Source organism: Tolypothrix sp. FACHB-123, from assembly GCF_014697075.1.
Classification (GTDB): Bacteria; Cyanobacteriota; Cyanobacteriia; order Cyanobacteriales; family Nostocaceae; genus Aulosira.
On sequence record NZ_JACJRE010000004.1, the window covers coordinates 1 to 57,671 of the forward strand.

Annotated in this window: 51 protein-coding genes, 1 tRNA gene, 2 pseudogenes and 1 CRISPR repeat array (1 of these 55 running past the window's edge); of the genes and pseudogenes, 21 read left to right on the forward strand and 33 right to left on the reverse strand. The window is 40.4% G+C overall.

The features are described from left to right. Positions 1–111 precede the first annotated feature (111 nt). Both H6G41_RS03805 and H6G41_RS03810 read left to right on the forward strand, forming a co-directional pair. Positions 112–741 carry a TniB family NTP-binding protein gene (locus H6G41_RS03805; RefSeq protein ID WP_190743767.1) on the forward strand — a complete coding sequence of 210 codons (630 nt, stop codon included), beginning with the start codon at positions 112–114 and terminating at the stop codon, positions 739–741. Next, positions 741–1,250, forward strand: coding sequence for a helix-turn-helix transcriptional regulator (locus H6G41_RS03810; RefSeq protein ID WP_190743768.1), 510 nt, complete (start codon positions 741–743; stop codon positions 1,248–1,250). The genes H6G41_RS03805 and H6G41_RS03810 overlap by 1 nt, the downstream gene beginning before the upstream one ends. A gap of 141 nt (positions 1,251–1,391) precedes the next feature. Here H6G41_RS03810 and H6G41_RS03815 read toward each other — a convergent pair whose 3' ends face one another. The 3 genes from H6G41_RS03815 to H6G41_RS03825 all read right to left on the reverse strand — a co-directional run bounded on the left by H6G41_RS03815 (position 1,392) and on the right by H6G41_RS03825 (position 2,632). Further along, on the reverse strand, positions 1,392–1,589 hold the full coding sequence (locus tag H6G41_RS03815) for a hypothetical protein (RefSeq protein ID WP_190743769.1): 198 nt from the start codon (positions 1,587–1,589) through the stop codon (positions 1,392–1,394). A 225-nt stretch (positions 1,590–1,814) separates the two neighbouring features. Continuing rightward, entirely contained in the window at positions 1,815–2,120 is a 306-nt protein-coding gene (locus tag H6G41_RS03820; RefSeq protein ID WP_190743770.1) for a helix-turn-helix domain-containing protein, read from the reverse strand. Continuing rightward, positions 2,117–2,632, reverse strand: coding sequence for a hypothetical protein (locus H6G41_RS03825; protein ID WP_190743771.1), 516 nt, complete (start codon positions 2,630–2,632; stop codon positions 2,117–2,119). Before H6G41_RS03825 ends, H6G41_RS03820 begins: the two co-directional genes overlap by 4 nt. Positions 2,633–2,803: 171 nt before the next feature. On the opposite strand from H6G41_RS03825, the gene H6G41_RS03830 reads away from it, so the two are divergent. The 3 genes from H6G41_RS03830 to H6G41_RS03840 all read left to right on the forward strand — a co-directional run bounded on the left by H6G41_RS03830 (position 2,804) and on the right by H6G41_RS03840 (position 4,583). Continuing rightward, positions 2,804–2,980, forward strand: coding sequence for a ribbon-helix-helix protein, CopG family (locus H6G41_RS03830; protein WP_190743773.1), 177 nt, complete (start codon positions 2,804–2,806; stop codon positions 2,978–2,980). Positions 2,981–3,314: 334 nt separating this feature from the next. Then, a complete protein-coding gene (locus H6G41_RS03835; protein ID WP_190743775.1) occupies positions 3,315–3,674 on the forward strand; it encodes a DUF6978 family protein in 360 nt (119 codons plus the stop codon). 126 nt (positions 3,675–3,800) lie between these two features. Then, on the forward strand, positions 3,801–4,583 hold the full coding sequence (locus H6G41_RS03840) for a DUF1828 domain-containing protein (protein WP_190743777.1): 783 nt from the start codon (positions 3,801–3,803) through the stop codon (positions 4,581–4,583). Between the two features lie 455 nt (positions 4,584–5,038). Here H6G41_RS03840 and H6G41_RS03845 read toward each other — a convergent pair whose 3' ends face one another. The 7 genes from H6G41_RS03845 to H6G41_RS03870 form a co-directional block, all read right to left on the reverse strand. Then, complete coding sequence (locus tag H6G41_RS03845) at positions 5,039–5,371, reverse strand: M48 family metallopeptidase (RefSeq protein ID WP_190743779.1); 333 nt, start codon at positions 5,369–5,371, stop codon at positions 5,039–5,041. After that, the gene (locus H6G41_RS03850; RefSeq protein ID WP_190743781.1) at positions 5,361–8,291 is read right to left on the reverse strand and encodes a type I restriction endonuclease subunit R; all 2,931 of its coding nucleotides are present in this window, start codon (positions 8,289–8,291) and stop codon (positions 5,361–5,363) included. Before H6G41_RS03850 ends, H6G41_RS03845 begins: the two co-directional genes overlap by 11 nt. A 20-nt stretch (positions 8,292–8,311) precedes the next feature. Beyond that, complete coding sequence (locus tag H6G41_RS34940; RefSeq protein WP_308795972.1) at positions 8,312–9,355, reverse strand: Fic family protein; 1,044 nt, start codon at positions 9,353–9,355, stop codon at positions 8,312–8,314. 104 nt (positions 9,356–9,459) lie between these two features. Continuing rightward, positions 9,460–9,981 (reverse strand): helix-turn-helix domain-containing protein, encoded by a 522-nt coding sequence (locus H6G41_RS34945; RefSeq protein WP_242037797.1) that lies wholly within the window; start codon positions 9,979–9,981, stop codon positions 9,460–9,462. A gap of 2 nt (positions 9,982–9,983) precedes the next feature. After that, positions 9,984–11,306 carry a restriction endonuclease subunit S gene (locus tag H6G41_RS03860; RefSeq protein WP_190743783.1) on the reverse strand — a complete coding sequence of 441 codons (1,323 nt, stop codon included), beginning with the start codon at positions 11,304–11,306 and terminating at the stop codon, positions 9,984–9,986. Positions 11,307–11,359: 53 nt separating this feature from the next. After that, positions 11,360–12,910: a class I SAM-dependent DNA methyltransferase gene (locus tag H6G41_RS03865; protein ID WP_190743785.1), complete on the reverse strand. Its 1,551-nt coding sequence runs from the start codon at positions 12,908–12,910 to the stop codon at positions 11,360–11,362. A 19-nt stretch (positions 12,911–12,929) separates the two neighbouring features. Continuing rightward, positions 12,930–13,358, reverse strand: a complete 429-nt coding sequence (locus H6G41_RS03870) for a MerR family transcriptional regulator (RefSeq protein ID WP_190743787.1) — start codon at positions 13,356–13,358, stop codon at positions 12,930–12,932. A gap of 69 nt (positions 13,359–13,427) precedes the next feature. Here H6G41_RS03870 and cas12k point away from each other — a divergent pair, with 69 nt between their 5' ends. Then, positions 13,428–15,341, forward strand: a complete 1,914-nt coding sequence (cas12k, locus tag H6G41_RS03875; RefSeq protein ID WP_190743789.1) for a type V CRISPR-associated protein Cas12k — start codon at positions 13,428–13,430, stop codon at positions 15,339–15,341. A 458-nt stretch (positions 15,342–15,799) separates the two neighbouring features. Then, positions 15,800–16,263: a CRISPR direct-repeat array (repeat unit 30 nt; unit sequence AAGTTTCAATACCCCTCACAGCTTGAGGCG). Between the two features lie 372 nt (positions 16,264–16,635). On the opposite strand, the gene H6G41_RS03880 is transcribed toward cas12k, so the two are convergent. After that, a tRNA-Arg gene (locus tag H6G41_RS03880) sits at positions 16,636–16,708 on the reverse strand. A gap of 87 nt (positions 16,709–16,795) precedes the next feature. Then, entirely contained in the window at positions 16,796–17,968 is a 1,173-nt protein-coding gene (locus H6G41_RS03885; protein ID WP_190743791.1) for a murein hydrolase activator EnvC, read from the reverse strand. 385 nt (positions 17,969–18,353) lie between these two features. On the opposite strand from H6G41_RS03885, the gene H6G41_RS03890 reads away from it, so the two are divergent. After that, the gene (locus H6G41_RS03890) at positions 18,354–18,974 is read left to right on the forward strand and encodes a TMEM165/GDT1 family protein (protein WP_190744089.1); all 621 of its coding nucleotides are present in this window, start codon (positions 18,354–18,356) and stop codon (positions 18,972–18,974) included. Positions 18,975–19,209: 235 nt separating this feature from the next. On the opposite strand, the gene H6G41_RS03895 is transcribed toward H6G41_RS03890, so the two are convergent. Further along, complete coding sequence (locus H6G41_RS03895; RefSeq protein ID WP_190743793.1) at positions 19,210–20,598, reverse strand: response regulator; 1,389 nt, start codon at positions 20,596–20,598, stop codon at positions 19,210–19,212. Between the two features lie 708 nt (positions 20,599–21,306). Beyond that, complete coding sequence (locus tag H6G41_RS03900) at positions 21,307–22,194, reverse strand: tetratricopeptide repeat protein (RefSeq protein ID WP_190743795.1); 888 nt, start codon at positions 22,192–22,194, stop codon at positions 21,307–21,309. Positions 22,195–22,572: 378 nt separating this feature from the next. On the opposite strand from H6G41_RS03900, the gene H6G41_RS03905 reads away from it, so the two are divergent. Then, the gene (locus H6G41_RS03905) at positions 22,573–23,595 is read left to right on the forward strand and encodes a hypothetical protein (protein WP_190743797.1); all 1,023 of its coding nucleotides are present in this window, start codon (positions 22,573–22,575) and stop codon (positions 23,593–23,595) included. A gap of 91 nt (positions 23,596–23,686) precedes the next feature. On the opposite strand, the gene H6G41_RS03910 is transcribed toward H6G41_RS03905, so the two are convergent. After that, positions 23,687–24,856, reverse strand: a complete 1,170-nt coding sequence (locus H6G41_RS03910) for a homocysteine biosynthesis protein (RefSeq protein ID WP_190743799.1) — start codon at positions 24,854–24,856, stop codon at positions 23,687–23,689. A 444-nt stretch (positions 24,857–25,300) separates the two neighbouring features. Here H6G41_RS03910 and H6G41_RS03915 point away from each other — a divergent pair, with 444 nt between their 5' ends. Then, positions 25,301–25,600, forward strand: coding sequence for a hypothetical protein (locus tag H6G41_RS03915; protein ID WP_190743801.1), 300 nt, complete (start codon positions 25,301–25,303; stop codon positions 25,598–25,600). A 58-nt stretch (positions 25,601–25,658) separates the two neighbouring features. Here H6G41_RS03915 and surE read toward each other — a convergent pair whose 3' ends face one another. Together surE and H6G41_RS03925 are read right to left on the reverse strand one after the other, a co-directional pair. Next, a complete protein-coding gene (gene surE / locus H6G41_RS03920; RefSeq protein WP_190744091.1) occupies positions 25,659–26,339 on the reverse strand; it encodes a 5'/3'-nucleotidase SurE in 681 nt (226 codons plus the stop codon). Positions 26,340–26,451: 112 nt separating this feature from the next. Continuing rightward, positions 26,452–27,015 (reverse strand): Uma2 family endonuclease, encoded by a 564-nt coding sequence (locus H6G41_RS03925; RefSeq protein WP_190743803.1) that lies wholly within the window; start codon positions 27,013–27,015, stop codon positions 26,452–26,454. 136 nt (positions 27,016–27,151) lie between these two features. Between H6G41_RS03925 and H6G41_RS34950 the strand changes: the two are divergent. Both H6G41_RS34950 and psb32 read left to right on the forward strand, forming a co-directional pair. Then, positions 27,152–27,265 (forward strand): annotated as a pseudogene (locus H6G41_RS34950) (Uma2 family endonuclease); the annotation flags it as partial. Positions 27,266–27,621: 356 nt separating this feature from the next. Next, the gene (gene psb32, locus H6G41_RS03930; RefSeq protein ID WP_190743805.1) at positions 27,622–28,359 is read left to right on the forward strand and encodes a photosystem II repair protein Psb32; all 738 of its coding nucleotides are present in this window, start codon (positions 27,622–27,624) and stop codon (positions 28,357–28,359) included. A gap of 294 nt (positions 28,360–28,653) precedes the next feature. Here psb32 and H6G41_RS03935 read toward each other — a convergent pair whose 3' ends face one another. The 3 genes from H6G41_RS03935 to H6G41_RS03945 all read right to left on the reverse strand — a co-directional run bounded on the left by H6G41_RS03935 (position 28,654) and on the right by H6G41_RS03945 (position 31,182). Further along, positions 28,654–29,037: a DUF4346 domain-containing protein gene (locus H6G41_RS03935; RefSeq protein WP_190744093.1), complete on the reverse strand. Its 384-nt coding sequence runs from the start codon at positions 29,035–29,037 to the stop codon at positions 28,654–28,656. Positions 29,038–29,111: 74 nt separating this feature from the next. Beyond that, the gene (locus H6G41_RS03940) at positions 29,112–30,284 is read right to left on the reverse strand and encodes a GNAT family N-acetyltransferase (protein WP_190743807.1); all 1,173 of its coding nucleotides are present in this window, start codon (positions 30,282–30,284) and stop codon (positions 29,112–29,114) included. Between the two features lie 157 nt (positions 30,285–30,441). Then, positions 30,442–31,182 (reverse strand): RibD family protein, encoded by a 741-nt coding sequence (locus H6G41_RS03945; RefSeq protein WP_190743809.1) that lies wholly within the window; start codon positions 31,180–31,182, stop codon positions 30,442–30,444. A 293-nt stretch (positions 31,183–31,475) separates the two neighbouring features. Between H6G41_RS03945 and H6G41_RS03950 the strand changes: the two genes are divergently transcribed. Then, the gene (locus H6G41_RS03950) at positions 31,476–33,521 is read left to right on the forward strand and encodes an ATP-binding protein (RefSeq protein ID WP_190743811.1); all 2,046 of its coding nucleotides are present in this window, start codon (positions 31,476–31,478) and stop codon (positions 33,519–33,521) included. Positions 33,522–33,881: 360 nt separating this feature from the next. Here the strand turns inward: H6G41_RS03950 and H6G41_RS03955 are convergent, their stop codons facing one another. The 5 genes from H6G41_RS03955 to ndhC all read right to left on the reverse strand — a co-directional run bounded on the left by H6G41_RS03955 (position 33,882) and on the right by ndhC (position 37,591). Continuing rightward, positions 33,882–35,510 (reverse strand): tetratricopeptide repeat protein, encoded by a 1,629-nt coding sequence (locus H6G41_RS03955; protein ID WP_190743813.1) that lies wholly within the window; start codon positions 35,508–35,510, stop codon positions 33,882–33,884. After that, positions 35,510–35,674, reverse strand: coding sequence for a hypothetical protein (locus H6G41_RS03960; protein ID WP_306790416.1), 165 nt, complete (start codon positions 35,672–35,674; stop codon positions 35,510–35,512). The genes H6G41_RS03955 and H6G41_RS03960 overlap by 1 nt, the downstream gene beginning before the upstream one ends. Positions 35,675–35,980: 306 nt before the next feature. Further along, positions 35,981–36,508 (reverse strand): NAD(P)H-quinone oxidoreductase subunit J, encoded by a 528-nt coding sequence (locus tag H6G41_RS03965; protein WP_190743815.1) that lies wholly within the window; start codon positions 36,506–36,508, stop codon positions 35,981–35,983. Next, a complete protein-coding gene (gene ndhK, locus H6G41_RS03970) occupies positions 36,501–37,238 on the reverse strand; it encodes a photosynthetic/respiratory NAD(P)H-quinone oxidoreductase subunit K (protein ID WP_190743817.1) in 738 nt (245 codons plus the stop codon). Before ndhK ends, H6G41_RS03965 begins: the two co-directional genes overlap by 8 nt. Beyond that, a complete protein-coding gene (gene ndhC / locus H6G41_RS03975; RefSeq protein WP_045872960.1) occupies positions 37,229–37,591 on the reverse strand; it encodes a photosynthetic/respiratory NAD(P)H-quinone oxidoreductase subunit C in 363 nt (120 codons plus the stop codon). The genes ndhK and ndhC overlap by 10 nt, the downstream gene beginning before the upstream one ends. A gap of 195 nt (positions 37,592–37,786) precedes the next feature. On the opposite strand from ndhC, the gene H6G41_RS03980 reads away from it, so the two are divergent. The 6 genes from H6G41_RS03980 (at position 37,787) to H6G41_RS04005 (ending at position 40,170) form a co-directional block, all read left to right on the forward strand. After that, positions 37,787–38,131, forward strand: a complete 345-nt coding sequence (locus H6G41_RS03980; RefSeq protein WP_190743819.1) for a rubredoxin — start codon at positions 37,787–37,789, stop codon at positions 38,129–38,131. 183 nt (positions 38,132–38,314) lie between these two features. Next, complete coding sequence (locus H6G41_RS03985; protein ID WP_190743820.1) at positions 38,315–39,337, forward strand: photosynthesis system II assembly factor Ycf48; 1,023 nt, start codon at positions 38,315–38,317, stop codon at positions 39,335–39,337. A gap of 118 nt (positions 39,338–39,455) precedes the next feature. Continuing rightward, a complete protein-coding gene (psbE, locus tag H6G41_RS03990; RefSeq protein ID WP_190743823.1) occupies positions 39,456–39,704 on the forward strand; it encodes a cytochrome b559 subunit alpha in 249 nt (82 codons plus the stop codon). A gap of 9 nt (positions 39,705–39,713) precedes the next feature. Then, the gene (gene psbF, locus H6G41_RS03995) at positions 39,714–39,851 is read left to right on the forward strand and encodes a cytochrome b559 subunit beta (RefSeq protein ID WP_015115279.1); all 138 of its coding nucleotides are present in this window, start codon (positions 39,714–39,716) and stop codon (positions 39,849–39,851) included. Between the two features lie 9 nt (positions 39,852–39,860). After that, a complete protein-coding gene (locus H6G41_RS04000) occupies positions 39,861–39,980 on the forward strand; it encodes a photosystem II reaction center protein L (RefSeq protein WP_010997988.1) in 120 nt (39 codons plus the stop codon). Positions 39,981–40,050: 70 nt separating this feature from the next. Beyond that, a complete protein-coding gene (locus H6G41_RS04005; RefSeq protein WP_190743825.1) occupies positions 40,051–40,170 on the forward strand; it encodes a photosystem II reaction center protein J in 120 nt (39 codons plus the stop codon). 150 nt (positions 40,171–40,320) lie between these two features. On the opposite strand, the gene H6G41_RS04010 is transcribed toward H6G41_RS04005, so the two are convergent. Then, entirely contained in the window at positions 40,321–40,461 is a 141-nt protein-coding gene (locus tag H6G41_RS04010) for a photosystem I reaction center subunit VIII (RefSeq protein WP_190743827.1), read from the reverse strand. 112 nt (positions 40,462–40,573) lie between these two features. Then, positions 40,574–43,351: a hypothetical protein gene (locus tag H6G41_RS04015; RefSeq protein ID WP_190743829.1), complete on the reverse strand. Its 2,778-nt coding sequence runs from the start codon at positions 43,349–43,351 to the stop codon at positions 40,574–40,576. A gap of 237 nt (positions 43,352–43,588) precedes the next feature. Between H6G41_RS04015 and H6G41_RS04020 the strand changes: the two are divergent. After that, positions 43,589–43,702, forward strand: a pseudogene (locus H6G41_RS04020) (Uma2 family endonuclease); the annotation flags it as partial. A 303-nt stretch (positions 43,703–44,005) separates the two neighbouring features. Here H6G41_RS04020 and H6G41_RS04025 read toward each other — a convergent pair. The 4 genes from H6G41_RS04025 to H6G41_RS04040 all read right to left on the reverse strand — a co-directional run bounded on the left by H6G41_RS04025 (position 44,006) and on the right by H6G41_RS04040 (position 47,973). Then, on the reverse strand, positions 44,006–44,251 hold the full coding sequence (locus H6G41_RS04025; protein WP_190743831.1) for a hypothetical protein: 246 nt from the start codon (positions 44,249–44,251) through the stop codon (positions 44,006–44,008). A gap of 3 nt (positions 44,252–44,254) precedes the next feature. Beyond that, positions 44,255–45,193, reverse strand: a complete 939-nt coding sequence (locus H6G41_RS04030) for a hypothetical protein (protein ID WP_190743833.1) — start codon at positions 45,191–45,193, stop codon at positions 44,255–44,257. Between the two features lie 164 nt (positions 45,194–45,357). Further along, positions 45,358–46,134 (reverse strand): RNA polymerase sigma factor SigF, encoded by a 777-nt coding sequence (locus tag H6G41_RS04035; protein WP_190743835.1) that lies wholly within the window; start codon positions 46,132–46,134, stop codon positions 45,358–45,360. 1,008 nt (positions 46,135–47,142) lie between these two features. Beyond that, on the reverse strand, positions 47,143–47,973 hold the full coding sequence (locus H6G41_RS04040; protein ID WP_190743837.1) for a photosystem II manganese-stabilizing polypeptide: 831 nt from the start codon (positions 47,971–47,973) through the stop codon (positions 47,143–47,145). 757 nt (positions 47,974–48,730) lie between these two features. Between H6G41_RS04040 and H6G41_RS04045 the strand changes: the two genes are divergently transcribed. Next, positions 48,731–49,084 (forward strand): hypothetical protein, encoded by a 354-nt coding sequence (locus H6G41_RS04045; protein WP_190743839.1) that lies wholly within the window; start codon positions 48,731–48,733, stop codon positions 49,082–49,084. Between the two features lie 104 nt (positions 49,085–49,188). On the opposite strand, the gene H6G41_RS04050 is transcribed toward H6G41_RS04045, so the two are convergent. Together H6G41_RS04050 and H6G41_RS04055 are read right to left on the reverse strand one after the other, a co-directional pair. Further along, the gene (locus tag H6G41_RS04050; RefSeq protein WP_190743841.1) at positions 49,189–54,216 is read right to left on the reverse strand and encodes a hypothetical protein; all 5,028 of its coding nucleotides are present in this window, start codon (positions 54,214–54,216) and stop codon (positions 49,189–49,191) included. Positions 54,217–54,510: 294 nt separating this feature from the next. Then, positions 54,511–55,842 (reverse strand): P-loop NTPase fold protein, encoded by a 1,332-nt coding sequence (locus H6G41_RS04055; protein WP_190743843.1) that lies wholly within the window; start codon positions 55,840–55,842, stop codon positions 54,511–54,513. A gap of 1,056 nt (positions 55,843–56,898) precedes the next feature. On the opposite strand from H6G41_RS04055, the gene H6G41_RS04060 reads away from it, so the two are divergent. Continuing rightward, positions 56,899–57,671 carry the 5' portion of an FtsQ-type POTRA domain-containing protein gene (locus H6G41_RS04060; protein ID WP_190743845.1) on the forward strand. 73 nt of this gene lie beyond the right edge of the window, so the window shows 773 of its 846 coding nt (coding positions 1–773); its start codon is at positions 56,899–56,901; the stop codon falls past the right edge of the window.

Genomic DNA, 57,671 nt, shown 5'->3' on the forward strand with positions numbered 1-57,671 from the left:
TTTTATTTGTTTTATTTATCATTGCCGGAATTTTTACAATTATCAATGTCATTTTGAAATCTCTCTTAGTTTTTATTAGGAAATAAGATGCGTTTCCCCTAAGGTAAAACAATGGGTTGTGATGCCTACAGACTCCGGCATAAACCTCAACAAGAACCAGGAAAACCCCCTACTGTGCCTGTTGCTTATATCCAAATACCTCAAGAGTGTAGTGCTAAGGAGTTATTTGCAGCAATTATTGAGCATTTGAAATATCAAATGACAAAAGGAACAGTAGCAGAGATTAGAGAGAGAACGCTGCGGGTTCTTAAAGGATGTGGAGTGGAAATGCTGATTATTGATGAAGCCGATCGCTTTAAACCCAAGACTTTTGCTGAAGTGCGGGATATTTTTGACAAGTTGGAAATAGCAGTGATTTTGGTGGGTACTGACAGATTAGACGCTGTAATCAAGCGAGATGAGCAAGTTTATAACCGTTTTCGTTCCTGTCATCGGTTTGGTAAGTTTTCTGGGGAAGATTTTCAGCGAACTGTGGAGATTTGGGAAAAACAAGTTTTAAAACTGCCAGTTGCTTCTAATCTTTCCAGTAAGACAATGCTGAAGACTTTGGGTGAGGCAACAGGAGGTTACATTGGGTTGCTGGATATGATTCTGAGGGAGTCAGCAATCCGGGCATTAAAGAAAGGATTACCAAAGATTGATTTGGAAACCTTGAAGGAAGTAGCAGCAGAGTATAAATAATGGAAGTCCCAGAGATTCAATCTTGGCTGTTTCAAGTAGAACCTTTAGTGGGAGAAAGTTTGAGTCACTTTTTGGGACGCTTTCGGCGGGCAAACGATTTAACTCCTACTGGATTAGGGAAAGCAGCAGGTTTTGGGGGTGCGATCGCACGGTGGGAGAAATTTCGGTTTAATCCCCCTCCTTCTCGCCAGCATTTAGAAGCATTGGCTAAGGTTGTGGGGGTTGATGTCGATAGGTTAGCGCAGATGTTACCACCTGCTGGGGTAGGGATGAAGCTTGAGCCGATTCGGTTATGTGCTGCTTGTTATGTTGAGTCACCTTGTCACAAAATTGAGTGGCAGTTGAAGGTGACACAAAGATGCACGAGTCACAATTTAACCTTGTTGTCAGAATGCCCAAACTGTGGGGCAAGATTTAAGGTTCCAGCAGTATGGGTAGATGGTTGGTGTCATCGTTGTTTTCTAACTTTTGCCGATATGGTCAAGCATCAAAAGTCTATTGATTACTAAGTTTGTGCAATATAGTATTCAAATTTTAGCCACTAATAATCCCCCCTGCTTTACTGGAAAAAGGTAACATGGGGGGATATTTTATGTTTCAACAAATAAGAGAATTCGCTACAACTTAAATTGGCTCCCAAAATGACCGAATCATGGAGTAATTTGTTCTGGTTGCTCGACGGTCGGATTGAACATAATTGAGAAAGTTGCATTTGGTATCAGTCGGTGTAGAGCTTGGGAATGAGCTTCCGCATCACTGCGGCGGCGAAAACGAGCAACTATCTGGTGTTGCATACTAGGAAAATGGCGGACTATACACCAAGGATTTAGCTTTTCAATGTAGGTCACAAAAACCTCCCGATCATACCTATGATTTAGCTATTGAATTGCAGTGGAATAATAGACAAAAGTTGCTTGAACATTGCCAACACTAAAGCCACCCTAATGTGAGAGTGGCTGGTAAAAAAATGTCATCCTGACATTGCAATTGGTTGACAGTTCGACTTCCCTGCGGGACGCTACGCGAACGCGGCAATCAAGCGTAGTCGAGATTCACCATCAACTTTTCGATTCCTACTTATGCTTTGTGAAAGAACAGAGTATCTTCAGAAATTCTTCGGGGATTTCCTCAAAGTTTTCTAGCAGGAAGTCCATTAGGGCAAGATGGCGTAAATCACTGGGCATCGGTCTGCGGTAATTGCGACCTTTGGAAAACCAACGCCGGACGGTTGAAATTGAACGAGAGCAAATCCGAGCCATAGCTTCATGATTGACATCCCATTTGGCATAAAAATTCTTGGGTGTCATTCCTAGTTGACAATGGCTGTATAGATCAATCAAATTTTGCTCTCGTACCTGTAAAGGACGCGGATTAGTCATAGCGGCGACCCTTCCAGTGGTTCTAAATCTTTTTCCCAGGCAATATCGGCATATGTCCAAGCAGCACTGGGGCTATCTTTGCTCAACCAAATCAGGTAGCACCAAGTCCAGCAGCAAAGATGGGGAGCAAAGCTATAAAATCTGCCGATCGCAATTCCCCAATCCGTGTCAGAACCAACCCAACGCAATTTGTCGCCGTACAAAAAGCGGGGTGTCTTTGCTGTATTGGGAAAGTCTTCAGGTAAATCAACCGAACTCGGAGTAAATTTATGAGTAATTAATGTTGGAAGTGAATTTTTTTGGCTTTGAGCGATCGCACTGGAATAATTAGCAATCAGTTCAGCATCAATGCTCTGGGTTAATTGGGAAATTAACAACGCTGCTAAACTTTCTTGTTCTTGCTGTTCACAATAATCGCTGAGTTTCGCCAATAGTTCAGCAATACCAAAGTCATCTAAAGCTTGTAGATAACCTCTGTATTCATCTGTTTTATGGCAAACAGGTCTTAACATGGAATATGTCTCCTGTGAAAGGGAGCCAGAAGCCAGCGTCATCCCTGAGAAAGTTGTGCGCTGGCTTTTGACTTATCAGTAATCATACATAAAATATATGTATTCCTATTTAAATTAATTTGTTTTTAGTGATTTAATATAAAAATACATAGAAAAGCTGATGATAGTCACATGGGAAAAGTAACGTTGAGTATTTACATGGAAGAAGAAGACAAAGAAGCTCTGCAACAACTGGCGGATGCAGAGGAGCGTTCTTTGTCGCAAATGGCAGTGTTAATTCTGAGACGAGCGATTAAACAAGCACAGGCTGATGGAACGATTTCGTCAAATCAAGGAAAAGGGAAGTGAGGCGATCGCACGTTAGGAAAAATTCCGGTTTAATCTCCTAACGTTTCGCCTGCAATTTGAGGCAATTGGTTTATGTGCTACTTGTTAAGCTTAGTCGGCATGTCACAATATTGAGTGGTAGTTTGTAGTATTTTATGGTGGTGGAGTTTCATAGCAAACATAGATTAAGATTATGAGCAGAATGCCCAAATTGTGAGCCAAATTTCAAATACCTGCTTTTTGGGTTAATAGGTGGTGTCAGAGGTGTTTTCTGGAATTTACCACAATGGCTAAACATCAAAAGTCAGCTTATTAAACAGCTTTTTGTTTATACAATTTTAACTTTGAGCAACAAGTGGTTAAATATTCAGATGCAGAAATTGATGATTTAATTAACGAACCTAAACCTTTATTGTCGAATTGGAAATCCAAAATTAAACTTCAAGAAGGACGTGGCTCTAAACAACGTAGTTTTGAAATTGAAGGTAAAAATGGAAATAAATTTTTATTAATTTTACGCCAAAGCAATTTTAATCAGCTAGATTTTTCAATTATTCTTGGTGTTTATTTATCTAGTTCTAACAAGGTTTTCCATTTAAAAAGATATGATGGAAAAAGCCACGAACATACTAACCCAATTGAAAAAAACCGATTTTACGATTTTCATATTCATACTGCTACAGAACGTTATCAAAATTATGGAAATGGAGAATAAGATAAATATGCACAACCAACTGATAGATTTACTAATTATGGTGAAGCATTATATTGTATGATAGAAGATTGCGCTTTTATTTTACCTGATGATCCTCAGCTAGAGCTTTTCAGCTAAGTGGATATTATGATTACAGACGCGATCACACAGGAATTTAAAAGAAAGGTTTGTGAAGAAATTCGCCTTTTAGAAGAAGGTAAGGATAGGTTTCGTGTATTTACACCCTTTCGTTTTGATGATGGTGATCACCTAGCTATTGTTTTAAAAAAAGAAAAAGAAAATTGGTTGCTTTCAGATGAGGGTCATACTTATCTACATTTAAGTTATAGAATCAATCCCATTGATTTAGCAACTGGAACACGTAGAGAACTTATTGAATATGCACTACAGGAGTTTCAAGTAGAAGATAGATATGGTGAGTTGATTATTAGAATAAATGAAAATGAATATGGAAATGCTTTATTTAGTTTTGCTCAGGCTTTGTTAAAAATATCTGATATTAATTATCTTTCTAGAGAAAGAGTTAAATATACTTTTTATGAAGATTTTAGATCTTTGATTGAAAAAAATGTCCCTAAAAATAGATATACATTTGAATGGCACGATCCTCAACATGATCCAGATGGAGTTTATGAAGTTGATTGTTATATTAACCATTTAAAAACACCTTTATATATTTATGCTCTTCCTAATGATAATAAAGTTAAGGATGCCACTATTTCTTTATTTCAATTTGAAAAATGGCAAAATAATTTTTATCCCGTAGCTATTTTTCAAGATGAAAGCGCAATCAGCAAGAAAGTTTTAAAAAAATTTTCTAAAGTTTGTGAAAAGCAGTTTCCAAACTTTAAAAATAATCAAGAAGAAATTATTGTTTATTTAAAACAAGTTCTTTCTATTGCAGAATAATTAACCGTCTTTTATCACTTTCGGGGGAGAATAATTTGGAATGCTTACAGCAAAAGACTTTTAGGAAAAAACTATGATTTCAGCAGTTGTGTTAGAAAAATAAACGCTCAAATGCGATTTCTATCCACAGTTCAAAATTTGGCTTTTATTTTTATTTTCTCAGAGTGGAAAAACAGGTTAAATTTAGTGTTTTATAGTTACCGTCTTGAATAAGATATGAATTTCTCACACACAATATCCTGTTATTAACCTGAGTTCAGGATAAGCTGAAAACCTGATTAAGCCGTAGCTTGATTCTATAATTTGTCAAAGAGGTTGCCTTGTTTCAGGCATTTAAGCTTGAATAAACCTCCTTAACCTGAACTGAGGTTGTTATTAACTTATTGAAGTGCAAATCGCCCTGTATAAAAATAAGTAATATAAATATGTGCAGTTTGTTTATATTGATGTTTTGATTATTTGCAAGACTTATTTTGTTGCTTACTAGCAATTCTTTTTAATTCTTCTTCAGAGGATTCATAATCGCCTAAGTAAGCTTGCATCAAGCACTGCCAAAGCCTCCCATGATTGGGAACTTGAAGGTGCAATAACTCATGGACAATCGCGTAATCTTGAAGGTGAATTGGTAAATCTAACAGGGATGTATCAAAAGTCAAGCGTCCCGAAGATGAACAGGATGCCCACTTGTTGTGCATAGAGCGCAACATAATTGATTGGACTTGAACATCCAGCTTTTGTGCCCATTGCCAGACTCTTGCTTTGAAGGTTGCTTTGTCTTCAGATCTCATAGGCTTTACTCAGCAGCATAAATAGTTTATCAACAACTGCTGTTACTTGATCCAAATCATCGATTTCAGCAAAAATTGCGAAAGTAACTTCTTTCCGCAACTCTCTTAATTCTGCCTCACTGGTTCGCCAATTAGGATACTCGATAAAAGCTTGTTTAATTTGATTGCTCACGTCTTCAGGATTATTAATACCTGCTTCCTTTAAGCTTTGAAATACAAAAAACGTTAAACTATCAAACCCCCGTCTAGCCTGTTCTTTCTTGCGCTGCTCATTTTGGCTAATTTCTTGAACCAGTGTATCTAAAGCTTCTTGGGTATTGGTCTGGCGATTTTCAAAATTTTCTTGGATGATTTTGGCACGTTCTGCCATTGCAATGAGAAAAGGGTCATCGGGATTTTCTTCGGCAGTTTTTTCGATGCTTTTGATGAGGTTGATTACTTTGGTAGTTTCACCTCCTTGCTTATCTTTGATGATTTCAAGGGTTTGGGCATTAATTTCAACAAAATTTGTTACAGTTGCGATCGCAGTTGCGCCAATATGTTTTTGTACGAGTTCATCGGTCTTGCGCTGCAAGGCTTTATCGACGTAAACCCTTTTACTGTAGGCTTTGCGAATTACCTCATAAATAGAGGAAAGGGTGGCGTAATCGTCCATGTAGGGACGCAGAAAAGCATCAGGGGAGATAATTTCATAGAGCATTTCTAGCTCTTTATAGGCTTTAAAAAATGCTTTTCTGCGTTCTTGCTCTCGGAAATGCTCAATAATATCATCTACATCTTTATCGTTAAAATTGTTCTGAATCAAGCTCAAATAAGTTGGGGCTTGCTGCTCGATTTTGGTTTTGAATAAAGTTTTGAGCAGTTTCAAATCTTTGATAATGGCGTTAATTTCTTCACTGTCGAAGGCAAGGGCTTTTTCTAGTTTGTCAAAAATGCCTACAAAATCTAGCACAAAGCCATGCGGTTTCACCATTTCCTGAGATTCGCTTTCGTAGGGACGATTTACACGCGCGATCGCTTGTAATAAGGTATGATCGCGCATGGGTTTATCTAGATACATGGCATAAAGCAAGGGAGCATCAAATCCTGTCAGCAGTTTCTCGGTAACAATGAGGATTTTGGGGTACTCCCCAAACTTAGCGAAGTTTTTACGGATTTGTTTTTCTGTCTTGTCGTCGAGGTGGTAGGTTTTGAGTTCTTGAGTGTCGTTATTGTTTCCGGTATAGACAACTGCGGAGTATTCTGTAGGCAAATACTTATCTAAGGCTTGTTTATATTTAGCGCAAGCGGGACGGTCAACGGCGACTAAAAATGCTTTATAACCAAGTGGTTCTATGTTTTGAGTGTAATGCTTGGCGACAGATTTCGCTACCTGATCTACTCTTTGATCACCTTTTAGGAAATTTTTTAAATTGACGGCACGATCTAGAATTTTATTTAATTCAGCAATATCGCTAATACCTTCAGTTTCTGCCAAGTTAAGAAATTCTTCTTCCATGAGTTTCCTTGGCACAATCATCTTGTTGGAAGCAATATTGTAGTAAAGGGGTAGTGTGGTTCCGTCTTCAATACTTTCAGCAATTGAATATTTATGCAGATACCCCTGTTTATCATCTGTACCGAAGGTTTTAAATGTGCCTTTACCGTAGCTAGTTTTATCTACAGGTGTGCCAGTAAAGCCGATAAATGTGGCATTAGGTAATCCTGCCATCAGGAATGTTCCTAAATCACCTCCGGTGGTGCGGTGCGCTTCGTCAATCAGAATATAAATATTTTTTCTCAAATTAATGTTGGCAGGCATATCGCGAAATTTGTGGATCATGGTGACGATAATGCCCCGATAATCATCTTTTAATAGTTGATTAAGGGTAGTAATGCGATCGGCGTGTTGAACATTATTCAGCCCCAAGTTAATGAGGTTTCTGAGCATCTGATCTTCCAGTTCGTTGCGGTCAATCATTAGCAGAACTGTTGGCTTATCGCTCTCTGGAGCTTTAAAGAGCATTTCCGCCGTTTTAATCATAGTGAAGGTTTTACCACTGCCTTGGGTATGCCAGACAAGTCCTTTAGTGCGTTCAGGATCGTGACAGCGTTCAATGACATTTTCAATGGCGGTAGTTTGATGTTGACGCAGAATAAATTTTTGCAGAGTTTCTTCTTTTTCTGCAAAGAGAATATAATTTTGCAGGAGTTGGAGAATATCGTCAGGTTGACAAAAGCTCTTAATTTTTTCCTCTAGTTGACCGATTTGTTCTGCTTTCCAGTTAAAGATGTTGCGCCGTATCGTGTTCCATGTCACCCCATAAGAAAAGCCAATAGCTTCAGTGGCGGTAAAAATCATCTGGGGAACAAATAACTCTGGGGTTTCGGTATGGTAGCGGCGGATTTGGTCAATGCCTAAAGCTATGGCTTCATCTTTAGTGGCATTTTTGCATTCGATGACAAGAATAGGAATACCGTTGATCAAAAAAACCACATCTTCCCGTATGCCGTACTTGCCGTTATGAATGTAGTATTCTTCAGTGACTTCGTAGGTATTTGCGGTTAAGTTAGGATCGTCATATTCAATCAGTTTTAGGTCAAGTTCCCGATTTTCCGCAGCGTAGAAATATTTGCCTTGGTTGCGGAGATAGGTGAGAAAGTCTCGATTTCCGTATATGTCGGCAGGTAAGTTACTTAGTAAAGCGATAAGTACGCCTTCTCCATCGCTGTACTTGGGGTTAAATTGACGGACTTTTTGATAAAGGATATCGTTAAAATAGATAGAAGCTTGAGCAGCTTTTTCTTGAATGTTGCCGCTGTGGTTATTAAAGCCTCTTCTGGTTTCGGCTTCGTCACGAGATACAAATTTCCAGCCGATTTCTTGAGCGTAAGTGATAATACGGCTTTGAACAGTTTTGTGTTCCCCAGGTTTTGGCATAAGTAGGATAAAGGTATAATTTATTTTTGAGTACTGCGGTAAGTTTGATGAGGGTCATTAGGTTTTTCAGGAATTGTATATTCAAGCAAACCCTCATCAATTAAAGGTTTTAGATATTGATCTAATAAATATTTTCGCTGTCGTTTTAACATTGATTGTAATTCGCTGGATGAGCGAGGTTCTATCTTACACAACTCAAGAATTAAATTTTTGATTTCCTCTGGTTCGGTTCGTTTACCTATGTTCGCTAATCGTTCTTCTAGGGATTCTGTTTTGATCGGAGGAAATAATTCAAGAGTCAGCTGTTGAGGTGTAAATTTACTACTGTCCAGATTAGATTCTAGGGACTGTCCAGATAGGCTATCCGCCTCAAGTGTACTACTGTCCAGATTAGGGTTCGGGGACTGTCCAGATAAGCTATCCGCCTCAAGTGTACTACTGTCCAGATTAGGTTTTGGGAACTGTCCAGATAAGCTGTCCGGCTCAAGTGTACTACTGTCCAGATTAGGGTTCGGGGACTGTCCAGATAGGCTATGTGTTGTGTGACTGTCCAGATTAGACGTATCTACTTCTAATTGTTCTTGTGGTTGAAACTCAGGGTTCAGGGTATAGCAAGTGGCTGATCCTTTGCCCTGTTGTTCAAGCAGTCCTGCATCTCGTAAGCGTCTCAAGTGTTGACTGGCAGTGAGAGTATCAACATCATTGGTGACACGGTAAATTAAATTATTAATTATTCCCACTTGTTTTAAGACAACAAGTGCTTTGGCTTCATCATTACTTAATCCATAATTTTTGAATTGCGTTAGCCATTCAATATCTTCTCCATCAAGAAGATGATGGGTAAAAAGAGTCAGATGAAAATAATCTCTATCTCGATTGGAAACAAACAAAGGTAGGGTCAAGTTCGCTTCCAGCATTTTCTCCAACATAACCCTACCACCAGATCCTTTTGTTTCCGCAAGATTTACTTCATGGAGAACTGCGGCAATTTTTTCGTTACGAGTTTTTGACCCTGGTTGGTCAAATTCATCTGTGGGTTTGAGAGAATAACCAGGATTACGAATTTCTCAACGATCTGAGAAGCGAATAATCTGAACAGGACTCCGTTCCCGATAGTTACGGTGCATTACAGCGTTAACAATTGCTTCTCGGATAACTTTACGGGGAATTAGGGGTGTTTCTCTGCGGTGAATCCCGTTTTCTGCAAGACCAAATGCTTTGGGCAGATCATTAAGAACAATAGTTCAATATCTCTTTCAGTGCATTTTTGATCAGTTGAAGCAATGCGCCTAAATGCACCTTGGGGAAGTCCCCTTTTTGTAATATAGACAGGTTTTTCTGATGGTTGGACTTCGGGAATAAAAGCAACTATTACGATTTTTCCGTCTTTGGTGGCAGTTTCTATTTGGGGACGAATAGTGATGTTAAAGTTTTCTCGGCATTGGGTAGCTAAGTCACGTTGTATTTTGTCGGGATCTGCTATTCCTTCAATTTCATAATTGTTGGTATCACTTTCTTCTGATGATTTGATACCGAGTATAAGATAGCCCCCTCCTAGACTGGGTTCATTAGAAAATGCACTAATAGTCTCCCAGCAAGTTTTACCAACTTCTGAGCCTTTTTTTGCTTCTATTTCTACGCCTTCGTCTTCGGTAATGAGGAGTTCCCAGAGTTCATCAAAGTTTAGCATTTTTATTCATCTCTTCCCTGCATTTCGAGATTGAGAGCGGAAAGGTTTAGGTCATCCGCTCGGATTTGGGCGGTCATGAGTTGCTGGAGGAGAGTAAGGAAGAGATTCTTAAAAATTTTTACACGATCCTGATAAATAGCTATTTTCTGACTTAATTGGGTAGTTATGCTAACTAACTCGCTCTGAACACATAAGTCGGGTAATGGAAAGAGTAAATTTTTCACATCACCTTGATTAATACTTGCCTGTGCTACTGCTCTCTTAGCACTTCCAATAATTTGAACTTTGATACTACTGCTATTCAGTATGTAGAAAGCAAATTTAGGTAGAATCATTGATTCATTCACACGAAAGCGCATCATGTTAGATTCAAAGACCATCGGTTCTTGCAGTTCACCGATTAATGCAGTCTTTCCTAAATGAGATAAACTATTAACTCTATTTAGAACAATATCATTTTTTACTAATCCATACTTTTCCTTATCATTATTATCAGTATTCAATCGATTTGCTGCATTATCGACGATATCGCCATCGTTACTAAAGTCATCTATCCTAAGAACAAGAGTTCCTGAACCATACTCAGATTGGTGTTTATAAAGACCATTATTTGGACCAAAAGAAATCAAATCGCCCAATGGAACAATTTTCCAACTCTCAGGAATAAGACCTATTTTTGTCATCTTTTGTTGTTCACCACGAGTTCCCTCTGTAAATAGTTTATGCATGAGGGATTTTTTCAGTTCAGTGGAGAGAGTGATTAGCTTTTCTTGTTGTGTGATTGCATCCTGGACTATCGACAACACTACCGATATTTTTTGCTGTTCTTCCAAAGGGGGGAGGAGCGTAGGTAATGAATTTACAGCACTTTTATTAAACTTGGCATTAATAGCGTAGCTATGAGCTTTTATAAAGTATTTAGATTCACGCAACCAATATAAATAGTAATAAAGAAATTTGCCATTAATAATACTTTTATTAGGACGTATTCTAAGAATAAATGATGAATGTGTATATTCGCCATCTATATCAAAATATGCAGTCTTGCCTACATGCTCCTGACTTCCACTACGCCAATTAAAGAGGATATCGCCTTTTATCAATAAAGTTTTGCGATGGCTTGCTGTTTTGATTTCAAAATAACTCTGCTTCTCAAAAATTAGTTTCCCATCAAGAGAAATATTTTTGTTGGTAATTATCTTTGTGCCAATAGGTTCAGTATTATTAGCTACTGATGCTTGAATACCATATATAACCTCACCAGTAGTTTGCAACTCAACAATATTCCAATCTTCGGGAATATTTTTAACTGGGGAAAAATTCATCTAAATATTCCTTTTTAACATGGTATTTGCTATGCGAAAGCAAATGAAATAATCTACTTAAACCGCTCCAGAACATTTTTTAATGCCTCATTGGTCACCTCTGCTTCCTTCTCCAAAACATCCAACTCCTCCAAAATTTCGGCAATTGGTCGAAACTCATCCGTTTCCGCCACATGAATATAACGAGATGGCGAAATATTATAATCATTACGGGCAATGTCATCCTTAGAGACAATGCAACTAAACTTATCTTCCTCGCACCAACTTACAAAGGTGCTGGCAATGTGCTCAATTCCCTCATCAGGAATGTAGTTCTTCGGATCGCCCTTGGCAAATACTAAACTGGCATTGATCAAAAATAGCTTACCTTGCCGTTCTTTGGGTTTGGCATGATTCAAAAACAAGAGAATCCCTGGTGCAGAGGTGTTGTAAAACAGGTTTTCTGGTAAATAAATCACCCCTTCAATTAAATCCTGCTCCACAAACCAACGCCGTACATCCTTCTCTTTATTCTTATTGGCACTACCAGAACCCCGTGACACTGCACCTGTATCTAAAACGATCGCCGCCTTTCCTGTTTTATCTAAAGATGCCGAAATATGCTGTACCCAACCCCAATCAGCCGATGAACCTGGATAACCTGCTCCCTTGGGGAATCGTCCCAATTCATCCCCGTCATAATCCTTTTCTGCAAACCATTTTTGATTCCACATGGGATTAGCTACAACTCGGTCAAACTGAGCTAATTTCCCCGCTTGCATGAATTTGGGATGGCGAAATGTATCCCCGATTTCGATTTTCCCCTCCATATCGTGAATAATCATGTTCATGTTTGCCATTGCCCAAGTATTCCCTGTGTATTCTTGCCCATACAATTGCAACGGCGCAAATTTTGCTGTTGAACCTTGGGATTCTTGCAATACCAACTGACACTTAATCAATAAACCCGCCGATCCACAACAGGGGTCATAAATCGTCATCCCAGGTTCTGGCTGCATAATCTTCGCCATGATTAGCCCTACTTCCTTTGGAGTATAAAATTCCCCTGCTGACTGTCCCGAACCCTCAGCAAACTTACGAATCAAATACTCATAACTGCGCCCAATGATATCCGGCTCTACATCCTTTAACCCCAGACGCTTTTCCGAAATTTTTTCAATCAGGTTCGAGAGGCGATCATCATCAAGGTCACGCTGTCCATGAGTTGTTGCATTAAAATCAATGCGATTAATAATCCCATTCAATAAAGGATTAGCTTTAGCAATTTCTCGTAAATAGTCTGTTAAAGTCTCCCCAATCTTGTCTGAAAGCTTGCGAATTACTGACCAAACCGGATCATCAGGATTCTGTGGTTGTAGTGGCAAATAAAACCGCACTAAATTATGATCCATTGCCACCAACTTAAACGCCTTGGCACGAGAGCCTACTTTCTCAGCAATCCGATTTAACTCATCATCGAACACATCACACAGTCGTTTAGTAAAAATCAACGGCAGAATAAAATCCTTATACTTAGCTGCTTCCTGCGCTCCGCGAATACTACAAGCTGCATCCCATATCCAGTTTTCCAGGGACTTATCCCCATTACCATTACGTTCAACCATCTATATTCTCGTAGCTCCTTTAAGCTTTTAATTTTTGCTGTAGTTGCTGATAAATCTCATCCAACCACACTGGAAACACAGGCTTACCTTTATCTAAGGATGCGATCGCCTTTGTTCTGTCATACTCCTTAAGCTCAAGCGATCGCTCCTGTGCTTCTGGCAATAACATAAAACGTCTACCTGTACCTGAACTAAACAACTCTGGTTCTTCGTCTTTTAGCGTTTTCAAGGTTTCGCAAGCAATATCAAAACTCAAACCTACAGACAGCCAATATACCATAGCTGCCAATTCTACTAAATTAGTTTTTGAGTAATAAATACTACGCCCTGTACCCGTATCACTAATGACAGGAACAACTACTCCTTTTTCCCGCCAATACTGGAGTTGACGGAGCGTGCAACCTGTGATTTTAGATGCTTCCTTACTTGTAAAAAATGTCTCCTGCATAGATTCCCATTTTACAGAAGACTTGTGTAATACAAATATGTTAGTATTGAACAAAATTGTTTTAAAATTATGAGCCAAATCACTATTCAGTGTCGTCTTGTAGCTTCTGAGCCAACACGTCATCAACTATGGAAGTTGATGGCTCAGTTAAATACGCCACTGATTAATGAATTATTGGTTCAAGTAGCTCAACATCCTGAGTTTGAAACTTGGCGACAAAAGGGCAAACACCCAAAGGGTATTGTCAAAGAACTATGTCAGCCTTTGAAAACTGACCCTCGGTTCATCGGTCAACCAGGGCGATTTTACACAAGTGCGATCGCCACAGTAAATTACATCTACAAATCTTGGTTTGCATTGATGAAGCGATCGCAGTTCCAACTAGAAGGCAAAATTCGCTGGTGGGAAATGCTCAAAAGTGATGCCGAATTAGTAGAAGTTAGTGGACTTACTTTAGAAAGTCTTCGTACTAAAGCTACTGAAATACTGGTTCAATTTGCCCCCCAACCAGATAAAGTTGAGGTACAACGAGCGAAAGGAAAGAAACGTAAGAAAACCAAAAAATCAAAAGCCTCAGATAGCGATCGCAGTATCTCTAAAACTTTGTTTGAGAATTACTGGGATACAGAAGACATCGTGACTCGTTGTGCAATTAGCTATTTGCTCAAAAATGGTTGCAAAATCAATTATAAAGACGAAGACGCTGAGAAATTTGCTAACCGCCGCCGTAAACTTGAGATTCAAATTAAACGTCTGAGAGAACAATTAGAGGCACGAATTCCTAAAGGTCGAGATTTGACTAATAGCAAATGGTTAGAAACTCTTGTGCTTGCCACTGATAACGTTCCTGAAAGTGAAGAAGAGGCGAAATCTTGGCAAGACAGCCTTTTAAAAAAATCTAGCAAAGTACCTTTTCCAGTCGCTTATGAAACCAACGAAGACATAACTTGGTTGAAAAACCAGCATGGACGTATATGTGTGAAATTCAATGGTTTGGGTAAGCGTACTTTTCAAGTCTACTGTGATTCTCGCTATCTCCACTGGTTTCAACGCTTTTTAGAAGACCAGCAAATCAAACGGAACAGCAAAGACCAACACTCTAGCAGCCTATTCACTCTCCGTAGTGGACGTATTGCTTGGCAAGAAGGGGAAGGTAAAGGTGATCCTTGGAAAGTTAACCACTTAATCCTTTACTGTTCTGTAGATACTCGCTTGTGGACGGCTGAAGGAACAAACCTTGTTAGAGAAGAGAAAGCAGAAGAAATTGCTAAAACTATCACCAAGACAAAAGCCAAAGGTAAACTCAACGATCAACAACTTGCTCATATAAAACGGAAAAACTCCTCTCTAACCAGAATTAATAACTCCTTTCCCCGCCCTAGCAAGCCCCTATATCAAGGTCAATCTCATATTCTTGTTGCAGTTAGCCTTGGTTTAGAGAAACCTGCAACAGTAGCAGTAGTTGATGGCTCTACAAGTAAAGTCATTACCTACCGCAGTATTAAACAGCTACTGGGCGATAATTTCAAATTACTAAACCAACAGAGACAACAGAAACATTCATTATCCCACCAACGCCAAATAGCTCAAACGCTTGCTGCACCAAATCAAATAGGAGAATCAGAATTAGGGCAGTATGTAGACAGATTACTAGCTAAAGAGATTGTGGCGATCACCCAAACATATAAAGCTGGCAGTATCGTCCTTCCTAAATTGGGCGATATGCGAGAACAGGTGCAAAGTGAGATTCAAGCCAAAGCTGAACAGAAATCAGACTTAATAGAAGTTCAACAAAAATATGCCAAACAGTACCGAGTTAGCGTCCATCAGTGGAGCTATAGTCGATTAATGGCAAATATCCAAAGTCAGGCGGCTAAAGCTGGAATTGTCATAGAGGAGTCAAAACAGCCGATTAGAGGTAGTCCGCAAGAGAAGGCGAAAGAATTAGCGATCGCAGCTTACCATTCCCGCCAAAAAACCTGATTGACAAAACACTGAACCTTGAAAATAGAATAAGTATTAATAAATAGCGCCGCAGTTCATGCTTGTATAAAGCCGCTGTACTGTGTAAATGCGGGTTAGTTTGACTGCTGCCAAACAGTCTTGCTTTCTGACCCTGGTAGCTGCCCACCTTGATGCTGCTATCCTTTACGGATAGGATAAGGTGCGCCCCCAGTAATAGAGGTGCGGGTTTACCGCAGTGGTGGCTACTGAATCACCTCCGATCAAGGAGGAACCCACCTTAATTATTTTTTTGACGCATCGAAGCGGGGTCAATTTCCCTGGAGATCTGCCAAAACTTCAAAGCGCCTATTGATTAAGGCTTGTAGCTTTTATGGTGTCAAGTAATTTACTTTTTTAAGTGTTAAGTGACAGGCAACTTTGGCAGATCTGACAAAATGCTTTTGGAAGTCGTTGCTAGTGAAGGATTTGAGGCGCTGAAGTTTCAATACCCCTCACAGCTTGAGGCGGGTTGAAAGGTAGTAAACGCAGATTTTGGTTTATTCGCTCCTCCTACGTTTCAATACCCCTCACAGCTTGAGGCGGGTTGAAAGTACGCTGCTAGCTACCCCCACCTTTTTTCTCAAAAGTTTCAATACCCCTCACAGCTTGAGGCGGGTTGAAAGCTTGAAAATCATAAATATCAGTAGCTTTCTTTAAGTTTCAATACCCCTCACAGCTTGAGGCGGGTTGAAAGCCTTTTTTATTAACTTTGGCTGGCTTAAAGCAAGTTTCAATACCCCTCACAGCTTGAGGCGGGTTGAAAGATGAGTTGTCCAAATTTATCTACTTTGATGAGGGAAAGTTTCAATACCCCTCACAGCTTGAGGCGAGTTGAGATCTGTGCGTATAGCGTTTTTGGGATGTTCGTCTAGATTTTCAATACTTTGCTTAAAGGTACGGTTGGCAGAAGATATTACAACAAGACACAGGCAATTTTTCAATTTCATCCAACCTTGTTGATAGAGCCAATAAAAATTTGGGATAGAAAGAAGATTTTAGGATTCCATCAATACTATTTGAAACCAACAAAAAAACACTTTTTAGGTGGGTTGAAAGGATAGAGCAACAGATTCTTGATTTGGAGGGACTTACCTGTGTCTCTACTATTGACTAATCTTATCGGTGATTAATTGCTCTGCAAAAGCATATTGCTGCCATACTTTAGATATAGCAGTATAACCCTGTGACATTAATCTGTTAACAGTGACATCAATTTGTTAAAAATGACATTAATCTGTTAACAGTGACAAATAATTAGTTAATGTACAAAAAACGAGCGCGGAGGGATTTGAACCCCCGACCCACAGAACCGGAATCTGTTGCTCTATCCACTGAGCCACGCGCCCTCAATTTTTTGTATTATAGCACATTTTTCATAGGGCATGGGGCATTGGGCATTGGGTATTTATTATTTCTCCTTGTCACCTTTGTCACTAAAGATAAGCCGCCGGATCTACGGGCGTACCATTGCGGCGGACTTCAAAATGCAGGTGGGGCCCGGTAGATAAACCTGTGGAACCGACAGATGCGATCGCTTGTCCGCGTTGTACTCCTTGCCCTTCAGAAACATATAATTCACTGGTATGACCATAAAGTGTGGTGATACCGTCGCCGTGGTCGATAATGATAGCTTTACCATATCCTCCATACCAGCCAGCAAAAATTACTGTTCCCGAATCAGCTGCACGAATTGTACTACCATAGCTAGCAGCAAAATCTAGTCCGGCATGAAAGCGACGATAGCCTAAAATTGGATGTATCCGCCAACCAAAAGGACTGCTAGTAGCTGCATCGCTGGGATAGGCTAACATTCCAGTGCCGCGAATAATGACGCTTTTAGTACTGCTGTTGGTTTTGGCTTGGGCTTCGGCTATTTTTTGTTGAATTAGCGCTTCTAAATTTTTAGAATCTTGCTCTAGCTGGTTTTGTGCTGCTGCTAAAGCCAAGCGATCGCTATTGAGGCGTTGAATTAACTCGGCTTGTGATTGGGCTTGTAATTGATAATCGGATTTTTGCGCTAGTAATTGCTCTCTAATTAAGGCAATTTGATTTTTTTGCTGTTCTACTGCGGTTTTTTGCTCAATAATCGCTTGAGCTTGTTCATTCAGTTTAGTTAAAATTTTCTGGTCTGCTTGATAAACTAACTTGAGTTGATAACGGCGACTGATAAAATCGCTGATATTTTCACTTTGCAGTAAAATCCCCCAGCCTTGATAGGCTGACGATCGCTGAAGAAACCGCAATCTTGCAACCGTAGCTACTTGGCGTTCTTCATAGGAACGTTCCGCTGCTTCTAAGTTAGCCTGTAATTGCTGGAGACGTTCGGAAGCTAGCTTTAATTGCGATTCGCTGTATTGAATATTGCTGTTAGTAGTATGCAGATTTTTGTTAATCCCTGTCAGGCGATTTTGTGCAGCCTGTTGGATATGATTCAAGCGATCGCGTTCTTGAACGACATTTTGACGTTGTTGCTGAATTTGTTGCTGTTGTTGTCGTAAATTGTCAATTGTTGGTGCAGGTGTTGCGCTTACTGGTAGCCACACCAGCAGCCAGCAGATAATCAACATCCAGCTGAACTTAATATATTGAGAAAATGGCGCTTTCATCCCGTTTCCGCCCAAGAATTCCAAGCATAACCAGCATTGTTCCCAAAACTCAGGCAGAACTAACAGGAGGGTCTAGGGGCTAGTGGCTAGGGAAGGGAAAATAGGAGAATTAGTTTATATTTACTAAGTGTATTGACTCATCTCCCGGACAGATATACAATTTTGAGTGAATAGAAGGGGAGTAGCTGCTGGTAATTTAAAACCAGCCCGTCTGAATCAACATACTGGCGATGAGCCTGGTTCAGGTGACAAATATTTAATATTTGGAAAATATTTGGAAGCGAGACCTTCACTAAGTTCACACAAAAAAGTGTGGAGCTTGGTGAAGTTTTTGCGCTTTCATCAAGCTTCGCATCATTTAATGATTCTTCAGGAGCTTGAGAGAGTGCTAACAGCTTTCACCGCAGGTTTGTTATTAATTACAGTTTCCGAATTAGGTGATAAAACATTTTTTATCGCCGTCATTTTAGCAATGCACCACTCGCGACGCTTGGTATTTACTGGGGTGGTAGCTGCTTTAGCTGCAATGACCATTCTTTCGGTAATTTTGGGACAAACAGTATCTTTGTTGCCCAAGGTGTATATTCATTATGCGGAAATAGCTTTGTTTATTGCCTTTGGTCTTAAGCTCCTGTATCAAGGTAGTAAAATGTCATCTGCTAGTTGCGATACAGAGGTAGTAGAAGAAGCCGAAGCTGCGGTGAAGCAAGCAGATTTAGAATTACCCAAACGCAAAACACCACTGTCAATTTTAATTGAAGCCTTTGTTTTAACATTTATGGCAGAGTGGGGTGATCGCACGCAAATTGCTACCATTGCCCTAGCAGCTGGGAATAATCCCATTGGGGTAACTGTGGGTGCAGTTTTAGGACACGCCATTTGTGCCGCGATCGCTGTAATTGGTGGCAAAATGATTGCTGGTAGAATCTCAGAACGTCAACTAACTTTAATGGGTGGATGCTTGTTTTTGATATTTGGTGTTATTGCTGCAATTGAAGGCGCATAATTAACAGCAAAATTCTCATATATTATGTAGGCATTGTAGACAAAACACGGGATATGCTGGGCAATGCCTACAATTAACTTTAATTCCGTCTTTGTAAGTAAGCATTCCAATTGTTACTTATACCAATTACCAAAATATATGATTCAGATTGTCAGCCTTGAAACTTATCCTCAATCTCAATCAACAGTCAACAGCCAAAATGAATATTTTTCGTAACTGAAATAGGATTGCTATATTAGTTTCTCACAATCGGAATTTCTATCCAAAATTCTGTGCCTTCTCCTACTTCAGATCGGAACCAAAGATTTCCTTTATGTTTCTCTTCAATAATTTGTCTACTAATAGACAAGCCTAATCCAGTTCCTTTACCTATAGGTTTAGTCGTAAACATCGGTTCAGATAAGCGTTGCTTAACTTCTGGTGTCATACCTATACCATTGTCAGCAATTTGAATTGTAACAACTGAATATTGTTCATTAAAATTAGTACGGATTCTAATCTGTCCTTGATAATGCGACAAGGCTAAATCATTATTAAAAAATACTTCTTCTATCGCATCAATTGCATTGATAAAAATATTCATGAAAACTTGATTTAAAGGTGCAAGAAAACATGTAACTAAAGGCAAATTTTCATACTCTTTAATAACTTGAATTTCTGGGCGTTCGGGGTTTGCTTGGAGGCGGTATTGTAAAATTAATAATATGGAATCAATACCTTCATGAATATCTATAGGTTGGGCAATGGAATCATCACGACAGGAAAAGTACCTCAGTGCATGAATCATTTGTGCCATGCGCTTTGTACCTTTATGCATAGATGAGATGATTGCAGGAAAGTCGTCAATCAAATAATCTAGATCTATTTCAGCTAATTTGTTAACGATTTCTGCTACAGGTTGAGGATAGTATTCTTGATATAGATTTAATAAATCAATAAAACTTTGTGTATATTCTGAGGCATGACTGAGATTGCCTAAAATAAAATTTACTGGATTATTAATTTCATGGGCAATTCCTGCAACTAATTCACCCAAAGCAGACATTTTTTCTCTTTGTACTAAGCTAACTTGAGCTTGGTGAAGATTATGCAGAGTTTGTGATAATTGGGATGTTCTTTCTTCAACCCTTTGTTCTAAATCTTGAGTCAGCATTTGTAACTTGGCTTGAACTGCAAGACGTTCTCCTATTTCTGCTCTTAGTTGCTGATTTTGAATTTGCTGTTGTTTTGTCAAATTACGTATTTTTAAATGTGTCTTGACACGAGCTATAACTTCTTCTTGCTCAAATGGTTTAGTAATATAATCTACTGCGCCCAAACTGAATCCTTGAATTTTATCAACCGTGTCGGAAAGGGCTGTCATAAAGATGATAGGAATATCACAGGTTTGCGGATTAGATTTTAAGCGATCGCATGTAGTAAATCCATCCATTCCCGGCATCACTACATCCAATAAAATGAGATCTGGACAAGCATATTCAGCTTGAGCGATCGCACTTTCACCATTAATAGCAAACAATATCTTCCAACCAGTATCTATCAATGTGTCTGAGAGTATTTGTAAATTATTAGGGTTATCATCCACAATCAAGATTATTCCTGTTTCCACAGTAGTTATATTCATTGTTAACCTCTGCGATCTAGCTGAATTATTTCTTTGTTTTTTTTCATGGAAAAAACGAGTAAAATCTTTTTTAACAATAAGTTGAATTGCTGAGTAACTTTCACAGAAGAATTATAGGCTATAGCAAATATTGTGATCGCTAATCATCAACTTCAGCCATTAATATTACGCTTAGACAAGCGATCGACAAATATTACACAAAAGCTGGCTCCCAAGTATTCATAAAATCAGTGGCGTACAATTAGTGGTGGTTTTAACCCCTCACTTCCAACTTTGAATTTTTAATTTTTAATTACCTGAATGAGTGGACATATTTATTAATCCCAAAACCGTACATCTACTCACATCAAATCAAAAAAATTATCTAACTGTATTTTTTAATAAGTATAAATTCTCACGATATCGCAATCCTACTGCTGCGAAAATTCTACAGCCGCCTACATAAAACTGCGAGATAGATTTTTATATTTGCGAGAGAAATGCTATTGCTATAGGCAGATAACGCCAAATTCAGCCTTGGTGATGATGTCACTGCATTCAAAAAGTGGGAATTCTGGGGAGCGATCGCTCATCATGACTTAAAATCCTAGTTCATGGGTCAGTTGTATTCGCGATCGCTAATTATTTTCTTGTCAGTTTTTAATACACTTCTTGCCTAATTTGTCAATGCATCATTTCCCAAAATCTTCACTTGTGAAGTGAATGTTGTTACGGTTTGCTTTCAGATGACGGAGTAGCCGCAGCAGAGGGTGTAGTAGCCGGATTAGGAGATGGCGCTACCTCAGCGGCTTTATTAATTTCGTCTTTGTACTGAGCAGGTGCTAAAGCTGAGGCATTATTGAACAAAGTTTTCGCTTCTGCAACTTTACCTTGTTGCTTAAAGAGCATCGCCTTAGCCAAAACTGGACGAAAATCCTTGGGATCTTTCTTCGCTGCTTGATCGTATACAGAAATAGCTTGGGTATAACTTTTCTGAGAGGCGTGAACTGTGCCCAACAGCACCTGTACGCCCACCGTATCCACACTACCAGGTTGAATTTTATTGACTTGGGGTGCAGCAGTCAAAGTATCTTGTAATAAACCAATGGCGGCTTCCGGGCGTTTTTGACTTAAAAGCAGAGACACCATACCTTGTAAAGCCTTGAGATCGCCTGGTTTTGTGGACAAAACAGAACGATAAGCTTGGGCTGCACCTTCCTTGTCACCTAGTTGCTGCTTTGCTTGAGCTAGCAAAACTGTATATTCTGTCTGATCGGGATTAAGCTTAGCTAGCTTTTCTAGAGGTTCAATGACTCCCTGGACATCACCTTCTTTAAGACTTAACAATTCTAGCCTTGCCTGTAGCAACCCTTTGAGAGCAGTCTGATTTTCTGGTTCCCTTTGCAAAACCAGCTGATAACCTCTAACTTCGTCCTGTAATTTTGATTTTTGGTCAGGGGTAGCTGAATTACCCTTGGTACTGGCATTATTTTGGGTTGGGGATTGTGTTGTATTATTATTAAGTGCAGAAATTAAGGGAACCAGAGAAATTCCCACAAAAGTAAGAACTGCCAAAGCCAAGACGACCTTAACTATCCAGCTGCGCGGTTGAGACACAAGACTAATTTCTCCTGAACTTTAATTGACATTATCATCTACATAAATCTGAATAATCCGAAAGTTAAAAATTTCCAAAACTTTGCGGAATACCCTCGATTGCCTGTGAATTTTATAACAAATAACTATACACGCTGCTAAAGTAAGTGATGACTTTAGGAGGAGCCGTCAGGATTTAACCTATGATATGCTTCCCGAAACTAGTCTAAAGACGCTAAATTACACATTTAGTGTACAACTGTGTCTTTAGAATGCTTAAGAGCGCTCAGTTGTGGTTGGTTGAAAGCAAATATACTTTCATCAGCCGCACAAACGCTCTTTTCAGCTGCCTTCGTAAAATCCCACAATGGGATGTGTCTCCGCCGCAAGGAGTTTTTTATGAATTCCGACCTGATGCCGTCGCCCGAATCGTCCAATGCTTCTGCCTCTAACCAAGGCCAAATTACAGTAGAGGCAGCCGCTAGTGTTCCTACAGTAGCAGCCCAGTCCTCTAAACCAGAAAATTCCCCTGTGAACCTTAGCGAAACTGCCGCCAATGGGAACTTAGCTAATCGGCAGCAACCGATTCCGCCTCCCAGTGAACCGATGCAGTACCGCGCCATCGGGTTAGTCCGAGGTCGTTACCTTGCCAGCGATGAACAATTCACTCAAGGTAATCTGCTAACTAGTGATGGTGTAGAACTCAATGCCGTACTCCTAGGACGGATTATGAGTTTAGTTAAGAATCATTTAGATTTAGAACAAGAACATCTGTGGGTAGTATATCCACGTACAAGACAAGAGAATGATACCTTGCACCTCCAAATTGTCGGCGTTTGGGAGCCAGAAAAACTGGCTAAACAGTTGACAGAGGAGGATGAGCAAGATTCGGGAACAGAAGAATTAGATATCCCGGAAGAGCCTGTGTCTGACAGTGCCAACGAATCTCCAAGCACCCTTAAACCCTCATCAGAAATTCCTGATGGTGGTTTTTCCGTTCGTGGTGAAGTCGTCTACCAGTCTTTTGATGCCAAGAGCTTAGTAGTTAAGATTAAACAGGCTCCACGCAAACCAACAGACAAGCCCAAATATTTTAAATTAAAACTGACGGGTGTTCTCACAACCAAAGCTGTGGGCAAGTTTTGGGACTTTCAAGTGAAGCGACAAGCTGACCTATTACTCATCGAAAGCGCAGAAGCGATCGCGGATTTACCCAAAAAGCGCAAACCACCATTCAGAGGTGGTGGCCCTCGTGGTGGTGGCGGTGGTGGTAGAAGACCATTCACCCCCAGACGCGGTAGCGATACTCCACGCCCAGTCAAGAAAATCGGTGGCGGCGGTGACCCCTCAGCTGTGTCTAAACCTGTACCAAAAACACCTACTCCTAAACCGGTTAAGCGTCCGAAACCGACTCAGGAGTAGGGCATTGGGCATTGGGCATTGGGCATGGGGCATTGGGCATTGCTATTTCTCCCCTGCTCCCTGCTCACTACCCCTCTGCTTCTTTGTCCTCTCAAAATTCCGTCCATCGGTCTTGAGGGAGAAATGAACGATCCATTGGAATTGGAGAAACTGGTTCAGTGAGGGTAAATTTCCCAGCCTCGATCCATTCTTTCAATTCCAAGGCAACTTGCCGCGAGAAAAACAAACTGGCTAGAGGTGCAACACGCACTGTTCTGCCTTCAATGGTGACACGCCCAGACTTGAGTTGGGCGTAACTCACCAAACCAAATGTAGGACGCACGCGCCGAGGAATAGAAAAGTCTACAATGGGCGCGACTAATTCTTGATCTTGCACTGCACAATGTTCGACTACTTCGGCTGATAATACCGGTAGTGGTACGCCTACGCCCAGCATTAACGAAGGGCCATAGCTTTTGAAATAACATCCCCTCACCCACCTAGCATCCATTTGCTTGGCATCACCAATTAAAGCTAAAGTTGCAGCCGGGCCAATGGGCGTATGATTAGCTAGGCGTTTTTGTAAGGGGAAGTGTTGAGTTCCTTCCCAAGCGACATAACCAATTCCCCCACCTAAAAAAATTCGCGTACCAATACCGACTAGTTGTAAATCGGGGTCGTTAAGTAAAGGGGAAATTGCGCCAGGATTGGAGTAAACTGCATTTCCTAAACGTGGTTGTAAAGGGCCGAGATAAGTAAAAAGTGGGCGATCGCCTCCATTCACCCCAACAATAAAATTTTGGTACAAATTACGGGGATTAAATAAATAAAACTGATTGATTGTTTCCCGCATAATTGTAGTTTCAAAGGTAGCTCTGGGGTAACAATCTGTAACTTGTCCTTGGGCGCGTACTTGTACAGCTTTACCTGCAATTAAATCTTCTATCACATGACCGCCACCTCGTTCCCGCACTTCTTCACCATCAATCGCATCAGCAGGACAACTCGCACCCAGATATAAATCTACTGCACCAAAACCAGAGTATGCAGGGACGCCATCTAACCAACAACGGCGAATTTTAATTGGTGGATCGGTGTGTCCTAAATTAATAATTGCACCACTTGATTCCATTGGCTCAAAAGTTCCTGTGGTAATTACATCAACTTCTTGAGCAACTCGATTAACACCAACTTCAGCAACTCTTGCTTTTAATTCTTCAACTGTCAAAACTACTGCACGTTGGCTGCTGATTTTTTCGTTAATTTCCGCAATTGTTCGCATATTAAATGTAGCGAATTCCTATATTCATTGTGGAGCAACATAGCTGTCACGTTAAATCATTATATTTATCTACATATTTGTCTACTGATCTGGGTTTTGAAAATAATTAGGCGATCGCATTAATTCTATTTTCTAATTAGTGGTATTAAAAATATTTTCTTTAACCGTAAGATTACTTATTTATTGTAACGACAGTGCAAATATACTGACTTTTTTTATTTTTAGGATTAAAGTTGATTAAACAAGCTTGGAAAAAAGTAACTAATTATGAGAAAAATTTGTAATTAAGTGGATTCTCGCTATAATCTGCTACGAATAAATACGTATTAACTAGCAATTATATTTTAATAGTGGCGGTTTCCCAGTGTTAATGCGTATATTAAATTATTCAATATCCGTAGGGATATTAGGATGTTGAACTTTCAAAATTAGGGTGGTGAAGAAATGATTTCATCAGGAGTGGAAGTTAAAGTCGGGCGATTGGAATCTATTGTTGAGCAAATTGGCGAAGCAGTACTTTCTACTACGGAGACAATTGAGAGTCTAGCGCAACGACTAGAGACTCTGAGCGTGCAAGTCGAAGCCCAAGGAAAGCAGTTACAGCAACAGGGTTATCAGATTTTTGCATTGTGCGACGCTGTACAGACCCTTGCAGAATCTCAAGATGATTCTTTACAAAAACTCGGCCATCTGACAGAAACACTAGATAAGCTGATGATACTGTTACAAGGGTCAGATGAGTAAGAATAGGGATGATGTTGATTGTTGAGTGTTGACTGTTGACAAATCAGCTTCTGTGCAATCACACCCTTAATTTGGTAACAGCAATGTTACCGGCAAAACAGACATCTACATCGCTACCAGGAGTGCGATCGCGTTTGCCATATTCCCCAATATAATAAAAACCATCGCCGTCAACTCGATAGTTAATTGGCAATGCTTTAGTACAGGGTTGGCAAAACACCACCTCCGGATCTGGTTCTCCTGGTTGCAGATGTGGTAAGTTAACGTTCCAGAATTGTCCTGGTTCCAGGGGTCGCTCAAGTAAATCAGCTAAAATTTTAGTTGTGAACTTAGCAGCGAGTTCCCAGTCAAAATTTTGCTTGGCTTTACGATACTGAGAAATGGCAATTCCCGGAATTCCATTCATTGCAGCTTCTCGCACCGCCGCTACAGTACCGGAAATATAAGCATCTACGCCTAAGTTACCGCCAGCATTTATTCCCGATAACACAAATTTGACATTTTCATTAATTTGTGTTATGGCGATTCTTACACAATCTGCGGGAGTGCCGGCGATCGCATATTCAGTTTCTGAACGTCGCTCAAGAGTGATGGGGCGAGTCGTGGTAACTTGATGTCCACAACCAGATTGATGATCTCTCGGCGCAGCGATAATTACATTTTTGTCTTTGACAGCATTGAGCAATGCTTTAATTCCAGGTGCATCGATACCGTCGTCGTTAGTGAGGATGATAGTCATATATTTGAGGAAAGCCACTGGAATTTTAGCGTCAACTGTCCTTGAAGTCTAACAATCCCTCGTTACAGCTACCTTAATTAAGTGATGAGCTAGATAACCTCACACTGTCTAGTTAAACTTGCAACTCAAATCCAGGTAATACATCTTCTCCAGAAAGAATAGCTGGCATTTGCACAACTTCCACAAATTGATTGAGTCGGTAAATTTCTACTGTTGCATCTTGAGGATTAATCAACCAACCCAAACGCAAACCATTGTCTATATATTCTTGCATTTTCTGTTGCAAAGGTTTGAGTGAATCTGTTTCTGAACGCAGTTCAATAACAAAATCTGGTACAAGGGGCGGAAATTTTTTACGCTGTTCTATTGTTAAAGCTTCCCACCTTTCCAACTTTACCCAAGCTGCATCAGGAGAACGTTTGGCACCATTGGGCAATGTAAAAATAGTTGAAGAACTAAAAACTTTTCCTAATTTAGCTTGACGATTCCAATTATTCAAATCAGTAATTAAGTCGGCTTCTCGATTGCCGCTTTCTCCTCCAACTGGTGGCACAATTATTAATTCTCCTGCTGCATTCATTTCCAAGCTTAAGTCTTTATTGGCAAGACACAATTGATAAAATTGCTCATCGTTTAAATGAGCGATTGGTTCAAGATTTAGAACAACAGTATTCATTGAACTTTTCTCAGTGCCTTCTCTAATAACAATAGTTGCCTTTATTTACAAGTTTAACATTGTAAATTAATCTGCAATTTTTACATACAAAGGTTTGCTACATTAACGATCATCCGGCAACTTTGAGGATGAAAAAATTGTTAGAGAGTACTCACCCCCGCTTCAAAGTGGCGATCGCTTAACTCCTCCAGAATTTGAACGGCGTTACGCGGCTGCACCCCACATCAAGAAAGCAGAATTAATTGAAGGCTAACTAACTCAATAGATGAGAAAAGATTAAGATAATCAATTAATAATACAAAAAATATTCAATTCTATGGTAATATGCCGCAATGGTTTGCAAAATCCGCCCAATTAGAAAATTTACCTCTAATTGGGCGGAATTCCTGGAAAATATTTCCGACACAACTGTAAGGACGGGTTTACAGATATCCTCGCTGATTAACAACGCTATGAATAAACCCGCCACTACTGACAAGCGAAACGCAATAAAATCTATCTTTGGGGTATAGCAAAAAACTTTCAGCCCAAAAAAGCTATCAACCAGGTGATTTTGACATGGGTTGTGTAGTATTTTTGGTGCAAGTCTCTTTGAGAGTTTATCAAATGAAACAGCTCCTCAATCAAGCAATTATCATTCCCAAATACTTAATTAAGCTAATTCTGCCATTAGTGGCGATCGCTCTAGTTTCCTTTGTTGTTGTCCCTTCCGCCTTAGCTACTGGTGTATATCAAATACCCAATTTAGCAGCAGATAACAGCACCTGGGTGGTAGATGAAGCCGATGCAATTAGTCGGGTGAACGAAGGCAAGATTAGCAGCACCTTGTCAGATTTAGCAAAGCAAACTGGTTATGAAACCAGAATTGTCACCATTCGCCGGCTTGACTATGGAGAAACACCAGACAGTTTTGCCAAAGCACTGTTTGAAAAGTGGTTCCCAACCAAAGAAGCACAAGCTAATCAAACCCTATTGCTAATTGATACTGTCACCAATGGTACAGCCATTGTTACCGGAGATAAAGTCAAGTCGTTGCTGACAGACTCTATAGCCGAAAGCGTAGCCTCGGAAACTGTCATGGCACCACTGAGAGATGGTAACAAATACAACCAGGCCTTCTTGGATGCGAGCGATCGCCTAGTTGCTGTCCTCTCCGGACAAACCGATCCCGGCCCGCCAAAAGTTGTAGACAAAGTACAGGTAGAAGGCACATTCAAGAAAGCCTCCGAAACTGACCAAAGTAATGCGACAGCTTGGGTAGTAGGACTATTAATCGCCGCCACTATTATCCCAATGGCAACCTATTATCTCTATCAAGTTAATCAACCATCTAACAATGGTTAATAACTAAGGGCATAGGGCATGGGGCATGGAGCATGGGAAATAATTTTGGATACTTCTCCTGGCGGAGAGGCAACGCCAACGACAAGCTCAGCACAAGTTTTGAATTTTGTTGGATTGTCATCTAAAATCCAAAATTCCTTGCGCTGCTTGCCCCTGCTCTGCTGCTGTCTTAAGGGTATGTCTTTAACTAGACACCATACAATAATTGGTCATTCTTTTTGACAAATGACAAATGACTCATGACCAATGACTAATGACAAAATTCAGTCTTTTGTTGCGTATGTGCAATAAATTTCAATCTTGAATATATTCTTGCCCTGTCACTAAAGCCATCTCAGCCCGGACAAATTCTCTGCCCAAGTAAGCTGCATGGTCTAAAAGACTAACTGGACAGGGCTGAGTTTCTTCAAATATTGTGACGCAAAGTTCCTTAGCAGTTCTCCCACTAAATACAGTTGTGTGAGTTCGTTCTACTTTTCCTCTAGCAGGAATTACCTGTCCCGTTTCTGGATCTACAGCTAAACCGCGCTCATCAATTACATTTGTAAAATGCTTGGCATAAATTAATCTTGCCTCTCGATCCAAGTAGATAATGAAATATCCACTAGGGTCAAGGTCAATATGTCTTGCAGAGAGCTGTTCGTCAATCGCGGCCAAATCTTCTACCATCAAATCCATAGTCATTTTTTAAAGCAAATTTTTGCCAAGTTTATACAGACTATTTATAGTGTAATTTATTGTCTTTAAATATCTCATTTACTAAAGGGTAACTCGGCATTAATCGAGTCAATTTCTTGTTGTTCGAGTTGATTTACTTCACTGATATAAGGCAACAGAATTTGTCCTAAACGGTTATTGTAAAAGCGATGTAAACTGTGATTGGGTTTAGCAGGAAAGCCGCGCCGTTTTTTATGTCTTCCACCAGCACCAGGGTCAAAACTTTGAATATTGTTAGCGATCGCCCACTCAATCGGCGCATAATAGCAAGCATCAAAATGTAAGCAATCGATTTCTTGAAAGCTTCCCCAATAGCGTCCATACAGTCTATCGCCCTTAAATAAACAAAAAGACATTCCTATTGGGTGACGGCTATCTTGCTCGCTATAGGCAGCAAAAAACAGCACCCTATGGCGATAATTACCAGGTAACTGTTCAAAAAACCGTTTTGTTAGGTATTTACTACCCCACCAGCCAAACTTGTCACAGGTATCTGCGTAGAACTGATACATCAAAGGAAACAGCGAATGGGGAATTTCCTCACCAGTCAGCGGTTGTAACCGTAAACCCGCTTTTTCCACCGCTTTACGTTCCCGCTTAATATTACGGCGTTGATTGGCGTTAAACACCCCTAAATAATCATCAAAATTCTTAAATGCACTATTGTCCCAGATATAACTATGATGCAACCAACTGGTAAAGCCTTGTCGTTCCAGTACAGGACGCCATTCGGGATCGACATATAAAAAATGACAGCCAGAAATCCGATGCTGGTTGCAAAAAGAGTCAATCTCATGCAGCATCAAACTTGTAATTTCATCCTCATCTTCTCCAGGCGCAATTAAAAACCGATAGCCTTCAGCCGGAGTAAACGGCGTCATTCCCAATAATTTCGGGTAATAATCCACCCCAATCCGTTCAGCTAAACTTGCCCATTGGTGATCGAAGACAAATTCGCCAGCACTGTGTCCTTTAAGATAAAGAGGAGCCGCAGCAATTAGCGTTTTGTCACGCCATACAGTCAAGTGATTGGGTAACCAACCAGTTCTCCTAGTAGCACTGTGGGAGATTTCCAAATTATTCAACCACTCCCACTCTAAAAAAGGAGTTTTCAGCGGTAAAGCCAAAGCATCCCAAGCTTGTTGCGGGATTTCAGCAATTTTATCGCTCCAAACGATAGAATAGCGAGGTTTTAGTTTTTCTATCATCGTGTGGTTTTTTGGTGAGGGACGGTGAGGGGTTAGGGGCTAGGGAGAGGGAGAAGGGAGACAAGGGGGGACAAACAATTCAAAATTCAAAATTCAAAATTAAGAATTCTATTTGACTTTTGCCCAATGCCCAATGCCCAACCCCTAATAGAGTAATCTAATCTACTGTTTGTTGCAGCTTATAGTGTAAAAACACTTCTTGATCGACTTGACGGACTTCCAGAAGTTGTAGGTGGGGAGCGACATTTGCCATAAATCCTTCACCTTGCACAGGTGTGGGTGCATTAGCACCACCCAAAATCAAAGGACACACTGTCAGCCATAATTCATCGATTAAATCTAATTCCAGCATTGAAGCTACTAACTCACCACCCCCTAATATTGCTAGGCGTGTTATATGTAGATATGCCAGGTGTTTTAATGCTGCAAGTATATCAATCTTGCCAGTTGCGGTTTCAAAAACCAAAATTTGCTCAAATTTTGCAGCGCATTCCACCGGGGGAGCGTCCCCCGTCTTCGGAAGTGTCTTTTCACGTCTTTGCCAGGAAAGTCCCCCGGCTGTAGTCGTGAGCAACCAGCGTCGAATTGGTTGTTGAAAAAAGTGAAGTTCCGGATTGAGGTTAGCAGAGTGTGTAATGACTATATGAAGCGGCTGGGCAGATTTGCCCTCCTGCATTCGATGTTGCAGCAGTGTTGGATGTGATACGGTAAGTGTCGTACCGTAAGCACGGAGAGTGCCAGCACCAAATAAAACGGCGTCAGAGGCAGCAATTTGTTCTTCCAGGTGTGCTTTATCAGCCTTTGAACCAAACCGAGCAGGTGCTCGCCTGAAATCTGCTATTTTGCCATCTGCACTCATTGCCAAAACCACTGTGGTATGAGGACGATGTTGCACCATTGAATTGCTTTGATAGTTTTAATATTTTGCTTGTGGGTGTGTTGAATAACAAAAATCCATGCTTGCAAGTTGCTGTTTACTAATTTCCCAACTGTATACATATGCAACACCAGTCTTTTTTACATCTAACCTTCAAGGGTTTTGGTATACCATGTTTCATTTTGCGGATACCAGCTTTGATATGTTTAAAACTTGGCAATACAGTAGACATAACTTCATAAAATGTCTCATTTGGCTGGATTAGTTGCATATCTTTAGCTATTGTGGTTTGCAGATGCGAAGTGAGACATTCGATGGCAAAGCCTCGTCAATCATCCTTTAGACGTATATTATTGACCAGAATATTGCTGGTGTTTGTGCCAGTATTATTGATAGGAGAGATAGTGGCCTTAAACAAGGCACGCACTAGCCTATTGAAAAATGCTCGGCATAATTTAACAGAAAGCGCTGTCATTAAAGGGGAGAAGATTAGAGATGCGATCGCTACCCTGAAAACTACTTTACTCATTATCAGTAGAACAAAAATAATAGAATCACCTTCGCCCATCGAGACGGAAGAATTTCTCACTGAGATATCACAACAACTGCCAACCCAAATAGACTGTATTCAATTAAAAGATGTAAAAACTGAGAAAATAGTTGCCAGCACCTGTGGCGATCGCGAAATTGAAGAACCGAGTTCATCTTTTCCCAATGTCGGTGTTGATATCCAAGCTATATTACCGCCAAAAGTTGGAACCACAGGTTCTAGAGATCCCCAAAACCAACTGCAATTATTATTATCTGCACCAATCTACGATAAAGCAGGTGAACTGCAATATAGCTTAAGTATTAAGTCAGCATTATATCAACAAACTAAAAATAGTCCAGGTTCCCTTTCAGGTTCTCTGGTAGTTTTTACTGAAGATGGTACCATCTTGGCACATCCAACACCAGAAAGATTGGGGACGAATATTCAAGAGTATTTAACTAAGCCTCAATTTCCAAATCTCATTCAAAATATATTTATTGGGCAACCAGGATCTATGATGTTGTCCTTACAAGAAGGACAAGAACTGTTAGCTGGATATACAGCAATTCTCGATCCTACCAATCAAGAATCGCCGCAAAAATTGATTGTTTTAGCTGTAACCAGTGTTGATAATGCTCTGTTTGGTTTGGAAGAAATCAAACTGATTCTTATAGTTTTAACAGTTGGTTTAATAGGTGCTAGCTTATTAGCATCCTTATATTTAGCACCTTACCTAGCAGGGCCTGTAGAAGAATTGCGAGATTATGCTCTCAATATTGACAGTCACCACAAAGCCCAACCAATACCCCATAATTTTAAAATTAGAGAATTTAATCAACTAGCACAAGCCCTAGACCAAATGGTTGAAAGGCTGAGAGCCTGGGCTGAAGAATTAGAAATAGCTTGGAAAGAAGCAAAAACTGCTAATCAAGTTAAAAGTCAGTTTTTAGCCACAACTTCCCATGAATTACGCAATCCCTTAAATATTATTATTAATTGTGTGCGCCTAGTTCACGATGGTTTATGTGATAACCGCGAAGAAGAAATAGAATTTCTCAAGCGTGCTGATGAAACAGCAATTCATTTATTAGGAATAATTAATGATTTGCTGGACATTTCTAAAATTGAAGCAGGTAAACTTTCAGTAGTTACAGAACCTCTTGATCTGCGACAATTACTTTTAGAAGTAATTAACTTACAATCAGTCAATGTTCAACAAAGACACTTGCAGTTAAAAACCGATTTGGGTAGCGAACCAATTCCTGTTCAAGCTGATGCAGCAAAACTCAAGCAAGTACTAATTAATGTGATTGGTAATGCAACTAAATTCACAGAACAAGGCAGTATTACCATAGCTTGTGAAATTCAACAAAGCCACAATCAACCACAAGTATTAATACATGTCACAGATACAGGCATAGGCATCGATCCTGCCCAACAGCATAAACTATTTCGCCCCTTTATGATGGTAGATGGTGCCAGCAGACGCAAAATAGAGGGTACAGGATTAGGGCTAGCGATTTCGCGTAACTTAATCGAACTCATGAAAGGTAGCATTACCCTCAAGAGTGCTGGACTTTATCAAGGGACAACAGTAACTATAGCCTTACCTTTAATAGATATTGCGTTTTTATCACCTTCAGAAGCAGAAGAAAAGTTACAAGATATTGAAGTCTGCGCTACAGATGAAGCAAAAAGGGGAATAAATAGCTACCCTAAGTTACTGGAAGACTCTCTAGTGAATGGAACGCAAAAAGTTGCGATAGATGAGCCGCACGATTTATCAATTTTAGATGATCCCCGTGAAGTTACTAGTTCTGTTGGGTAATATTTCATAGCTAGAATCAGAAACTTCTCGTTGCAAATCCCAGCTTTGAAGTTTTGAAGTCAAGCGATCGCCTTCACAACCCCATCATTCCCCCTCAAAACAAGAAACTTCTCATTCCAAACCCCAGTTTTGAGGTTATGAAGTCAAGCGATCGCCTTTACAACTCCATCATTCCACCACAGAACACAAAACGCCGCGCTTGAAACAGAAACATTCTCATTTGAAACTAAAACGTTCTCACTTGAAACAAGAGCATTCTCACTTGGAACAAAAACGTTCTCGTTTGGAACAGGAAATTTTGAGTTCAGAACACGAAACTTGGAGATTAAACCTTGATTTATGAGGCTGAGAAGTTGAATTTTACTTTTCTGAGGCGAGGCGATCGCGAAGAGATGCGAAATTTTCACTAACAGTAATAGTATTAGGATGATTTTCCCCTAATTGTCGCTCACAAATATCTAAAGCTTGGATGTACAAAGGTTCGGCTTGGCTGTATTTTCCCTGGGAATCGTAGAGTCCCGCTAGGTTGTTGAGGCTAGTTGCAAAATCTGGATGTTCCTCACCAAGCAAGCGTCGCCTTAATTCTAAAGCTTGGATGTACAAAGGTTCGGCTTGGCTGTATTTTCCTTGGGAATCGTAGAGTCCCGCTAGGTTGTTGAGGCTAGTTGCAACATCTGGATGTTCCTCACCGAGCAAGCGCCGCCATAAATCCAAAGCTTGGATGTACAAAGGTTCGGCTTGGCTGTATTTTCCTTGGGAATCGTAGAGTGCTGCTAGGTTGTTGAGGCTAGTTGCAACATCTGGATGTTCCTCACCGAGCAAGCGTCGCCTTAAATTCAAAGCTTGGATGTACAAAGGTTCGGCTTGGCTATATTTTCCTTGGGAACGGTAGAGTTCCGCTAGGTTGTTGAGGCTAGTTGCAAAATCTGGATGTTCCTCACCAAGCAAGCGTCGCCTTAAATCCTTTGCTTGGATCAACAAAGGTTCGGCTTGGCTGTATTTTCCTTGGGAACGGTAGAGTTCCGCTAGGTTGTTGAGGCTAATTGCAACATCTGGATGTTCATCACCGAGGAAGCGTCGCAATAAATCCAAAGCTTGGATGAACAAAGGTTCAGCTTGGTTGTATTTTCCTTGGGAATCGTACAGTGCTGCTAGGTTGTTGAGGCTGGTGGCTAAGTCTTTCTCTAAACCTAATTCTTTTTGCAATTCTACAGCTTTGCTTAAATACTCAATGCCTAATTCTTGCTCTTTCTTATAATCTTGAAACTCGCCTTGGTTGAGTCTTTTTCTATAAATATCTCCTAAGCTAAAGTATAAAGTCGCTAAAGTTGTATCTTTAACACCGCGCTGTTCTAAATCTTGAATAAACCCTTGTAAATCTTCTATAGGCAACAAATAATCATTTTCATCATCCAAACCGGAAATTTCATGCTCCCGGAAAGCAAAACGAATCGCTTCTAAATCTTTACCAGCAACCGTATTTTTCTTTCTTGATACAAACCGAAAAACACCATTGCGCCAACTCCAAAAATCAGGGGCTTTTTTAATTAACTCAACTAATATTTGATTAGTCACCCACAACACAATGGCAAAAGGAAATGCCCTCAATGCTTCCCTAGTCCACTGTAAATAACCAAAAAAAACTTCTTGTTCCGAACGTTCCTTACCCAATTTAAGAAAATGAAGCTGTTCTGCACCAGTCACCGTAATTACTGCTGGATTATTTTCCCGCAAATACTCTTCACTTTTTACTAATTGAGAAATAGCAGCCGTCAAACTCGGCTCATCCCTTGCCAATGTCACCCGATAACAACGGATTTGCGGCTGTAATTCTGCTTCATACTCAGCAATAATTTCATCCCGAAAACTAGCATCATCACACACAGCAATTAGCAAATTTAACCGATTGGCTTTAGTCTCAATAGAAATAGTTAAATAATCATAAGCATCTCTGTTGTCATCATCTGTCAGTAATTCCTCATTCATCATTAATTAATCAACCCCCTACGTCTCAAAGTTTCTACAAGAATGGGGTGAATATCATACCAAGTTTCATCATTACGATATTCCAATATATACAATCCATGCAGTAATTCTAAAAACTCTGACTGCTTTACATCTTCACGCTCAAAATTATTATAAGTAGTTGCCAAAATTCTCAAATCTTCTTTTCCAGAAGTGGAAACAATTCGAGATTATTATATGCTTGCTTAAAAGATTCTTGTAATTCGCTAGACATTGGCTTTTACAAAATAATATTTTTACTGCATATTTATATTAATGTCTACCTAGTCCCAACTCGAAAATATTTCCTTTTTTTTCTGTATCTCTGCTTGAAAAGAAAATATCATCTTCTTCCATGCTAACCCCAAAAAAACAATACCCCCCTCCGCCGCCGGAGAGGGGTTAGGGATGAGATAACACAATTCTCACTGCTGACACTCAGCAATTAGCACTGTCTAATAAGCGTCTTGCAACTCGTAGAAATCAGGCGAGATGTAATCCTTCCGCAAAGGCCAGCCTACCCAATCTTCAGGCATTAGAATTCGCTTCAGGTTGGGGTGTCCTTCATAGATAATACCGAACATATCATAAGACTCGCGCTCTTGCCAGTCTGCTGTCTTCCAAATCCAGTACACTGAAGGAACTGTAGGGTTTTCCCGTGGGAGGAACACCTTCAAGCGGATTTCTTCAGGGCGATCGCTATTATCACCTACTTTAATTAAGTGATATACGCTCACTAACTCTTGTCCAGGGCCCAGGTCAATTCCACCCTGAAACTGGAGATAATTAAACCCGTAAGCATACAAAGCTGTAGAGATGGGGAGTAAAAAATCTGGTGCTACCTTAATTATTTCTACCCCGTTGGCATCAGGTGCCAAAACCTCATGGTCAAAGCCATTTTCACTCAACCACTGAGAAACTTTCCCAGCTTTTACCAGAGACTCTTCTGCTGCTGGTACTGGCTTAGATTCTTCATCAGCCACGGTTGGTTCCCTCCTTTTGTTTCTGGGATGTCAATAAAGCAGGTGGAACTGGTAAACCAATCGCTTCCGCCAATTCTTTGGGTGGTGTAAAGCGAGTATCTGACTGCATATACTTACCAGTTAAAATTTGCTCTACTGGCTTGAGATTATGAGTTGTGCTGTAGTAGCGGTGGGTTTGCTTAGTTTGATCCCGTTCTTGGATGGAATCATTGGCTATCTTCTTCCGCAGCTTGATAATTGCGTCAATAATCGCTTCTGGACGCGGCGGACAACCAGGTAAGTACACATCTACAGGAATGAGTTTATCAACTCCACGCACAGCCGTGGGGGAATCAACGCTAAACATCCCGCCTGTAATTGTACAAGCTCCCATCGCAATCACATACTTTGGCTCAGGCATTTGCTCATAAAGACGTACCAATTGGGGTGCCATCTTCATGGTAATTGTCCCAGCAGTGATAATTAAATCAGCTTGGCGGGGGCTAGAACGGGGAATTAGCCCAAAACGGTCAAAATCAAATCGAGAGCCAATTAAAGCTGCAAATTCAATAAAGCAGCAAGCCGTACCAAATAGCAACGGCCACAAGCTAGAAAGCCGCGCCCAGTTGTAAAGGTCATCAACCGTAGTCAGAATTACGTTTTCTGAAAGGTCTTGAGTCACAGTCGGACGCTCAATCGGGTTGATGATGCGTTCTTTGTCCTGGGTTGTTAAATTAGAATTCAAGACCATTCCAAAGCTCCTTTACGCCATGCGTAAACTAAGGCGATTACAAGAATTGCAATAAATATTAGCGCTTCAATGAATGCCAATAGCCCTAGACGGTGAAAAGCTACCGCCCAAGGATACAAAAACACAGTCTCCACATCAAAGACGACGAAGACCAGCGCAAACATATAGTAGCGGATGTTGAACTGAATCCAGGCTCCGCCAATCGGTTCCATCCCGGATTCGTATGTTGTGCGCCGTTCCGCACTTTTGCCGCTGGGTCGTAGGAGCTTGGACGCTGAGAGCGCCAGGGCAGGCACTAGGCTACAGATAATGAGAAAGCCTAGAAGGTACTCGTAACCGCTGAGAACAAACACAATTGATATCTACCGCTTATGGTGTAAATAACGCTGTAACGTTCTTTTACATTATATCTTTTAGGCATTTCTGAAATCTGGGAAACAGAAGTGCTGAAGGTATTTGATTCGTTTTTAGTTGTGATAGAAAAGTCTAACAGTTATGTCATAATTTGTAACGTATATTTAAGATTTCTCTGCTGCGAGGCCTAAGCAATGAGCGAACAAAGCGAACAAGCTGTTGAGACTCAAGCGTTAGACCGCTATGAGTGTCGTGCCTGCGGTTATGTCTACGAACCTGAAAAGGGAGACGACAAACATGATATTCCCTCAGGAATATCCTTCGCAGACCTACCCATAAATTGGCGCTGTCCCGTATGTAGTGCAAAGAAACAAGCTTTCACTAGCATTGGCCCAGCAGGTCAAGCATCAGGCTTTCGCGAAAATCTGGGTTACGGTTTAGGCGTCAACACCTTGACCCCAACCCAAAAAAACCTCCTGATTTTCGGTGCTTTGGCACTAGCCTTCTTATTTTTTATCAGTCTCTACGGGTTACAATAGATACTTAGTTAAAAATCTCTACCCACAAAGACAATAGGGATGAGGGAGATGAAGAGGACAAAAAGGACAAGGGAAATAAATTAACAAATGCCCAATGCCCCATGCCTCAGACCTAATGCCCCACGCCCAATGACAACTGACAACTGACAAATTTAGAAACAACTAAGAAATAAAAAGATACTGATGCAAGCAATTTTGAAAGGTTGGCAACGAATATTTGCCCTGTTGATAGTTGTCCTGATGTGTATAGGTTGTAGCAAAGTCCCTTCTACTAGCTATAACCCCTGGGCAATCATTAATGTACCCACAGAAGCAAAGCTGTTAGATATTGCTTTTACAGAAAATTCTGAGCATGGCTACTTGGTAGGTAGCAATGCCACCATTTTAGAAACTAATGATGGTGGTGATACTTGGAAACCGCTAAATCTAGAACTTGATGACTCTAGGTATCGCTTTGATGCTGTAAGTTTTGCTGGTAAAGAAGGATGGATTGCAGGCGAACCTGGTTTGCTACTGCATACTACTGATGAAGGTCGTTCTTGGTCGCGTATTGCCCTCAGCGAAAAACTACCTGGTAATCCGATTAGTGTCAGCGCTCTGGGGCCAAATACAGCCGAAATGGCTACTGATGTAGGCGCTATCTATCAAACCAAAGATGGCGGTAAAAACTGGAAAGCCCAAGTAGAAGCAGCAGTTGGTGTGGTGCGTAACTTAGAACGTTCTCCCGATGGTAAGTATGTTGCTGTTTCTGCTAAAGGTAGCTTTTATTCCACTTGGGAACCAGGACAAAATGCTTGGGTACCTCATAACCGCAATAGTTCTCGTCGCGTAGAAAACATGGGCTTTGGTGATAATGGGCAAATGTGGATGCTGGCACGGGGAGGTCAGGTACAATTTAGTGACCCTACCAAACCCGATGAGTGGCAAGAAGCACAAAATCCCGAATTATCTACTAGCTGGGGTTTACTGGATTTAGCTTATCGCACCCCTAATGACATTTGGTTGGGTGGCGGTAGTGGTAACTTACTGCACAGTGCTGATGGTGGTAAAACCTGGGAAAAAGACCGGGATGTGGAAACAGTAGCCGCTAATTTTTACAAAATTGTGTTTTTCCAACCCGACCAAGGATTTATTATTGGCGATCGCGGCGTTTTACTAAAATATAACCCTAACGTAGCAGCAGCTGCTTCATCCGAGCCTGCTTAGGGCAACACTAGCCTATGTAATTATCCAGATTTCTGAGAAGGACGTTGCAAGTTGTAACTCTTTCTAAACTTTGTAGGATAATAAACTCAATAACTGTCTTTGTGAAGGTAGAAATTCGATGTCAGGTACCACTGGAGAGCGTCCGTTTTCGGACATTATTACCAGCGTTCGTTACTGGGTAATTCACAGCATCACCATCCCAGCATTATTTATCGCGGGTTGGTTATTTGTCAGCACCGGACTGGCTTATGATGTTTTTGGCACACCCCGTCCTAATGAGTATTTCACCGAAGTACGTCAAGAAGTGCCCATTGTAAATAACCGCTTTGAAGCTAAAAAGCAAGTTGAAACCTTTATCGGAAAGTAGTTTGAAATCATGACTAGCGGCAACAACATCAATCAACCAGTTACCTATCCAATTTTTACAGTTAGATGGCTTGCAGTTCACACCTTAGGTGTGCCAACCGTCTTTTTCTTGGGCGCGATCGCCGCAATGCAGTTTATTCAACGCTAGGAGCAACTCATGGAAAGAACGCCCAATCCCAATAATCAGCCGGTAGAACTTAACCGGACTTCACTGTACCTGGGACTACTACTAGTTTTTGTTCTGGGTATTCTGTTCTCCAGTTACTTCTTTAACTAACTGGAACAACTTTTGTTAATCATTTATTTATTCAACTTGTGTTGATTTGTTGTTAAGGGAGGAGAAAACTGTGTCTGGAAGTGGGAGAATTCCTCTGTGGGTCGTCGCTACGATCGCAGGTTTAGGTGTCATAACTGTTTTAGGCATTTTCTTTTACGGAGCCTATGCCGGAATCGGTTCTTCAATGTAATAGTAGCTGGAGCCGAATAGCATAATTAGTGTAGATTTTCTAGCATTTGTTTAGAAATCAACATTATGAAAAAACCGCCCATCTCACGGAGATAGGCGGTATTAATTTTTAATGGGTCATTAGTTGTTGGTTAATTGAGTTATTACTCAATTAGGCAATATCTTCGCGTTCAATGTATAGAAACAAAAACGCAAATACGGCAATGGGTACGCCCCAGCCAATGATGGGAACGAATAGAGCAGGTAAGTAGGAAGTACTAGCCAAAATCGAAGGCAAAAGTTGAGATGCCATAGTCAATGATTCCTGTTAAATTACACTTCAATTCAAGATGAGCTTACTGCAAATTCTGTCTCATTTTTTAAATTCTAAAGATTTTTAACACAGCCGCAGTTGTTAACCATGTCTAAATACCTAATAGTTCATCTAATTGCAAAGTTGGTAAATCTGGCGGAATCACAACTCGTGACAGCGATACTTTGTCGCTTTCTTGTTGGGTTTGGGGGTTAAGGGCGATCGCCTCAACGCGCATTTCTAAGCAACCAAAAGGAATATCTAATTGGGTTGTCAGCTCTAACCTTCCCGCAGAATTGGTCTGTAAATTCTTCAGTAAATGCGGGCCGTCAATCAACCAGCGGCTTTGACAATCCTCAATCCATAGCTTCACAATCACTTCTGAGGATACTTGAGGTATTTCCACACGCACCCTTACAGATGAGCCGGCAATGAGTTCGCCTTCTGGTAAATATAATTTTGGCGTTGGTAATAGTTCGACAACTGGGCTAGCCATTCGCGGCAAAGGCGATCGCTCTGCTATTAATGGTACCTCTGGTACTTCCTCTTCTACAGTCAGGCTTTCTGTTACCTCTACCTCAGGTTCTTCTTCAATATAAATATCATCTACAACAATTTCTTCCCGCTTGGGTAGGGGTATCTTTTGATAACGCGGTGGCGGTGGCGGTGGGGGAACTGGTAGTGATGGGGTGGAATATTCTTTTGAGAGGTTATCTGCTGTCTCTAAATCATGTTGCGCGATCGCTAGCCAATCTGCTGGTATTTCATCAGTATCTGTATCAAGAGAGGAAATTTCTGACACAGTATAATCACGGTCATTATGAGTAATTACAGTCTCAGGCACTACAACATCAAGATCATCATCTTGGTCTTGTAAATGAATAGGTTCAGGTAAAGAGAATCCCTGATTTTCTAACCATTTTGTAATCAGCGGTGATGAGTAGGGGTTACCTTCGATGATTAATTTTGGATTAGGGGGAGTCGCTGTTGTTGGTACAGGTTGCTCAATTACTTCTGGAGTAGATGGACTAGCTATAGGCGGTACAGATTGTTCAATTAATTCTGAACTAGGCGGAGTTGCTGTTGATGCCACAAAATCATCTATTAACTCCGGACGAGGTGAGTTAGTGGCTTCCGCAATATAGGCATCGATCAATTTAGAACGCCGAGAAACAGATACTTCTGTAACAGAAATCATCTGAGATGGTTGATTGCTGATGGATAATTCAGTTGTATTGTCAGTCTCAGCTAAAGTACTATGCAGTAATTGTGAGTTGTTTGGAGAATGCAAGCTAATGCCATCGACAACCTCACTTTTTGCCGCTTCCTCTTCATCGGTCGCAGCCGTTAACGGCTTCAAGTATGGAAATGTACTAGCAAGCATCGACATGCGCCGATTTTTAATCACTAGTTGCTCCATGTTGACAGTAGCTAAGGTTTCTACTTTCTCCAAGCTTTCTAGCTGTGTAGCCAGTTCTGTTGTCGTCGTTTCTGCTGTCAAAGAGCCTGCCAAAATCTCCGTATCCACTGGCTTAATTGGTGGAAGAGGCGGCATATTAGGTAATTCTAGTGCTCGATGGCTATCTAATGATTTTTTGCGCGATCGCGGTTTAATTTCTGGCGGTAAAAATTTATTCTCTAAAGTCAGAGACTGGTCTGATGGTACAGCTTTAACTAAATTCAAAAGTGACAAATCAATCCCAACTGCTCGTTCAGGAACTTCAGCAACTTCTGACTCCTCAAGCTCAAGTGGAGTATTCGTAACTGCCGCTGTAATTGCTAGTAATTCGCTAACAACTGCTGTAATTGTGAATGGCTGGCTAGCTAACAGTGTGACTTCACCAAGATTAGTCAGCGCACCATACAAACTTACCTCAGCTAAAATTAATTTTGATTCGCAATCAGCAGGAATATTAATTGAAGATTCAATATTAAAAGGCAATAGTTCATTCGGTAATGATTGCTTAACCTCGTTTAAAATGTCTGATTTAACAGGTGAACGTAGCGCAATTCTTACTTCTAAAGAATAAAGACTTTCTAGGTAAGGGATCTCTACTGCCAAATCCATTTTTTCTTGTAGTTCTACCCGCCCATTAATAGTCAAAGTTCCACCCCAGCGAGCAACATAGGTTTCTTGCTCTAGATTCAGCGATAGTGGTGGTAATGCTGGTTTTATTTGTGGTTCTGCTAGCAGTTCCTCATCCAAAAGAGATTCACCGCTAGGTAAAGCTAAATCTATTAAATTTTGTAAAATTTGCTCGGCCGTCACACCTCTTACCCACACAGGGTTAACAGGTTGATCGATCGTTATATCTTCTTCTTGATCGTCAATTAGCTTTGTGGTGACAGAACTAGTTTGAGTTGCAATTGTCGGTCTTGGTTCACTAACAGATGAGTTTTGTTGTTGTGTATCTGTAGATGCTACTGAATTACCAGCTAGCAAATTTTTCACATGAATAGTGGTTAATTCATCAGTGGAATCAAATACCAAACTATTTCCATTGTCTGACTCAATTGATGGGATTACCTGCTCATCTACAGGTTGTGGTAAAACTCGTAAATAAACGTTGTACTGCCAAGATTTACCGAGAATATCCGACATTAAATCACCAGAGCATTGCAGCTCCCAAATTCCCGGTTTGAAGTAAGTATAGGGAATTACCGCCATTAAGCCTTCTGCATTAGTGCGCCGCGATCGCTTTTGAATTCGGCGCTTAGGTGGTACCTCTTGGGTAGAGGAGTGAATTACCCTTACTTCCACATCCATATTGGGACGGTTAGAACGAGCCAAAACTCTATACCGACCCTCTATAATTTCTCCTTTTGGCGATTCCAGGGTATGCCAAGCGCGATCGCCCTGTCTCTGTATCAGAAATTGCCAGTTGTCCATTGTGAGTGATGCCAAGACCGAAGACCAGCTGAGTAATATTTTGCATTACTTGCTTGCCAGTTTACCTCAGCAATTTACAATTGCATAATATTAGACAAAGTTTTGCACTAAACATCCGCACTGTGCAGCAATTCGTCGCAAACAAGCATGTTAAAACCACCATAATTTATATTCACATACTTAGGTGTTGTGGTACATATGTCCCTAAACCCGCAAATTAGAGATAATATTTCCAGAGTTGATGGCGAATATCAGGTAAACAAGTTTCGAGAAAGCGATCGCATCATCTCCCAAACCTTTCCTCAATTGAATGTGACTCCAAACCAAATTTTTCAGGCTGGTTTAGTGTAGTTTCTTAATTATGTAATTCGTAATTCTTTAGAGAATACTTGTAAAATAAACCTTAAAATTACTTAGTTTAGCAAAATCAAATAGTATCCTATATTGAAAATGGGGCATAGAGCATTGATATTTATACCTCATTTGTAGTAATTCTGCTGACATAAGAATTATACTAACGCCAGTTGGAGCATACTCAAAAACTATGCCCATGACTAGTAATCAGTAAAAATACTAGCTCATAGCCCCTAATATTATTGTTCATGTGTACTGCTGTACTTACTGTTATAAGTACTACTTATTACCTCAAAATCCTTAAATGCTATAGCGATTTCGATAATAAGCCAGAATTTGCTGAACTAGTTGACGATTTTCAGATGTAGGGTTTGATTTCCAAGATAGCCATAAGCCTTCAATTTGACTTTGATAATAATCAAACTGGAGGGATGATTGGGGAATCAAACCCACTTCTAAGCCTTCCACTTGACGTAAATGAGCCGCTATCTCTCGATAGACTGCTAATGGCAAGCCAGCAAATTCAATTTTTTCTTTAGTCTCCATTCCTTATGAAGCTCCGACAGCAACAATATGTTGGGATGGCATTGTCCAAGAAACAGGACTTGTGCCAGGATTTGTAGTTGGTGTTGCTGAATTGGTAGGATTATCGCCTACCATTCTGGCAACTTCAATACCATATTGTTCCACAATCACAACAGGATTGGAGCCTTCATTCATTTCAATACGTTTAATCAAAAGCCCGTTAGCCAGTCGCTGTCCGGCTTGCACGTAGCGACTAGTAGGTTCATTTGGTACTTGAATAATCGCCTGGAGTTGTTTGCCAATTAAAACTACACCAGTTACCAGCACGGATCTTGCTAGTTCCGGTTGTGGTCGTTCTGGTAATACAGACACTAGCTTTGGACTAGGAACAACTGGCGGTAATACTGGAGTGAGTCTAGGCAACAATTTAGGGGCTACTTTCGGCGCTTTCGGCAGGACTTGCGCCAACTTAGGCGCACTATTATTTGGTGCAGAATTGGCCTTTGTATTGCTGACAGGTGGGTTTAAACTAACTGATTGTACAGCACTGCGTACAGGGACTTTTGTTGCCGACGGTTTAGCAATTGGTAGGGGTGGTAACTTAGGAACAGGTTTTGCCGTACTGCCAACAATTCCGAGAACCGTTGGTTGAACAATTTCGGCAAAGGGGTCATTTCGACCTTTTGCTACCATGACTAACCGCTCTGTAGCATTAGTGGGTTGAATTAAAGTAGAAGATGGACTATAAGTTGCAGATGCAACTTTTGATACCTGTTTACCAGGCACTATTGGATTATTAAAAGATGGGGTAGCTGATGGCGGTTTAAGTGCTGGTTTTGTAGCTGGGGGAAGATTAGCCGCAGGACTAGGATTGCTAGCCTGTGGTGTTTCTTCAGAACTACATCCAACGATCGCCAACATGAAAATGGCTACACCCGTAATTGTGGAATTTTTTCTACCCATTAGCCGTTCTCAAAAGCCATAGGAAAATTTGTTTGGAACATCAACATGCCGAAAATTTGTATTTAAGGCTAAGTCTGTTCCTTTTATAACCTAATTTTTTTTATTTCAATGGTTATTTTTAGTACTGTTAGACCAGCATAACTGCGGAGTAGACTCGTAGATAGTTAATCTTCAGCCACACCCATGAGATTTTTCAACAAATCCAACCCTTTTTTCACTCGCCGGGAAACAGTAACTACACTAATTCCTAAGTGTTCTGCTACTTGTTTTTGGGTCAAATCATGTAAAAAGACACATTCTAAAACTTCACGGGTACGCTGTTCTAGCTGAACCAAAGCTTGTTGCAGGCGTATTTGGTCTTCTTGTGCTAATTGAAAACTACGGTAGTGTGGATCTGGGACTAATTCACCAAGGCTGGTTGCGCCTTCTTCTCCATCTTGGATGGGTACATCCAGACTCAAAGGTGCACGATTGATCCATGCTAATTTAATTTCTTGCCATTCATCGGGGGAAATGTCCAGTGCGGCTGCTACTTCAGAGTCCGTCGGTTGACGATTATATTTTGCCCGCAAAGAACGCGAAACACCGATAGCTTGCTGTTGCAGTGCTAAGTAGCGTCGGGGGATACGCACAGTAACACCTTTATCTCGCAAGTAGTGTTGAATTTCACCACGAATGTAGGGAATCGTAAAAGAACTAAAGGCGTATCCTTTAGAAATTTCAAATTTTTCGATCGCTCTAATTAGACCTAAACAGCCGACTTGTAGCAAATCTTCGTAATTTTCATGGCATTGATTCATCCAGTAGTGAGCTTCTCTTCTCACTAACCCGAAATTAAGTTTGACGAGTTGATTGCGAATGTTTTCTGAGCGGGTTTGCTGATATTCTCGCAATAACTGCCAAGTTTCATGCTTTAGTTCGTTGGTGACTGTGGTAGGCATAGCACCGCATTTATTAGGCAGAGCAAAAAAAGCGTTTAGGATTTCGTTGCTAAAATTGGGTGCGATGGGATGATATCAAAGTCAATATCAACCTATATCAGCCAAATAAACCTATGGAACATCACAACTTAATGCTGAAAAAAACCATAGTTTAGTTTGGCGATCGCACCACATCTAAACAAGCGAATTTAGTATTTGGATTGTTATTAAGCTTTGGTATTACTTGCAGCTAAATAACTCTATACAGCCAAAATATAAAATTTCTCACTAAATTTGGAACCGAGATTGTACCGAATTTGAATTATGAAGTAGCCTGTTAACTGCTAAATACAAAAATAAACCTTTGCAAATTATGCCAAATAGTAAAAAAGAATGTGGGTAGTAAAAATACGTAAATAATTACTAGTAAATGAGAAAATTTTAAAAATACTCCATACATTGCCCAAAATATACGTAGTTCAAGGTTATGAATCAGTAATTCATAGCAAGTAAGTACTACTTTTCAGTACATTTTCTGCAATCAAATATTTCTTGGTTTTATAAATTTTGGATAGTAATTGTGAATTTAAAGTTGAATTTTATAATTTTCTAGTAATGATGATAATAAATAATTGATAACAATCAAATAAATACAGGTATTTTTCATTACCAATGTCTGATAATTTTAATTTATTTATATATAAATTTTATGTGTCTATTAAATATTTTTTTGGTTTAATTTTGGTATTAAATTGTTAGATAATAAATTGAAAATTATTGATAAAAAAATAAAGATTATCGTCCGAATATAATGCCTGTATGCTACCCAGATAGTTAATTTACTTAAAAATGATGTGAATTTATGAATTTAATAGGTTAGCGATCGTGCTTGTCATACGCATAAAAAAACACATACACCTGGTAATAAAAGGTGTATGTGAGTTAATTTTTGCATTCAAGCCTAATGCTTACAGAATTATTATGCCGATCTGAGTGACCGTCAGTTGCGGTACTCAAAATAAATTAGCCCTAATTTGGTTCAACACGAGCGTAGAACAAACCACGAATCTTGACTTCTTTAGGTTCACCAGCACCTAAATCGGTATCAGAGGGCTGTTCGCTCTCGAAAGTACCTGCAATTTCGCCGCTAGTGCTGTCTACTTTCGCTACTTGCAGGGAAATTTTGCCGCTAAGAATTTCCGCGCGCTTAACGTTAGTGCGGGTAAGTTCTTCATCATCCGCTTGAGCTGGTAATGCTACAGCATTATCATAACCAGTCACAACACCGCGACCTTTGGGATCTAAGAAGGCAGCACCACGATAGGAAGGTACTTTGAATGTGCCTTCAAAATCTGTGGAAGTATTAACGCTGTTCAAGCCAGGTTGTGTTTGAGCAACTAAGTTTTTGATGGTGAATAGGAAAGGAACTCGCTCACCACCAGGGAGTTGTACAGTGATAGCCTGGAAGTCAAGTCCATCTTTTTCTACAAATGTCAAGCTTTTATCTGCGTTAAATTTTAGATCGCCTTGTACCTGATCGATGGTAGAGGTATATCTGGTTAACAACTTACCAGCAACAAATTCTGCTTCTTGCCGTTTATTAGCGGGTTCTTCCTTGACGAAGAAATTAGTCGGTTCCAAGCAAAGTTCTTTGATGGAATAAGACTGGCTAGAATCGAGGGGAATGGAACCACGACTTGTTTCTGTTAGTTGGGGGCATTTGTTAGCCAAACCAGTGCCGCGAATTTGTTCATATGTGAGTACATCTCTACTACTGCTAGCAGATGAACCATCACTACAAGCTGTGATTAGCCCCAAGCACAAGGCCAAAAATGCAACAATTAAAGCGCGATACCTCATAGTCAACCTCAATTTCAAAAATTAATATCTAACGTTGTAAAACTGCACCAAAGTTTTGATCTCTGATGGAAAGCAGCCCTAATACTAGGGTTTATCAGGCGAATCGCCTTTAATGTTTCCCAAAGGGGTTGCTGTTAGCTAGGGTCGCCACCGCTCAAACTGATCTTTGCTAAACGTATGTCAACGTGTTGCTTGTGAGTCTAGGATAGAAATCCTAAGCTGGCCAGTACACTGCATCCGTTATGGATGTGTGGCCCCTATAGGGCAAAAACTAACCGGTTTAATATTCTCAGCATTTAGTAGAGTCTAGGCACATAAGTTAAGTATGGCCTGACATAGAGCGGTATTAGCCCTGAGCTTTCAGGAAAAGAAAAGGGGAAATTCCCTTCGTACTTTTCTATAGCGTATGGCAAAAGTGGCATCGCTTTAGACATTATGTATGATGTATGTGTCGCCACTACATACAGCCCTTTGTTTAAATAGGGAAATCAGCCAGATCATACGATTTTTTGAAACTCAAAATCAAAGCACTGTTGTATTAACTGAGAAGATCGCCTCTAGCTGATGTTGAAGTTGTACTTAAGGTCACGGCTTTGATTAAGAAGCGATCGCAATTCTGTTTCATCCCTAGGTTAATCTGTCTGGAGTCTGCCCTTATAGAAACAGTCAAGACACAACTACCAAAAAGACACTCGCTAATAAAAGCCAAAAATCTCCGGTAAATTTGAGTAGACTTGAATTTTAGGAAAAAGCTGGAATGAACAACGACAGAAGCTTAGATACAGAGAAATTGGCTTCTAAATTAGCAACGATCGCAACTACAGTGGATGATGCAGTACAAAGTTGTCAAGGAAATTCGATAGCTATTTTGGCGCTGCTGCGACAGTTAGAGCAGTTGCACCGAGAAATCCGCGATGGCGCTTTTCAAGAAACGTTACCCGACAACCGTCAGCAGCTTTACTCGTTACTGAAAGATATTGAGTCTGAGGGCGGTTGGCCTTATATTGAGCGGATGAAGCTGCAAGCTTTTTTAGCGAATTTACTCCCAGACGGCATCAGCGAGGAAAATAGTGATGGACTAGTTAATAGCGATCGCTCTTGTAGCTGGTAAGCTAGTCATTAAGTTTTGAGTTTTGGGTATTAATCCGATTGCGGTTTGCACCTCACACCCATAACTCATAACTACTTGCATAATTAGCAATTTTATGTATAGTACTAGGGCTTATGAATGATACCCTGACAAAGAGAGCGATCGCGCTGATCGACATTGCGATTGTGCTTAAGGTAATCATCCACCCAGTTACAACCACGCAGCAATAAATCGTCAATATTCAAATTCCAGAGAATAATAGTATTGTCATCGCTAGCCGAAGCTAGTGTTTGACCATCAGGACTAAAGCTGACACTTAATACTGCTCCCTTATGCCCAGTCAAAGTTTTGATCAATTTGCCCTCACGGCTCCAGAGTTTGACTGTACGATCCCAGCTAGCAGCAGCTAGTAATTCACCATTAGGACTGAAAGTCACAGCGTTAACGCTATCGCTATAGCCCTTTAACATGGTTTTTAACAAAGTACCATCCTGCTGCCATAACTTCACTGTATTATCCCAACTAGCAGAAGCTAGTGTTTGACCATCAGGACTAAAGCTTACACCTAATACCCAACTATCTTGAGGTGAGAAAGTTGTGAGCAAAGTTCCATCGCGCCGCCACAGTTTGATAGTTTGATCGTCGCTAGCTGAAGCTAACATTTGACCATCAGGGCTGAAATTAACGTTATTTACCCATCTTTTATGTCCCACCAAAGTTGTCAGCAAGCGACCATCACGGCTCCAAAGTTTGATCGTCTTATCTTTACCAGCTGAGGCTAATAGCTCACCATCAGGGCTAAAATTGACGCTCATCACACTATCGTTATGCCCTGAGAGTGTTTTCCATAAAGTACCGTCACGCCGCCACAATTTCACAGTTTTGTCATAACTGGCGGAGGCTAGCATCTCACCTTGAGGATCAAAACTTACACTAGGAACTTTATCTAGATGTCCTACTAAGGTTTTGTAGAGATGAGTTTTGACTTTATCGCTTTTAGTATCTCGCTGCCAGAGTTTGATGGTGCTATCGCGACTGCCAGAAGCTAACATCTGACCATCGGGACTCCAAGCGACACTTAAAACTTTATCCTCATGTCCTTTGAGGATTGGTAGTCTTGGCGCATCTAAACGCCATAATTTGACGCTTTTGTCATAACTGGCTGATGCTAGGAGTTTGTTATCTGGGCTAAAGGCCACACTAGAAACAGCATCACTATGCCCTTTAAAAGTCTCCAATAAAGTGCCTGTGATACTCCAAAGATTAATACTGTTATCATCACTGCCAGATGCCAACTTTTGACCATCAGAACTAAAGTTCAGGCTCCAAATCGTCTTGCTATCCTGTTGTAAGGTTTTACTAGGACGAAAATGAAAACCTTCTTTACTACTGTTGCGTTCTCTACGCCAAAGTTTGATGATTTTATCTCTACCCCCAGATGCCAATAATTGACCGTTGGGGCTAAAAGCGACAGCCATGACACCTTCTTTATGTCCTTGCAAGGTACTTACTAAGGTGCCATCTGTTCGCCAAATTTTCAGTGTTTTGTCTTCGCTAGCTGAGGCAATCAATTTACCGTCAGGGCTGAAAGTAACCCAGTTCACCCACCCTCGATGTCCCCTGAGGACTTTGACTAAATTGCCATTGTGATCCCAGAGTTTAATGGTTGCATCCTTACTAGCAGTGGCTAATAACTCACCATCAGGACTAAAACTCACACTATAAACCCAATCTCCATGCCCTTCCAAAATTTTGGATGGCTTTGGGCCAAATTCACCTGTCACAGGATTTTTGCGCCAGAGCAGCACAGTTTTATCTAAGCTGACAGAAGCTAAAGTCTGACCATCTGGGCTAAAGCTGACGCTGTTAACAGCATTGGTATGACCAGTGAGGGTTTGCAGCAAAGTTCCGTTAGAACGCCAAAGTTTGATTGTTTTGTCTGTACTAACTGACGCTAACAACTGACCATCAGGGCTGAAAGCTACACCCCAGACAATATCACTGTGCCCTTCTAAACGATTTTGCTCTTTGACACCATAAACAGCTTGTTGTAGGGCTGTTACCACGCGCATTTTCGTTTCTGGTTGCACTCCTTCTGCTAGCTTTAGCCTTTTCCAAGCTCGTAAACTTTCTAGTAAGGCATCAAATTCTTTATTTGAGACAAATAAAGCTTCGCTAGCAGCAGTAATAGCACTGATTTTAAAGTTAGTTTCACTACGTTCTGCCCTGAAACTTTGGAGAATGGCAGCTCTTTTCTGTAAATCAGCTTGCCACCATAATACTGCTATTGACCCTGCCATGATTGCCAGCGCTCCGCCTGCAATCCGGGCTTCTCGCAATCGCCGTTGTAAAACCAAATTCAGCTGTTCTTGAGAAAGCTTTTGCGCTACTTCTGCTCGGTCTTTTTCAAATCTAACTTTTTCTAGTTCAGCGACCATGCCATAGTTATTTTTTTGGCGGATTGGTTCAACTAAGTAATCATGAACCAGTTGATAGCGATCGCCTAATTCTTCTGGCTCTCGTAAAATTAATCCTGAACCTACCAAAATTTCTAAGATAAATTCCCAAGACGAATCAACATCAGACATCGTCGCCGAATTCTTTCCTAGAGCAGCGGACAAATCAGCTTTTGTTTTGAGTGGTCTTGTGCCTTTTTCATCGGTTAATTCAAATAATAGTTTCCAACTCCGCTCTTCATTTTCTTGTCCACAATCTTTGATCACTTCCTCAAGCCAGCGTTCTACTAGTTTTGTTGAGCCACCACAGAGTTTGTATTGTGCCAGAGTAGTAATATTTTCTGTTTGTAGTTGTGCGCCGACTATTTGTAGTTCAATTGGATGTACTTCATCTACTTCTTCTGCTAAATCGTGAACTAACTGATTAATCAATTCATCAGTGATTTCATAATGAGAACGTTGGGTTAAACTTTTGATGATATTAATCGCATCATTACTGTTAAATTTTCCGAGAAAATAGCGAATATCTTTATCTAAGATGTTTTTATTAATGATACCGAGATCGTATAAACCATCACTATTTTCTTTACTCAATCGTTCAAATTCTAATAAATAATGTAAATAATCTTCCCGAATAGCTAAAATTATCTTTACAAAGGCAATATTTAAACATTCACTAAAAAATTTATAAAATTGAATTTTCTTTTCCGGGGAAGTGCTGATAAAGAAAAATTCTTCAAACTGGTCAAAAATAATGATAATTGTGTGATTGCGTTCAGATGCTAAGCGAAGTTTTTCAATAAGTATAGTTGGGGTAATTTCTACAGCAGCAGATATTTCTGTTTCCGCCAGTACTTGATTGACGCTGCGTCCCAATGCTGTCACCCAATCCGTATACACGGATAAAACAATTGGTAAAGGAATCCGTTCGCCGATGAATTTTCCTTTTAAAGCTGGGACTAAACCTGCTTTGAGAATTGAGCTTTTACCTACACCTGATGGCCCGTGAATGACTGTCAGTTTGTAGTCAGCGCGAGTAATGCGTTCAATTAAACGATTAACATCTTGTTGGCGTCCAGAAGCAGCGATTTCTTGGGCGACTTCTTCCGGGATAAAGGGTATTGTTTGCGGCTCTAGTACAGGGTTAATTCGGTAGCGTTGTGGCTGCAATTGACTCGCCCCAATGAAAGCGCGAAAGCCGTATTGATGCTCTATTTGAATTTTTTCTTGTTTGAGGCTAAAGGCTTCTGTATAATCGTGACGTTCAACAAAGTAGAGCGATCGCAACTCTTCTAAAATTTCCAAATACAGTGATGGCTCATACTGTAACTCGCACACTACTTTTGCCCATTCTAGATTATTAATTGCTTCTTCCCACTCACCAAGATGTCTCTGTGTGCGCGCTAGCAATAACAAATACCAACTTTCCTGTCGCCGGGAAACTTCTGTCGCCTGTTCTGCTATCGAAAGTGCTGTATTTGCTAATTCATGAGCTAGTACCCAATTAGATTGAGAAGCCGCCACATCTGCTAAAAAGCCATAATCTTGGGCAATTTGTGCCTGATTACCATAATTTTCATGCAGCTTTAATGACTTTTGCGCTAATTCCTCTAAATCCTCCCACTCTTGTAAGCGTTGCAGCATTTCGCAAGCAGGTAAGATAAATTTGGCTACTAAATCTTGTCTTTGTGCTTCTTCTAATATCTCTAGACATTTCCTAAACCACAAAAGCGCATCTTGCCAGTATTTACTATCAGCACCTTGGTATAAGTCAGCCATGCGGCGATAACACAAGCCTAGATGGAAAACAACTACTGCTTGTCGCAGAAGTGGTGGTGAAGCTAGTCTTGGCGGGTGGGGAGAATATACTTCCAAATTCTCCTGTAAATCTCCAAATCCACTTTCTTCAGAACCTACCTGTTGCCACAGTTCCAAGCTTCTTTGATAATGAAATAAAGCACTATCAATTTGATCGTTAGCGTATTCATCACGACCTAAAACAAATTCTAAGCTGGCTTCTAATTCTGGTTCTAATTTAACTCCATATAGACGCAGTAAATCATTCCTTGCTGACTCAATTTCTCGACGATTTTGTGATTTAGGAGCTAAATCAAGCGCATCATTAGATAAAAATTTATCGGCACCAGCTTCTAAAACTTTAGCAAATAAAGATTCGGTTTCTTGGCGAACTAAAGCAATTAAATATTCTTTAGCTAGTTCAAATTTAATTGTAGTTGCCGCCCAACTTTTAAAATCAGGGGCTAATCTCGATAGCATTGATGCTACTTCATCTTGTAGCCAAAATATTAGTGGAAAGGGAAAAGTGGCAGCGTATATATCTCTGGCTTGATTCACACCAGCTAGAAAGTTATCCAGAGCCAAAATTGACTCAAGTCCAAAAACCATCACTGCTGATGGCAAAGCGTCTTTGGCTACCACAGGATGATCTAAAAACAGTTCTGTAATTATTTGCGTATGTAAAGCATTCGTTGAGGGTGGCAGAAATATTTCTCGGATATATATATCTTTAGTCAGTAAACGGAGATTGCCCAACATTTGCTCGCGTAATTGCCCATAATTACATCGGACTAAAATTAGGGCGAATTGGCCTTTAGAGAGCTTAATTGCCCGAATCATCCTTTGTAGAGCATGTTGATTGTCATTGACGATAGCTGCTGTGAATTGCCACTTTGTCATAAATAAAACCAGGGCTATAAAAGAAGAAAAAATTACACATTAAGCAGCCGAAATACTTAGCGATGCTAGGTTTTGCATTTTGGGAACAATTACAACGAGTAGCTGGTACAGTGTGGCGTAAATCAGGCCACAAGTAGTGACGAAGGAGCATTGGGACACCGCTACACTTTTGTTATGCGCCCTGCCAACTTATCAATGTCTGTTGGACGGTTGCAGGTAAAATAACAAGTGGGTATGGTTTCTTTTTGTAGCAAATTTTTTCACAATAGTTTTTGAATTACTGATTTGAATTGCTTATTTATTTTGCTGCCAAGTCAGGACTTTTTCTGTTTCTGCTAATGCTGGACTAATACCAAACCAACGCCCTTGAGGATCTCGGTATTCAAACAGATACATACTGCGTAGTAAGCTTTGGTAGTCGGATTCGCCTTTGACACTTTGCTGCTGTACTACTTCAAATAGTAATTTCCACTGATATTCATCAATAGCTAAGAGTAGGTCGTCCCGGTAGTCTTTAATGACTGCTTCTAAGCATTCTCTAGAGAAAGGTGGATCTTGTCTTTGTAAGCAACTGTAAAGCAGACCTAATAAGTTACGAATGTGACCACCACTAACACGGCATATCCGACATAGGGTGTCTTGGCGATCGAATAAATCTGTAATTAATGAAGGTCTCTCATTCCAAGGAATTTCTGGAAAGGCTCTAGCTAAGACAAGTTGGCGCAAAAGTGACATTCCTGGTTCTGAGTCTTCACCATTTCTTTGGCGCACCAATACCATTGGTAAAACTTTGGGTGCAATTCCTCCTCCTAGGCGATTTTTCAAAGTCTCGTATTCATTGGAAAAAATTAAGGCTAGGGGAATTGTGTAGACTAAATGGCATTTGAGTCGGCGTAGCTGCTCTCCTCGGTCGATAAATAGATATTCTGGTTGTGTACGTCCAGATGCTACAGGTCGCATATCTACCCGATCTAGATTATCAACAATAACTACTAAGCCTTTTTGACCGCGTTGCTTGAGCTGTTCAACAGCTTTTTCTAAAATTTCCTCATTAATGGCTTGCAAAATGCTGTTAGTACGTGGCTCTAAATATTGTCTTAATTGATTGCGCATCTGGGCGCTATCTTTGGTTTTGGCAGTAATTTTCGCAATGCCTAAAGATAATTCTGCTTGTGCTGATAATTCTATGGGGGTCTGTAAAAAATCCCCGATTTCTTTGAATAGGTTGATAAAGTAACCTGGTTTGAGCTTGATGCCAATTTTTTCTAAACTGACACTGACTTGACGGGCTACGCTCAGCAAAATATCACTGATATCGATATCCGCCATATCCAGATCTTGACTGGATTCAAAGTAAACTACATGAAATCCTGCTACTTCCAACTCTGCTTTAAGACGCTGTAATTCTGTAGATTTCCCACAACCAATATGACCTGTAAATAACTGACAAGTTGGCTCATCGGGAGAAATCCGAGTAATAGTACGTTGTAATTCTTCAACTATCTTGCAACCACGTACATCAGAAAAATCTATATAGTACTGTTTATCCAGTACCTCGCTCATATTTAGGGTGTAGCTAGGGTTACATGCTTTATAAAACCGTGACAAATTTAGTGTCGTTCTCATATAGATGCAGATGTAGATTTAACTCTGGTTTTATTTGTATCTTTTACTATGGAAAAATCTCTATCCAATATAGAGGTACGCAAGTGATGGATTGACAATTTTTGTCTTGTGGAAGACAGATCTCGAAGCGCGTTCTCCAAAGGAGTTGTCATTGGCGTTCGCGTCAGCGTCTCCGTTCGCGTAGCGTCCCGAAGGGAAGGAGAAGAGAAGACATCCCTGTCAGCAACTGTCAGTAGGGTGTGATAAAGCCAGTTCTTCCTTATACGTTAAGTGTATCTGTCCTTTTTACAGCTGCTACTGAGCTTTTGACAATCTCTGGCCTTTACTTGATTAGGCATCCAGCCTGATAGCGGAGTTTATATGTAAAAAAAGTTACTATTTGCTTACAGATGATATAGTTAGCATTTTGTGTATTTCTTGTCAAGACAAAATAAAAGAATATTTATATTTAAATTAATAATTTGTAATTATCTGCAAAAAAAACTCAGATGTCTATATGTTTTAAAAAGCACTTATATGTTATTCATCTAAGGCAAGGAGAAACCTACTCCTTTAAGAAGCGGCAAGGTTGTTCCTACATTGCAGTCAGTTGTCTCCCTTCGGCTTCTGATACCTTCGCTACACATTCAGCGTCTCTGCAAACAGAAGGCTTGACACTTAGGGGAAGTTGTCAGTTGTCAGTAGCAAAAACAAATGAGTTCAGAACTCAACAACCAGCAATCATTATCCTCGTGTTTTTAGAGTATTAATACTTATAAGCAAGAAAACCATTATACATATAAATTAAATGTTCTCAGTCGTTTACTGTAGCTTTTTTGGCAGATAATGGCTATCACCCTACAGTCAAAAGGTTACATGGGGTTTAAAATTGGCAGCGCTAACTTTTCGATTCAGAGTTCCTCGTGCCACAATCCTATTGTGGTTGCTGTAAAGTGTTACTCAAAAGTGAAAAAAGTCTTGAGAAGAAAGGCTACAAGATGCCAACAGAGTTTACTAAAATTAATTCACCCTTCCTGGGGTATCAATAATTTTGAATGAACCCACACAGAGGTTTTCATGGCTGGCTTAGTATCAGTTTCTCGTATGGATTTAGCCCAACGTCGTCAAAAACTTCGGCGACATCAGCAGATGAAAATTATTCAGGCTATTTGGCGAACCTTTGCTATTAGTAGTCTGGCAGGATGTTTGCTTTGGATAGCAATCCAACCAATGTGGGTGCTCAACTCTCCAAGTCAAGTTGCGGTGAAATCAGGTAATCAATCACTGTCAGAAGAGACGATGCATTCATTGCTAGGACTATCCTATCCTCAGTCTCTATGGCGAATTCAACCCGCAGCGATCGCAGACTCTTTAAAACGACAACCTACTATTGCCCAAGCAATTGTGACGCGTCGTCTGTTTCCTCCAGGATTAATTATTGAAATCCAGGAAAGAGTACCTGTAGCAATTGTACAAACTGAGCACAGCATAAATACTGCTAATACCAATAGACTAGCATCTGTGGGTTTAATAGATGCTAATGGAGTTTTGATGCCTTTAGAAAAATACAGATCGCTGAATTCTACTGGCAAATTACCTAGTCTCAAAGTGATTGGCAAGCCAGAACAATATCTACCTTACTGGACTCAACTGTATCTGTCTGTAAGTCAAAGTTCTGTAAAAGTTATGGAAATCGATTGCCAAGATCCCACAAATTTAATTTTGAAAACAGAACTAGGTAATGTACATCTTGGCCCACCTAGTCCCCATTTAACTGAACAAATTAAGACACTAGCTCAAATGCGCCATTTACCTAGTAAGTTGAATTCTAGCCAAATAGAATACATTAA

Excerpts from the sequence above, each read along its gene's own strand:
- H6G41_RS03955 (WP_190743813.1), bottom strand. The coding sequence starts at position 35,510 with ATGATGAATGAGGAATTACTGACAGATGATGACAACAGAGATGCTTAT.
- H6G41_RS03895 (WP_190743793.1), bottom strand. The coding sequence starts at position 20,598 with ATGAATATAACTACTGTGGAAACAGGAATAATCTTGATTGTGGATGAT.
- H6G41_RS03845 (WP_190743779.1), bottom strand. The coding sequence starts at position 5,371 with ATGAGATCTGAAGACAAAGCAACCTTCAAAGCAAGAGTCTGGCAATGG.
- surE (WP_190744091.1), bottom strand. The coding sequence starts at position 26,339 with ATGACTATCATCCTCACTAACGACGACGGTATCGATGCACCTGGAATT.
- H6G41_RS03935 (WP_190744093.1), bottom strand. The coding sequence starts at position 29,037 with ATGGATTTGATGGTAGAAGATTTGGCCGCGATTGACGAACAGCTCTCT.
- H6G41_RS04055 (WP_190743843.1), bottom strand. The coding sequence starts at position 55,842 with ATGAGAACGACACTAAATTTGTCACGGTTTTATAAAGCATGTAACCCT.
- psbE (WP_190743823.1), top strand. The coding sequence starts at position 39,456 with ATGTCAGGTACCACTGGAGAGCGTCCGTTTTCGGACATTATTACCAGC.
- H6G41_RS04040 (WP_190743837.1), bottom strand. The coding sequence starts at position 47,973 with ATGAGGTATCGCGCTTTAATTGTTGCATTTTTGGCCTTGTGCTTGGGG.
- H6G41_RS03870 (WP_190743787.1), bottom strand. The coding sequence starts at position 13,358 with ATGCAGGAGACATTTTTTACAAGTAAGGAAGCATCTAAAATCACAGGT.
- psbF (WP_015115279.1), top strand. The coding sequence starts at position 39,714 with ATGACTAGCGGCAACAACATCAATCAACCAGTTACCTATCCAATTTTT.
- cas12k (WP_190743789.1), top strand. The coding sequence starts at position 13,428 with ATGAGCCAAATCACTATTCAGTGTCGTCTTGTAGCTTCTGAGCCAACA.
- ndhK (WP_190743817.1), bottom strand. The coding sequence starts at position 37,238 with ATGGTCTTGAATTCTAATTTAACAACCCAGGACAAAGAACGCATCATC.
- H6G41_RS03980 (WP_190743819.1), top strand. The coding sequence starts at position 37,787 with ATGAGCGAACAAAGCGAACAAGCTGTTGAGACTCAAGCGTTAGACCGC.
- H6G41_RS03820 (WP_190743770.1), bottom strand. The coding sequence starts at position 2,120 with ATGACTAATCCGCGTCCTTTACAGGTACGAGAGCAAAATTTGATTGAT.
- H6G41_RS03950 (WP_190743811.1), top strand. The coding sequence starts at position 31,476 with ATGGCAAAGCCTCGTCAATCATCCTTTAGACGTATATTATTGACCAGA.
- H6G41_RS03915 (WP_190743801.1), top strand. The coding sequence starts at position 25,301 with ATGATTTCATCAGGAGTGGAAGTTAAAGTCGGGCGATTGGAATCTATT.
- H6G41_RS04015 (WP_190743829.1), bottom strand. The coding sequence starts at position 43,351 with ATGGACAACTGGCAATTTCTGATACAGAGACAGGGCGATCGCGCTTGG.
- H6G41_RS04045 (WP_190743839.1), top strand. The coding sequence starts at position 48,731 with ATGAACAACGACAGAAGCTTAGATACAGAGAAATTGGCTTCTAAATTA.
- H6G41_RS04000 (WP_010997988.1), top strand. The coding sequence starts at position 39,861 with ATGGAAAGAACGCCCAATCCCAATAATCAGCCGGTAGAACTTAACCGG.
- H6G41_RS04050 (WP_190743841.1), bottom strand. The coding sequence starts at position 54,216 with ATGACAAAGTGGCAATTCACAGCAGCTATCGTCAATGACAATCAACAT.
- H6G41_RS03910 (WP_190743799.1), bottom strand. The coding sequence starts at position 24,856 with ATGCGAACAATTGCGGAAATTAACGAAAAAATCAGCAGCCAACGTGCA.
- H6G41_RS03830 (WP_190743773.1), top strand. The coding sequence starts at position 2,804 with ATGGGAAAAGTAACGTTGAGTATTTACATGGAAGAAGAAGACAAAGAA.
- H6G41_RS03860 (WP_190743783.1), bottom strand. The coding sequence starts at position 11,306 with ATGAATTTTTCCCCAGTTAAAAATATTCCCGAAGATTGGAATATTGTT.
- H6G41_RS03885 (WP_190743791.1), bottom strand. The coding sequence starts at position 17,968 with ATGAAAGCGCCATTTTCTCAATATATTAAGTTCAGCTGGATGTTGATT.
- H6G41_RS04010 (WP_190743827.1), bottom strand. The coding sequence starts at position 40,461 with ATGGCATCTCAACTTTTGCCTTCGATTTTGGCTAGTACTTCCTACTTA.
- H6G41_RS03825 (WP_190743771.1), bottom strand. The coding sequence starts at position 2,632 with ATGTTAAGACCTGTTTGCCATAAAACAGATGAATACAGAGGTTATCTA.
- H6G41_RS03810 (WP_190743768.1), top strand. The coding sequence starts at position 741 with ATGGAAGTCCCAGAGATTCAATCTTGGCTGTTTCAAGTAGAACCTTTA.
- psb32 (WP_190743805.1), top strand. The coding sequence starts at position 27,622 with ATGAAACAGCTCCTCAATCAAGCAATTATCATTCCCAAATACTTAATT.
- H6G41_RS03840 (WP_190743777.1), top strand. The coding sequence starts at position 3,801 with ATGATTACAGACGCGATCACACAGGAATTTAAAAGAAAGGTTTGTGAA.
- H6G41_RS03925 (WP_190743803.1), bottom strand. The coding sequence starts at position 27,015 with ATGAATACTGTTGTTCTAAATCTTGAACCAATCGCTCATTTAAACGAT.
- H6G41_RS04025 (WP_190743831.1), bottom strand. The coding sequence starts at position 44,251 with ATGGAGACTAAAGAAAAAATTGAATTTGCTGGCTTGCCATTAGCAGTC.
- H6G41_RS03850 (WP_190743781.1), bottom strand. The coding sequence starts at position 8,291 with ATGCCAAAACCTGGGGAACACAAAACTGTTCAAAGCCGTATTATCACT.
- H6G41_RS03865 (WP_190743785.1), bottom strand. The coding sequence starts at position 12,910 with ATGGTTGAACGTAATGGTAATGGGGATAAGTCCCTGGAAAACTGGATA.
- H6G41_RS03985 (WP_190743820.1), top strand. The coding sequence starts at position 38,315 with ATGCAAGCAATTTTGAAAGGTTGGCAACGAATATTTGCCCTGTTGATA.
- H6G41_RS03805 (WP_190743767.1), top strand. The coding sequence starts at position 112 with ATGGGTTGTGATGCCTACAGACTCCGGCATAAACCTCAACAAGAACCA.
- H6G41_RS03945 (WP_190743809.1), bottom strand. The coding sequence starts at position 31,182 with ATGGTGCAACATCGTCCTCATACCACAGTGGTTTTGGCAATGAGTGCA.
- H6G41_RS03905 (WP_190743797.1), top strand. The coding sequence starts at position 22,573 with ATGAATTCCGACCTGATGCCGTCGCCCGAATCGTCCAATGCTTCTGCC.
- H6G41_RS03940 (WP_190743807.1), bottom strand. The coding sequence starts at position 30,284 with ATGATAGAAAAACTAAAACCTCGCTATTCTATCGTTTGGAGCGATAAA.
- H6G41_RS34945 (WP_242037797.1), bottom strand. The coding sequence starts at position 9,981 with ATGCTAAACTTTGATGAACTCTGGGAACTCCTCATTACCGAAGACGAA.
- H6G41_RS04035 (WP_190743835.1), bottom strand. The coding sequence starts at position 46,134 with ATGCCTACCACAGTCACCAACGAACTAAAGCATGAAACTTGGCAGTTA.
- H6G41_RS04030 (WP_190743833.1), bottom strand. The coding sequence starts at position 45,193 with ATGGGTAGAAAAAATTCCACAATTACGGGTGTAGCCATTTTCATGTTG.